Annotated in this window: 47 protein-coding genes (2 of these 47 running past the window's edge); 23 read left to right on the top strand and 24 right to left on the bottom strand. The window is 72.5% G+C overall.

Translation table 11 applies throughout. The annotated features are described in order from the left end of the window. A protein-coding gene (locus ACFWTE_RS00755) for an SPFH domain-containing protein (protein ID WP_378776520.1) crosses the window boundary here: on the top strand, window positions 1-612 show its final stretch. The gene continues 1,176 nt to the left of window position 1, outside the view; the window shows 612 of its 1,788 coding nt (coding positions 1,177-1,788); its start codon lies beyond the left edge, outside the window; its stop codon occupies window positions 610-612. After that, window positions 613-2,076: an SPFH domain-containing protein gene (locus ACFWTE_RS00750; protein WP_378776518.1), complete on the top strand. Its 1,464-nt coding sequence runs from the start codon at window positions 613-615 to the stop codon at window positions 2,074-2,076. Between the two features lie 351 nt (window positions 2,077-2,427). Here ACFWTE_RS00750 and ACFWTE_RS00745 read toward each other — a convergent pair whose 3' ends face one another. From ACFWTE_RS00745 to ACFWTE_RS00730, 4 genes are all read right to left on the bottom strand, one after another. After that, window positions 2,428-2,619 carry a hypothetical protein gene (locus tag ACFWTE_RS00745; protein ID WP_378776516.1) on the bottom strand — a complete coding sequence of 64 codons (192 nt, stop codon included), beginning with the start codon at window positions 2,617-2,619 and terminating at the stop codon, window positions 2,428-2,430. A gap of 239 nt (window positions 2,620-2,858) precedes the next feature. Further along, window positions 2,859-3,515, bottom strand: coding sequence for a hypothetical protein (locus ACFWTE_RS00740; RefSeq protein ID WP_378776514.1), 657 nt, complete (start codon window positions 3,513-3,515; stop codon window positions 2,859-2,861). A gap of 72 nt (window positions 3,516-3,587) precedes the next feature. Then, window positions 3,588-4,160 (bottom strand): DoxX family protein, encoded by a 573-nt coding sequence (locus tag ACFWTE_RS00735; protein ID WP_378776512.1) that lies wholly within the window; start codon window positions 4,158-4,160, stop codon window positions 3,588-3,590. Between the two features lie 152 nt (window positions 4,161-4,312). Further along, window positions 4,313-4,837 (bottom strand): CGNR zinc finger domain-containing protein, encoded by a 525-nt coding sequence (locus tag ACFWTE_RS00730; RefSeq protein WP_378776511.1) that lies wholly within the window; start codon window positions 4,835-4,837, stop codon window positions 4,313-4,315. 56 nt (window positions 4,838-4,893) lie between these two features. Here ACFWTE_RS00730 and ACFWTE_RS00725 point away from each other — a divergent pair, with 56 nt between their 5' ends. The 5 genes from ACFWTE_RS00725 (at window position 4,894) to ACFWTE_RS00705 (ending at window position 11,453) form a co-directional block, all read left to right on the top strand. Next, window positions 4,894-6,183 carry an MFS transporter gene (locus ACFWTE_RS00725; RefSeq protein ID WP_378776509.1) on the top strand — a complete coding sequence of 430 codons (1,290 nt, stop codon included), beginning with the start codon at window positions 4,894-4,896 and terminating at the stop codon, window positions 6,181-6,183. Window positions 6,184-6,192: 9 nt separating this feature from the next. Further along, window positions 6,193-6,891: a ribonuclease HII gene (locus tag ACFWTE_RS00720; RefSeq protein ID WP_378776507.1), complete on the top strand. Its 699-nt coding sequence runs from the start codon at window positions 6,193-6,195 to the stop codon at window positions 6,889-6,891. Between the two features lie 205 nt (window positions 6,892-7,096). After that, window positions 7,097-9,586: an AAA family ATPase gene (locus tag ACFWTE_RS00715; RefSeq protein WP_378776505.1), complete on the top strand. Its 2,490-nt coding sequence runs from the start codon at window positions 7,097-7,099 to the stop codon at window positions 9,584-9,586. A gap of 290 nt (window positions 9,587-9,876) precedes the next feature. Continuing rightward, entirely contained in the window at window positions 9,877-10,608 is a 732-nt protein-coding gene (locus ACFWTE_RS00710; protein ID WP_378776503.1) for an NDP-sugar synthase, read from the top strand. Between the two features lie 47 nt (window positions 10,609-10,655). Next, window positions 10,656-11,453, top strand: a complete 798-nt coding sequence (locus tag ACFWTE_RS00705) for a tyrosine-protein phosphatase (RefSeq protein WP_378776501.1) — start codon at window positions 10,656-10,658, stop codon at window positions 11,451-11,453. A 57-nt stretch (window positions 11,454-11,510) separates the two neighbouring features. On the opposite strand, the gene ACFWTE_RS00700 is transcribed toward ACFWTE_RS00705, so the two are convergent. After that, a complete protein-coding gene (locus ACFWTE_RS00700) occupies window positions 11,511-13,127 on the bottom strand; it encodes a hypothetical protein (RefSeq protein ID WP_378776683.1) in 1,617 nt (538 codons plus the stop codon). 195 nt (window positions 13,128-13,322) lie between these two features. Next, window positions 13,323-13,610, bottom strand: coding sequence for a three-helix bundle dimerization domain-containing protein (locus tag ACFWTE_RS00695; RefSeq protein ID WP_378776499.1), 288 nt, complete (start codon window positions 13,608-13,610; stop codon window positions 13,323-13,325). A gap of 570 nt (window positions 13,611-14,180) precedes the next feature. Here ACFWTE_RS00695 and ACFWTE_RS00690 point away from each other — a divergent pair. Continuing rightward, a complete protein-coding gene (locus tag ACFWTE_RS00690; protein ID WP_378776497.1) occupies window positions 14,181-16,232 on the top strand; it encodes a SpoIIE family protein phosphatase in 2,052 nt (683 codons plus the stop codon). 237 nt (window positions 16,233-16,469) lie between these two features. After that, window positions 16,470-18,152 carry an RNA polymerase sigma factor gene (locus ACFWTE_RS00685; RefSeq protein ID WP_378776495.1) on the top strand — a complete coding sequence of 561 codons (1,683 nt, stop codon included), beginning with the start codon at window positions 16,470-16,472 and terminating at the stop codon, window positions 18,150-18,152. A 386-nt stretch (window positions 18,153-18,538) separates the two neighbouring features. Here ACFWTE_RS00685 and yaaA read toward each other — a convergent pair whose 3' ends face one another. Then, entirely contained in the window at window positions 18,539-19,336 is a 798-nt protein-coding gene (gene yaaA, locus ACFWTE_RS00680; RefSeq protein WP_378776493.1) for a peroxide stress protein YaaA, read from the bottom strand. Window positions 19,337-19,635: 299 nt separating this feature from the next. Here yaaA and ACFWTE_RS00675 point away from each other — a divergent pair, with 299 nt between their 5' ends. Continuing rightward, complete coding sequence (locus ACFWTE_RS00675) at window positions 19,636-20,325, top strand: GNAT family N-acetyltransferase (protein ID WP_378776491.1); 690 nt, start codon at window positions 19,636-19,638, stop codon at window positions 20,323-20,325. 86 nt (window positions 20,326-20,411) lie between these two features. Here ACFWTE_RS00675 and ACFWTE_RS00670 read toward each other — a convergent pair whose 3' ends face one another. Then, entirely contained in the window at window positions 20,412-20,636 is a 225-nt protein-coding gene (locus tag ACFWTE_RS00670) for a hypothetical protein (RefSeq protein ID WP_330090535.1), read from the bottom strand. A 471-nt stretch (window positions 20,637-21,107) separates the two neighbouring features. Between ACFWTE_RS00670 and ACFWTE_RS00665 the strand changes: the two genes are divergently transcribed. Beyond that, window positions 21,108-23,213, top strand: a complete 2,106-nt coding sequence (locus ACFWTE_RS00665; protein WP_378776489.1) for a type IIA DNA topoisomerase subunit B — start codon at window positions 21,108-21,110, stop codon at window positions 23,211-23,213. Between the two features lie 67 nt (window positions 23,214-23,280). Here ACFWTE_RS00665 and ACFWTE_RS00660 read toward each other — a convergent pair whose 3' ends face one another. The 5 genes from ACFWTE_RS00660 to ACFWTE_RS00640 all read right to left on the bottom strand — a co-directional run bounded on the left by ACFWTE_RS00660 (window position 23,281) and on the right by ACFWTE_RS00640 (window position 31,390). Further along, window positions 23,281-24,423 (bottom strand): PLP-dependent cysteine synthase family protein, encoded by a 1,143-nt coding sequence (locus ACFWTE_RS00660; protein ID WP_378776487.1) that lies wholly within the window; start codon window positions 24,421-24,423, stop codon window positions 23,281-23,283. A 117-nt stretch (window positions 24,424-24,540) separates the two neighbouring features. After that, window positions 24,541-24,867: a tetratricopeptide repeat protein gene (locus ACFWTE_RS00655; RefSeq protein WP_378776485.1), complete on the bottom strand. Its 327-nt coding sequence runs from the start codon at window positions 24,865-24,867 to the stop codon at window positions 24,541-24,543. Between the two features lie 222 nt (window positions 24,868-25,089). Beyond that, on the bottom strand, window positions 25,090-25,620 hold the full coding sequence (locus tag ACFWTE_RS00650) for a beta-class carbonic anhydrase (RefSeq protein WP_378776483.1): 531 nt from the start codon (window positions 25,618-25,620) through the stop codon (window positions 25,090-25,092). Between the two features lie 82 nt (window positions 25,621-25,702). Continuing rightward, on the bottom strand, window positions 25,703-28,189 hold the full coding sequence (locus tag ACFWTE_RS00645; protein WP_378776481.1) for a DNA topoisomerase (ATP-hydrolyzing) subunit A: 2,487 nt from the start codon (window positions 28,187-28,189) through the stop codon (window positions 25,703-25,705). Between the two features lie 279 nt (window positions 28,190-28,468). Further along, window positions 28,469-31,390 carry a glycosyl hydrolase gene (locus ACFWTE_RS00640; RefSeq protein WP_378776479.1) on the bottom strand — a complete coding sequence of 974 codons (2,922 nt, stop codon included), beginning with the start codon at window positions 31,388-31,390 and terminating at the stop codon, window positions 28,469-28,471. A gap of 298 nt (window positions 31,391-31,688) precedes the next feature. Here ACFWTE_RS00640 and ACFWTE_RS00635 point away from each other — a divergent pair, with 298 nt between their 5' ends. Beyond that, a complete protein-coding gene (locus tag ACFWTE_RS00635; protein ID WP_378776477.1) occupies window positions 31,689-33,854 on the top strand; it encodes a RecQ family ATP-dependent DNA helicase in 2,166 nt (721 codons plus the stop codon). Between the two features lie 91 nt (window positions 33,855-33,945). Here the strand turns inward: ACFWTE_RS00635 and ACFWTE_RS00630 are convergent, their stop codons facing one another. After that, a complete protein-coding gene (locus tag ACFWTE_RS00630) occupies window positions 33,946-34,881 on the bottom strand; it encodes a carbohydrate kinase family protein (RefSeq protein WP_378776681.1) in 936 nt (311 codons plus the stop codon). A 320-nt stretch (window positions 34,882-35,201) separates the two neighbouring features. Between ACFWTE_RS00630 and ACFWTE_RS00625 the strand changes: the two genes are divergently transcribed. From ACFWTE_RS00625 to ACFWTE_RS00610, 4 genes are all read left to right on the top strand, one after another. Then, entirely contained in the window at window positions 35,202-37,922 is a 2,721-nt protein-coding gene (locus tag ACFWTE_RS00625; RefSeq protein WP_378776474.1) for a GNAT family N-acetyltransferase, read from the top strand. Between the two features lie 86 nt (window positions 37,923-38,008). Next, entirely contained in the window at window positions 38,009-38,584 is a 576-nt protein-coding gene (locus tag ACFWTE_RS00620) for a DUF5998 family protein (RefSeq protein ID WP_378776679.1), read from the top strand. Between the two features lie 357 nt (window positions 38,585-38,941). Next, window positions 38,942-39,763 (top strand): enoyl-CoA hydratase-related protein, encoded by an 822-nt coding sequence (locus tag ACFWTE_RS00615; protein WP_378776472.1) that lies wholly within the window; start codon window positions 38,942-38,944, stop codon window positions 39,761-39,763. Window positions 39,764-39,890: 127 nt separating this feature from the next. After that, complete coding sequence (locus tag ACFWTE_RS00610; RefSeq protein WP_378776470.1) at window positions 39,891-40,544, top strand: MBL fold metallo-hydrolase; 654 nt, start codon at window positions 39,891-39,893, stop codon at window positions 40,542-40,544. Between the two features lie 69 nt (window positions 40,545-40,613). Here ACFWTE_RS00610 and ACFWTE_RS00605 read toward each other — a convergent pair whose 3' ends face one another. The 3 genes from ACFWTE_RS00605 to ACFWTE_RS00595 form a co-directional block, all read right to left on the bottom strand. Next, window positions 40,614-42,806: a CHAT domain-containing protein gene (locus ACFWTE_RS00605; protein ID WP_378776468.1), complete on the bottom strand. Its 2,193-nt coding sequence runs from the start codon at window positions 42,804-42,806 to the stop codon at window positions 40,614-40,616. Between the two features lie 209 nt (window positions 42,807-43,015). Continuing rightward, a complete protein-coding gene (locus ACFWTE_RS00600) occupies window positions 43,016-43,450 on the bottom strand; it encodes a hypothetical protein (RefSeq protein WP_378776466.1) in 435 nt (144 codons plus the stop codon). Then, on the bottom strand, window positions 43,447-44,196 hold the full coding sequence (locus ACFWTE_RS00595; RefSeq protein ID WP_378776464.1) for an RNA polymerase sigma factor: 750 nt from the start codon (window positions 44,194-44,196) through the stop codon (window positions 43,447-43,449). Before ACFWTE_RS00595 ends, ACFWTE_RS00600 begins: the two co-directional genes overlap by 4 nt. Window positions 44,197-44,506: 310 nt before the next feature. Here ACFWTE_RS00595 and ACFWTE_RS00590 point away from each other — a divergent pair, with 310 nt between their 5' ends. Then, window positions 44,507-45,001, top strand: a complete 495-nt coding sequence (locus ACFWTE_RS00590; RefSeq protein WP_378776462.1) for a DUF3145 domain-containing protein — start codon at window positions 44,507-44,509, stop codon at window positions 44,999-45,001. A gap of 82 nt (window positions 45,002-45,083) precedes the next feature. On the opposite strand, the gene ACFWTE_RS00585 is transcribed toward ACFWTE_RS00590, so the two are convergent. The 4 genes from ACFWTE_RS00585 to ACFWTE_RS00570 form a co-directional block, all read right to left on the bottom strand. Beyond that, window positions 45,084-45,554 (bottom strand): DUF1707 domain-containing protein, encoded by a 471-nt coding sequence (locus tag ACFWTE_RS00585; protein WP_378776460.1) that lies wholly within the window; start codon window positions 45,552-45,554, stop codon window positions 45,084-45,086. Window positions 45,555-45,668: 114 nt separating this feature from the next. Next, complete coding sequence (locus ACFWTE_RS00580; protein WP_378776677.1) at window positions 45,669-46,427, bottom strand: 3'(2'),5'-bisphosphate nucleotidase CysQ; 759 nt, start codon at window positions 46,425-46,427, stop codon at window positions 45,669-45,671. Between the two features lie 44 nt (window positions 46,428-46,471). Continuing rightward, window positions 46,472-47,569, bottom strand: a complete 1,098-nt coding sequence (locus tag ACFWTE_RS00575; RefSeq protein ID WP_378776458.1) for an ATP-grasp domain-containing protein — start codon at window positions 47,567-47,569, stop codon at window positions 46,472-46,474. A 223-nt stretch (window positions 47,570-47,792) separates the two neighbouring features. Further along, complete coding sequence (locus tag ACFWTE_RS00570; RefSeq protein WP_378776456.1) at window positions 47,793-48,323, bottom strand: YbhB/YbcL family Raf kinase inhibitor-like protein; 531 nt, start codon at window positions 48,321-48,323, stop codon at window positions 47,793-47,795. A 294-nt stretch (window positions 48,324-48,617) separates the two neighbouring features. Here ACFWTE_RS00570 and ACFWTE_RS00565 point away from each other — a divergent pair, with 294 nt between their 5' ends. Beyond that, a complete protein-coding gene (locus tag ACFWTE_RS00565; RefSeq protein WP_378776454.1) occupies window positions 48,618-49,583 on the top strand; it encodes an LLM class F420-dependent oxidoreductase in 966 nt (321 codons plus the stop codon). Between the two features lie 105 nt (window positions 49,584-49,688). Here the strand turns inward: ACFWTE_RS00565 and ACFWTE_RS00560 are convergent, their stop codons facing one another. Further along, a complete protein-coding gene (locus tag ACFWTE_RS00560) occupies window positions 49,689-50,912 on the bottom strand; it encodes a PucR family transcriptional regulator (RefSeq protein ID WP_378776452.1) in 1,224 nt (407 codons plus the stop codon). Window positions 50,913-51,201: 289 nt separating this feature from the next. On the opposite strand from ACFWTE_RS00560, the gene ACFWTE_RS00555 reads away from it, so the two are divergent. After that, complete coding sequence (locus tag ACFWTE_RS00555; RefSeq protein ID WP_378776450.1) at window positions 51,202-51,708, top strand: hypothetical protein; 507 nt, start codon at window positions 51,202-51,204, stop codon at window positions 51,706-51,708. Between the two features lie 83 nt (window positions 51,709-51,791). Here ACFWTE_RS00555 and ACFWTE_RS00550 read toward each other — a convergent pair whose 3' ends face one another. Both ACFWTE_RS00550 and ACFWTE_RS00545 read right to left on the bottom strand, forming a co-directional pair. Beyond that, a complete protein-coding gene (locus ACFWTE_RS00550) occupies window positions 51,792-52,694 on the bottom strand; it encodes an SRPBCC family protein (RefSeq protein WP_378776448.1) in 903 nt (300 codons plus the stop codon). 215 nt (window positions 52,695-52,909) lie between these two features. After that, entirely contained in the window at window positions 52,910-53,614 is a 705-nt protein-coding gene (locus ACFWTE_RS00545) for an IclR family transcriptional regulator (RefSeq protein WP_378776447.1), read from the bottom strand. Between the two features lie 117 nt (window positions 53,615-53,731). On the opposite strand from ACFWTE_RS00545, the gene ACFWTE_RS00540 reads away from it, so the two are divergent. The 4 genes from ACFWTE_RS00540 to ACFWTE_RS00525 all read left to right on the top strand — a co-directional run. Further along, on the top strand, window positions 53,732-54,145 hold the full coding sequence (locus ACFWTE_RS00540; protein WP_378776445.1) for a nuclear transport factor 2 family protein: 414 nt from the start codon (window positions 53,732-53,734) through the stop codon (window positions 54,143-54,145). A gap of 63 nt (window positions 54,146-54,208) precedes the next feature. Further along, window positions 54,209-55,042 (top strand): SDR family NAD(P)-dependent oxidoreductase, encoded by an 834-nt coding sequence (locus ACFWTE_RS00535; RefSeq protein WP_378776443.1) that lies wholly within the window; start codon window positions 54,209-54,211, stop codon window positions 55,040-55,042. After that, window positions 55,035-56,462, top strand: a complete 1,428-nt coding sequence (locus ACFWTE_RS00530) for an FAD-dependent oxidoreductase (RefSeq protein WP_378776441.1) — start codon at window positions 55,035-55,037, stop codon at window positions 56,460-56,462. The genes ACFWTE_RS00535 and ACFWTE_RS00530 overlap by 8 nt, the downstream gene beginning before the upstream one ends. An 85-nt stretch (window positions 56,463-56,547) precedes the next feature. Continuing rightward, on the top strand, window positions 56,548-57,671 hold the 5' portion of the coding sequence (locus tag ACFWTE_RS00525; protein WP_378776439.1) for an MFS transporter. It continues 202 nt past the right edge of the window; the window shows 1,124 of its 1,326 coding nt (coding positions 1-1,124); its start codon is at window positions 56,548-56,550; its stop codon lies off the right edge, out of view.

The following is a 57,671-nucleotide window of genomic DNA, read 5'->3' as shown; positions in this document are numbered from 1 at the left end:
GAGTCCGAGGCCAACGCCAACGCCGCCCTGTTGCAGGCGCAGGCGCTGGACATCCGCGCGGTCAGTGCGGCCGAGGCCCCCGAGATCCTCAACTACCGCTTCCGGGAGAGCCTCCTGGACAAGCTGGAGTCCGTCGCCGACAGCCTTCCGCAGGTCCTGCGGATCGGCTCCGGCGACGCGGCCAGCGTCGACTACCTGCGTATCGCGCAGGGGATCATCGGGCAGGCCGACGCCGCCCTGTTCTCCCAGGAGGACATGGAGGCCCTCCGCTCCCGGCTCGGCGAGATCCGCGGCCGCATCGGCGAGCGCCAGCGGGAGATCGACTCGCTCATCGCGCAGGAGAGCGGCACCCGGAGCGAGCCGGCCGGGGAGGACCCGGGAGAGGACCTGGTGGAGGAGATCCGCCAGTCCGTCTCGGAGCAGGCCATCGACGAGCGTCTCGCCGAGGCGCCCCAGCAACCGCAGGACCCCGCCGGCGCGGACGCGGCCCCGGCGCCGTCCGACGCCGCGGCGCCCGTGGACAGCCCCCGTCACAACCCCGAGGACCCGCCCCTGCCCCCGTGGTCGCAGCGCGGCCCGCAGGCTTTCGGTCCGGACCAGGGAGGTCAGTAGATGAGTGAGCCCGTGAACGTCGGTGGCGGCTCCAGCATCAAGGAGTCCCTCGCCTCCTGGAGCGACCTGGCAGGCCTGCTGCGCGGCGGCGACAAGGGCGCGATCGTCCCCGTCGTCATCCCGCGCGACAACCGCGGCCTGCGCTGGATGGTCCTGGTCTGGTTCGGCCTCTTCGCCCTGTGCGCGGCGTTGATGATGACCCTCAACGCCCTCCTCGGAGGGATCGGGGCCGAGATCGCCTACACCGTCCTCGCCATTCCGACGCTGATCGTCGGCGTGCTCAGCATCGTCGTGGCCGGACTGTGGTGGTGGCGCGGCTCGATCATCGAGATCGAGGAGGGCACCCACGGCATCCTCACCAGGTACGGCGCGATCGTGCGCCCGATCGGCCCGGGGCGCCACTACCTGTGGCACCCGTGGTCCCGTGTCGACTTCGTGGTGGACACCCGCACCGAGATCCCGTACACCGCCCCGGTCCTGGCCTGCCCCACCCGCGAGAACGTGCCGCTGAAGTCGATCGAGTTCTTCCTCAAGTTCCAGATCACCGACCCGATCCGGTTCGTGACGATCATCGGCGCCAGCAACTTCGACCTGGTGCTGTCCAGTGCCGTGCAGGACGCCATCCGCCAGCGCAGCCGCCAGGTGAACACCGAGTCCGCCTACGACCTGCGCGGCTCCAACGTCGAGGACATGCGCCGCCTCCTCAACGGTCAGCTCGAGAAGTACGGGGTGCGGATCACCGGCTGCAACATCCCCGACGTGCAGCTTCCCAACCAGTACCAGCAGCACCTGGCCACGCGTGAGCGGGTCGCCAAGGAGCTGGTGGCCTACGAGCAGGAGTGGGAACTGACGCGCAAGCGCCGCATCGACACCCTGCTCATGGACATCGAGCGGTCCAAGAAGACCCGTGACGCGAAGATCGTCGAGGTCAACGCCTCCCTCAACAAGGCGCGCAAGGACGTGGCGCAGATGCTGGAGGAGCAGGTGACCGAGGCGCAGCGGGTGCGCTACGAGATCGAGACGCGGGGACGGGCCGACCTGGTCGCCGCGGAGAACGAGGCCAAGGCGCAGCAGCGCCTGGCGACCGCCTACCGGGACAACCGGGCCGTGCTCGAGTACGAGCTGGCCCGGCGACGCCTGGACGTCGGTGCGGTCCTGGCCGAACGGGCTCCGCGCCCTGTCGTGGTGCAGACCGAGGCGGGGTCCGGGGACAACTCGGCGCTGTCGACCCTCATCACCGCGCAGCTGCTGCCCCAGATGCTCAACGGCGGCGGATCGGCACGCGCCACTCTGGGCTCGTCGCCGGGCGTTCGCGACGCCATGGACTCCGCCCAGGGTGCGGTCGCCGCCGCCTCGGAGCGCCAGCAGCAGATGGCGGACGAGTACCAGAGGCAGCAGGAGGGCGCGATGCGTCAGCAGTTCGAGAACGGAGAGGGGTACGGCGGGCAGGGACGCCGCCGCTAGGCCGTGTTCCGCGGATCATTACGGGCTCGCGTCACCCAGGCTGCCTCTCGCCGCGCCGACTGCGCTTGGACAGCCGAACCCGGGCTGACCTGCGCTACTCGTCCTGTGAGAGATGGCCTGGCAGCCGCTCGCGTCGATCGGCGCAAGCGCCGAGTCAACCGAGAGCATCCACGGACCACGCCCGAGACCGTTCCCGGGAGGTTTCCGGGCCGGCGGGCGGTCGTCCGGGGCCGGGGGAACGGGCCCGACCGCCGGGTGTACGACAGGGGGAGGACCCGCGACCGGGACCAGGTCGCGGGTCCTCCCCCTGCGCGGTGTCCGCGGACCGCCCGGGGTCGCGGACGTTCGGGCTCAGCCCGCGAGGGTGAGCGCGGAGTAGCCTGCCCCGAGGTCGATCCCGTGCCGGGCCGCGATATCCACCAGGTCCTGGATCTCGCCGGCCTGGGCTCTGGCCAGGTCGTCGTCGCCTCTCGCGTGGGCCCTGCGCAGCGCGGTGATCGACTCGTGGATGCGCACGTGAAGGGTGAGCGCGAACTCGCGCATGAAGCATCTCCTCAGGGTTGGCAACGCTGCCGGGGGAGGAGACGGGCTCCTCCCGGGGGGCGCCTCCCTGTGTACAGGCCGAAAGTGAGAGCCGTGTTGGAACGGGACAGCGGACGGCAAAGAACAGGGTAAGAAGGTGCGACCGCCCGGCGAACCCGCGCAACCCCGGGGTGCGGACGACGGCGCCCCGGTCCCCCGGGCGCCGGGGGCGCCGGGGCGCCGTGGGAGGGGTGAGCGGGTCAGTGGTCGACCCACACGTACCAGTCGTCGGAGATGTGCTCGTAGATCTTCGATCCCTGCCCGGGGACGAAGACCCCCTCGGGAACCGCACCCGTGCTGTAGGCCAGGCCGGAGGGGCCGAAGAGCCCCGCGCCCTCGACCGTGAAGTGCGTGACGTCCTCGGTCACCGAGATGCTGCGCAGCGAGTACAGGCCCACCTGCCGGCCGTTGAGCGGGATGGTGGTGGGGTCCTCGGCCTCCTGCCGGAGCGCGAGCAGGTCCTCCGAGGACGCCTGCACCCGGGCCTGCAGCGGGAGGTCGACCGCGGACACCCCGATGGCCGCGGCGGCGATCAGGGGCGCGGAGATCCAGCGCAGCCAGTAGTGCCGGATCATCGGCCGGGCCACGGCCAGGGCGATCCCCAGGCGCAGGGCGCCCATCCCCGCGAGGAGGAGTCCGCCGACCAGGCCGACGAGGAACGTGGGCAGGTGGCCGGCCGGGACGCTGTCCTCGAACAGCAGAACGAGGCCGACCACCCCGCAGGCGGGGATGTAGAGCCGACCGGGTGGGCGCGAGGCCCAGCTGATCATGCGCTGACCGAGTGTCGGCTTCCCGGCGATCTCGATCAGTTTGGCCACGGACCCGTCAGGGGCCGGGCCGGGAGCTGCGGCGGACATGGCGTTCCCCCCACCGAATCCGTGTGGAGACGCGGGCCGGAGGCACGATGGAGAAGGGCCGAGCGAGCCGCGTCAGAGGCGATACGGCCGTCGTAACGCGGCCTGTCCCACAGGATAGAGCAGTGGCGGCGCGTGTTCGGGGCGGCGAGGGGAATCGGTGGTGGTTTTCCTCGGTGTCACCGGGGGTTTACGGTCCGGGGTCCGGGGCCTCTCGAACATCTCCGGGGCCAGGACGATGTAGTCCCAGGACCACCGGCCCGAGCTGACCGCCATCAGCAGGCACACCGCTGTGACCAGTGCAGTCGCCGCCCATGAGGAGAACGGGGCCAGGTCCGGGGAGCCCGCTGTGAGGGCGCCCAGCACGGCCGCCCCGGAGAGCATCGGACCCGTGAGCCATGTGAGCAGACCCACGGCGAAGGCGAGTGAGAGGGAGACGAGCAGGGCGGGGATGATCTGCGCGCCGAAGGTCGCTCCGGGCATTCCGGACGCGGACAGGTGTTCGGCCACCGCCTCCTCCCGCCCGCGCAGTGCGAGGCCGTACTCGGCGAACATGCCTCCCACGCCCACCCGGGTGAGGGTGGCGACGACGTCGTACAGGCGCCCCCGGGGAATCCGCGGCCGGGGATACGGCTTGGCGCGCTGCATGTCCATTCCTCCCGGGCGACCCGGTACGGCAGTCCTCACAAGCGGAAACTACCGAAAGTAATCACTCATGACTCGTTGTGACCTACGGCGAGTCGCACAAAGAACGCCGGATGCGCGTTCCCGGCCCGCGCCGGCGTCCTCCGCACGCCCCCTCAAATTTGTGGCGCCCGCGCTCTGTGCCTGCGCACGCGCATCCGGGTCGAGCACCGGTCGGAGCAGTAGTGCCGGTTCGCGCGGTGGGAGGTGTCCATGAAGGGCGTCTCGCAGTTGTCGGCCCCGCACGCGTGGACGCGGGACAGGAGCCCGGCCGCCCAGGCGTGCATGAGCCCGGGGACGAGGACCTCGGCGACGCGCGCGACGGTGCGCGGGTCGGGGCTCTCGTGCCGGACGGGGCCGCCCAGGGCGTCGACCACCGGGGCGAGCGCGAACTCCCGGGCGAGCGCCGACAGTGCGGCGGGGGCCGACCCCGGGTCCGGGTCCAGGACGAGCGGTGCGAGGCGGTCGCGGAGGCCGCGCACGTCGTCGAGGTCGCTCGGGGAGCCGGACCCGGGTGCGGGGGCGAGCGGGCCGAGCCGGTCGAGCGAGTGCAGCTCCTCGGGCCAGGGGCCGAGCGGTCGGGTGGCCACGAGGTCGAGCACGGCGCGGAGAAGGCCTTCCGCGGAGGGTTCCGAGGTCATGGGTGGATCCTCCCATGTAACGCTAGATTGTCGTTGTCTTGCGTTACGGTTGCTTCATGGATTCCCCCCTCAGGGCCACCCTCACCTCCCGAGCTTTCTGGTCCTACTCCCTCGTCGCCGCACTGTGCCGGGCACCGGCGCTCATGATCGCCGTCGCCGCGACCACCACCAGCCTGCTCCTGACCGGCCGGATCGACACCGGCGCGCTGATGACCACCTGCCACGTGCTCGGCACCCTGGCCGCGACCCCCTTCGCCGCCCGCGTCGTCGGCCGTTGGCCCGCCCGGCGGGTCCTCGGCACCCAGATGGCCGCCCACGGGCTGCTCTGGCTCGCGGTCTGGGCCGCCGTCGGCACGGGGCAGCCGGAGTGGTCCTGGCACGCGTGTGCCGCCCTGGCGGGTACCGCGATCGCCGGGTCCGGGGGAGTCATCCGCTCCCAGCTGCCGCGTACCGTGCCGGAGGGAGCAGCGCGGTCCGCCTCCACCGTCGACGTGACGTTCATGGACCTGCTGATCTTCCTCGCGCCGCTCGCGGTCGCCGCCGCCGCGCCCACGCACCCCCTGGGGCCGATCGCCGCAGTGGCCGTGATCAGCCTGGTGGCCGTCGCCGTCCTCCCCTTCGCGGGGCTGCCGGACAGCGCAGCCCCTGTCCCCACGGGAACCGCTGCGGGCCACGGGGACGGAACGGCCGGGGAGACGGGGACCTCCACGGTTCCCGCCGCCCCCTCCCCGGAGTACGCGAACCCGCGACCAGCCCGCACCGGCAAGCACCGGTTGCGCTGGAACACCGCCGCCGTGTCCTGGATCCTCTTCGGCGCCGCGATCGGCCTGTACTTCGCCGCGGTCGAGGTGGGGGCCACCGCCCTCGTCGTCTCCTACGGGTTCGACGCGGGCACGGCCTGGACCGTCTTCCTCGTCCTGTCGGCCGCGAGTGTCGCCGGAGGCTACCTCGACGCCGCGCGCACCCCCGGACGCCGCGAGGCGGCCTGGGCCTCGGCCTCGGCGGCCCTGCTGGTCGCGGGCTGCCTGCTGCTGGCCTCCGGGCCCTCCCTCCCCGTGGCCGTCCTCGCCCTCACCCTGAGCGGGCTCCCCGTGGCCGCCCTCCTCGGACTGCGCTCGCACATGATCGACGTCGCCGTCCCGGAGGCCCAGCGGGCGGGATACCTCTCGTGGGCCTTCGCCGCCCAGAACCTCGGCTTCGCCGCGGGAAGCACGCTCCTGGCCGTCCTCGGACAACCCGTGCTCCTCGTGCTCGCCTCACTGACCACCGCGGCCGTGCTCGTCGCCGCCCTGCGGCTGTCCCCTCCCTCCCGGGAACGGGTGCGAGAGGAGTCCGTCCCGTCCTAGGGTGGGAGGGTGCCGACGACTTCCAGGACAGCCACGCCGCCTGCCGCCCCGACCTTCGAGGTCGAGAACGAGCTCCGCTCCCTCGGGGCGCGGGTGGTCGCCGGGGTCGACGAGGTGGGCCGGGGCGCCTGGGCCGGGCCCCTCCTCGTCTGCGCCGCCGTGCCGGGTGGGGGAGAACCGCCCGCGGGGCTGACCGATTCCAAACGCCTCACCCCCAAGCGCCGCACGGAACTCGCCGAGCAGCTCAGGCCCTGGGTCGCCGACCACGCGTTCGGCTGGTCCGCGCCCGAGGAGATCGACGAGGTCGGCATGACCGAGGCCCTGCACCGGGCCTCCCGCCGCGCGCTGGACGCCCTCGCCCCCCGTCCCGACGCCGTCGTCCTCGACGGAAGGCACGACTTCATCGGCCGCCCCTGGCGGGTCCGCACCCAGGTCAAGGGCGACCTCACCTGCGTCAGTGTCGCCGCCGCCGCGATCCTGGCCAAGGTCCACCGCGACGCCCTGATGGCGGACCTCGCCGCCGACCACCCCGGGTACGGGTTCGAACGGGCCGCCGGGTACCCCTCGCCGGTGCACCGGGCCATGCTCGCCGAGTCCGGGCCGACGCCGCACCACCGCATGAGCTGGGCCTACCTGGACGACCTGCCGCGCTGGAGGCACCTGCGCCGGATCCGGCCCGCCCCGGGGGGACAGATCCCCCTCCTCTGAGACCGTCCGACCGGGCAGAACGACCCTGCGGCGAGGGCCTGCGGGCCCGGCCCGCCGCACACGACACGCCGCACCGCACTGGACATCCGCTCCACTTGGGGCAAGGCTTTGGCTGTGGACGTCGGCCCTCCGACTCCGACCGGCCCTACCCTCCACCGCCAGGAGAGCCGACCGCCCACGGACCCCCACGCAGGAAGGTGCATGGATGACGCGCGAGATGCGCTCCGCCGCCGCCGCGGAGCCGGGACGCGCCTCGGGACTCGACCGCCTGCGCGCGCTCTACCACGGCATCCCCCCGATCAGGCGGCTCGTGGCCGCGCTGGCCCTGGTCACGGCCGTCGCCGTCACGGCCCTGGTCGCCGGCGCCCCCATCCTGGGAGCGGCCAGCGCGGCCCTCGTCGTGATGATGGCGTTCGCCGCGCTCATGCGCTCCCTCGACGCCTTCCTCACCGTCGTCGTGTGCGTCGTGTGGCTGGCGGTGGCCGTCCCCCTGTTCCAGATCCCCCTCACCGGTGAACCCGTCACCCTGCTGGTCCTTCCGCTGCCACTGCTCGTCGTGCTCGCCGCCGGACGGGCCAGGGAGTTCCCCGCCTGGCACACCGCCGTGCTCTCCCTCACCGCCGGGCTGGTCGCCGGGTTCTCGGTGGCCCTGGCGGGGATGGTCATCGAGCCCTTCTCCGCCTCCTGGGGCATCGTCGCGCTGTACGCCGCCGCCGGCGCGTGCCTGCTGTGGCGCCTCTCCGCGTCCCGCCAGATCACCAGGGAGAGCGAGGCCAACCGGCGTGAGAACGCCTCGTCCGTGCCCGTGTCCCGGTCCGGCCGTACGAACAGGTCCGACCGGGCCTCCGGGGGTGAGGGTGCGGGCCGCAGGGGCCGCCCCCAGCCCCTGCGCGGCCGCTCCGACACCGGCCCCGGCACCGCCCGTCCGAACGGGGGCGAGGCCCCCGACGACGAGCCGGTCCCCGTCGACCAGGCCCTGGCCGAGCTGGAGGACATGATCGGTCTCGACCCGGTCAAACAGCAGGTCCGCGGCATCGCGGCCTCCATCGAGGCCGCCCGGCTGCGTGCCGACGCCGGGTTTCCCGTCGAACGCCCGCTGCGCCACCTGGTCTTCTCCGGGCCGCCCGGCACGGGCAAGACCAGCGTCGCCCGCACCCTGGCCACGATCTTCCACTCCTTCGGACTGCTGCCCACCTCCCGGGTGGTCGAGGCCCAGCGCGCCGACCTGGTGGGGGAGTACCTGGGCGCCACCGCGATCAAGACCAACGAGCTCATCGACCGGGCCCTCGGCGGCGTCCTGTTCATCGACGAGGCCTACTCCCTGGTCAACGAGGGTGACGGCCAGTCCGACCGGTTCGGGAACGAGGCGGTGCAGACCCTGCTCAAGCGCGCGGAGGACGACCGCGACCAGCTCGTCGTCGTCCTCGCCGGCTACGAGAAGGAGATGGATGCCTTCCTGGCCTCCAACCCCGGCCTGGCCTCCCGCTTCGCCACCCGGATCACCTTTCCCAGCTACTCCTCCGACGAGCTCTTCCGCATCGCCGAGTCCCTCGTCCACCAGCGGGGCGACACGCTCGAAGCCGACGCGGCACGCGCTCTGCGGCGCAGATTCGACCAGGTGGTCCAGCGCGAGGTCGTCGACGACCTCGGAAACGGCCGCTTCGCCCGCTCGGTGGTCGAGAAGGCGGCCCAGGCCAGGGACGTACGCGTGGTCACCACCGGGGTGGCCGACGGCACGCCCGCGCCGCGCCCCGAGGCGGAGGACCTCATCACGGTCCGGGCCGTCGACGTCGAGGCCGCCCACGCCGAGCTGACCTCCCGCCTGCCGGGGTTCGGCACGGCGCCGGGCATCGAGGAGGCCCTGGCCGAACTGGACGCCATGATCGGGCTGGAACCGGTCAAGCAGCAGGTCCGCTCCATCGTGGCCCAGCTGCGCGTGGCCAAGCTCCGCGAGGAGCAGGGTCTGCTCAACCAGGCGCCCATGCGGCACTTCGTGTTCTCGGGGCCGCCCGGCACCGGCAAGACCACGGTCGCCCGGGTACTCGGCCGCGTGTTCTCCGCCCTCGGCCTGCTCGGCCGTGCCGACGTGGTCGAGGCCCAGCGCGCCGACCTGGTCGGGGAGCACCTGGGGGCGACGGCCGTCAAGACCAACCGGCTCGTGGACCGGGCCCTGGGCGGAGTGCTGTTCGTGGACGAGGCGTACTCCCTGGTCAATCCCGGCTACAGCGGCGGGGACGCCTTCGGGGCCGAAGCCGTCCAGACCCTGCTCAAGCGCGCCGAGGACGACCGCTCCAGGCTCGTGGTGGTGCTCGCCGGGTATCCGGCCGAGATGGAGCGCTTCCTGGCCTCCAACGCCGGGCTGTCGTCCAGGTTCAACGTACGGGTGCGCTTCCCCTCCTACAGCGCGGACGAGCTCACCGCGATCGCCGAGGCGGTGGCCGCCCGTACCGGGGACACGTTCGACGACACCGCCCGCGAGGACCTGCGGAGCATCTTCGGGCACGTGTGCGTGGCCGGGTGGATCGACGACCTGGGCAACGGGCGCTTCGCGCGCTCCCTGTTCGAGAAGGCGTGCTCCCACCGGGACCTTCGGGTCTCTCAGGAGATGGGGGAGGACGCCACGGCCGCCGAGCTCACCCTCGTCACGAGCGCGGACGTTCGCAAGGCCTACGCCGAGGCCACCCAGCAGTCCTAGGCCGTGTTCCGCGGATCATTGCGGGCTCGCGTCCCCCCAGGCTGCCTCTCGCCGCGCCGACTGCGCTTGGACAGCCGAACCCGGGCTGACCTGCGCTACTCGTCTTGCGAGAGATGGCCTGGCAGCCGCTCGCGTCGATCGGCGCAAGCGCCGAGTCAACCGAAAGCATCCACGGAACACGCCCTGGGCGCACTGACCTGAGAGGTTGGATACGCGGGGGCGGGAGGGGCCTGCGGACCGGCCCGGGACGCCCAGGATCCCCTGACGGGCGTGGTGCTAGTGTCCGACGCATGACCGCTGCACCCTCATCATCCACGTCCCCCGTCACCCAGGCGCTCATCCTCGCCGGTGGGCAGGCCACCCGGTTGCGGCCCTACACCGACACCCGCCCCAAGGCGATGGTGGAGGTGGCCGGACGGCCCATCATCGACTACCAGCTGGAGTGGCTGGCCGGCCACGGGGTCGAGCAGGTCGTGGTGTCCTGCGGCTACAAGGCCGAGGTCCTGCGCGAGCACCTCGCGGCCCGTGAGGGCGGGCCCGAGGTGTCGCTCCTGGTCGAGGACGAGCCGCTGGGGCGCGGCGGTGCCCTGCGCTACGCCGCGACCGGCCTGCGCGACCAGGCCGCCCCCTACTTCGCGCTCAACGGCGACGTCCTCACCTGGTTCCCCCTGGACGAGCTGGCCGCACACCACCGCGCGAAGGACGGCCTGGCCACCCTCGCCCTCGCCCAGTTCCGCACGACCTGGGGCATCGTGGACGTGGACGACCAGGACCGGATCGAGGGGTTCACCCAGAGTCCGCTGCTGCCGGTGTGGATCAACGCCGGGGTGTACCTGTTCGAGCCGGGCATCACCCCCCTGCTGCCCGCCAAGGGGGACCACGAGTCCTCCACCTTCCCCGACCTGGCCGAGAAGGGGCGTCTGACCGCGTACAGGATCGACGGGTTCTGGCGCGGCGTGGACACCGCCAAGGACGTCAAGGAGGCGGGCGAGGAGATCACCGCCATGCGCGGCGGGCACTGACCGCCTTCCCCGAGAGGTCGGACGTGGGCTGACGGGGCACCGGTTGGGTGGGTATCGTCGCGAGCGTGACGAATGACGGTTTCATCCTCTCCAGTGCCCCCAACTTCCGCGATCTGGGCGGGCTCCGCACCGCCACAGGACGCACGGTCCGCCACGGCCTGCTGTACAGGTCCGACGCCCTCCACTCGATCTCCGAGGAGGAGGTGGAGGTCTACAACGGCCTGGGTATCCGGCAGCTGGTGGACCTGCGCACCCTCCACGAGCGGGAGAACCTGCCCGACATCACGCCGGAGGGCGCCGCGTACGCCGCCGTGTCCGTGCAGAACCCGGAGGCGGCGGGCGCCAACTTCTCCGCCGCGCTCGCCGACCCCGAGGTCGCCCGGCGCATGTTCGCCGACGGCGCCGCCGAGCGCTTCATGCACGGTGTCTACCGCGAGCTGGTCACCGACGCCGAGGCGCTCACCGGCTACCGCGACCTGGTCGAGCGGGCCGCCAAGGGCCCGACCGCCCTGGTCTTCCACTGCAGCGCGGGCAAGGACCGCACCGGCTGGGGCGCCGCCCTGCTGCTCGGCCTGCTGGGGGTGGACCGGGAGACCGTGGTGACCGACTACCTGGCCAGCAACGAGCGGCAGGCCAACACCGACAAGTGGATGCGGCTGCTGTCCGAGAACAGCGGCCTCCCCTGGGAGGAGGTCGTGCCGATGACCCGGGTCCGGGCCGAGTACCTGGACACCGCGTTCGGCCACATCGACGAGGTGTACGGCTCCTTCGACAACTACGTCGTCGACGGCCTCGAACTGGCCGGGGGCACGGTGGAGCTGCTCCGGGAGCGCATGCTCCGGTAGCGCGGACCGCCCGGGGCCCGCGACCGGACCCCGGGGGGCACCGGCGGTCCGGCGGTCCTACAAGGAGTCCAGCCGGCGGCGCAGGTCGCTCTCGGAGGACGCCGAGTCCAGGACCTCGCCCAACGCGGCCAGTACGGCGGGGCGGGCCACGCCCCGGTCCAGCATCCGCCGTGCCGCGGCCCACAGATTGGCGGGCCGCCCGTGCCAGAGCCGCCGGGCCAGGCGCTCGTGGCGGTCCAGTTGCAGCTCCCGCTCGGGATCGCCGCCGGTGACCGGCCGGTACCACCGGTCCCGGCCGCTGGAGTGCCGACCGCTGTGCGGGGTGGCCGCCTCGTACTCGCCGTAGTGGTCCAGGCGCAGCAGGGCCCGCCGTCCCTGCGCGGTGTCCGGGTCGAACTCCTCCGGCGCCCACGTCACCATCTCGCTCGCCAACAGGGGGAACGCGAACATCCGCCGCGCCAGCGACGCGAAGTCCCCGTCCGGCAGCAGCCGGCGCACCGCCTCCTGGCGCAGCCCGAGCGGGCGCGCGGGGTCGCGGTAGACCCGGGCGAACTCCGCGGTCGACTCCCACACCGTGTCCAGCGTCGCGCCCACCGCCACGTCCGGCAGCCCGCCCTGGGCACCGGCCCAGCGCACCCACGCGGCCAGTACGTGCGGCATGGCCTCCTGTTCCTCGCGCAGCAGCACCACGCGCCCGGGTAGCCAGTGCAGCAGGAAGGACTCCACCTTGCGCGGGCTGACCCGCATCGGCCGACCGCTGTCCACGTCGCAGCCGTGCGCGATGATGTGGTCGGCGCAGCGGCTCGCCGCGTAGGAGTCGGAGAGTTCCGCGGCCTCGTCCGAGGCCAGGAAGCGGGCGGCCAGCACGGCGCGCCGGTCGCGCCGCCACACCGGCACGGGTGAGGCGTCGACACCGTCGGGCGGACCGGGAAGCGTGCGCACCCGGGCGTTGGCCAGGGCGAAGTGCGCGGCCAAGGAGCCCCCGGTCAGGTCGGAGACGGTCAGGCCGATGGGCTCGACGGTCGGCCCCGCGGCCCTGTCGGACGACGCTCCGGCCACCATCTGCTCGGTCCGGTCCAGCGCCCGGGACAGCAGGGCCCGCGCCGTTGTCAGCTCCACCTGGGAGAACCGGGCGAACTCGTCCGCCTCGGCCCGTTCACGGCAGCGGTCGAGCAGCTGTTCCACCTTGGTCGTGACCCACGCGTCGCGCAGGACCCCGCCGCCGTTGTGGTCCAGGACCAGGATCAGCGCGTGCTCGGGCGGGAGCGTCCCGGTCCCGTCGGCGGGGACCCCGTCGCGGCTGAACACGCACACCACGTCGTCGGTGTCGCCGAACTGGTCGCTGTTGACATAGGCGGCCACGGGGCTGACCGCGCCCAGCTGGGAGGCCCAGCGGGGCACCTGGAGGCCGCGCTCCTGGAGGGCGATCACCCCCTGTTCGGCCAGACTCCGCTGGTCGGCCGACGTGCCCAGGGCGGTGATCGCCGCCAGCACGCCCAGCCCCGCGGGCTTGCCCGAGGCGGTGGCGTGCGCGATCAGGCCCTCGCCGAGAAGCCGCTCGACGTCCACGCCAGGCACCCGCTCGCCCCACCAGCTGCCGAGCAGTTCACTGAACGCCAGTTCGGCGTCGAGAGGATGGCGCATGGCGAGCATCGCCCGGGAGGCGCGCAGCATCTCGTCGAAGACGGCGCCGGGCACCGGTTCCGGACCTGTGGGCGTGGGAGGTGTAGGGGAGGGCACGGTCCGAGCGTATGACAGCCCCGGGCATGGGGCTCCCGTCGGCGCGATCCGGGCCCGCCCGCTCCCGGACACGGGTGGGGCGCCGCTGCCCTCGGGGCGCGGCGCACGGACCGTGGCCCGGGGAGGGGCTCAGCGCGGCCGGGGGACGGCGCGGTGGCCGGTGAAGAACGGTGCGCCCGGCCTGCGGGGCGTGGTCCGGATGGCCTGGGAGGGAGGCACCGAGTTCACCATCGCCTCCAGGTGCTCGCGGGCGACCCGCTCGACCAGGTGGGGTGTGACCGTGATGCCCAGGTGTTCGACGCACTGCCAGGTGTCACTGACGCAGCGTTCGACGGCGCGGCGGGACAAGCCGCTGAACTCGTCATGGAGCCGTGCCGAGATCTGTCTGAGATCCTGGACAGGGAAGGTCTGGAGCATTCTCGCTCACACCCCTAACTGGAGATGGCCTGGACGGTGACCTCCACCCATTCCACTTGTTCCTGACGGGCTGTCAACCCCTCTCACGGCACGCGGCTGATAAAACCTCGGAGAGGCACCTTTTACCTGAGTCGCACAGTTACCGCAGGTCGAAGCATCGAAAGGTGCGAATCGGACATAGAACATTCGCGTTTCGGGTCGGTGCAGCCAAACCCGCCACCATCGCCCATCACCGGTAATTGTGGGAAAACACGCCGGGAAAACCGCTGGTCCGCCCTGTCGGGACCCCGCGGTGGCCTACCATTTACCTTCCGACCCCACAGGCGGTCCCCCGGTGCGACGGCCGTTGCGCGCGGACGGGTGTGTCTTATGCTTGAGCCGTGACAGCGGCCGAGAGGAGTCATGGAGCGTGACTCCCGGGAGTCGCGGAGCCACCGTTCGTCCTCGGCGCCGCACCCTCCGGTTTCACCCCGCGGGCGGCCCGCCCGGTTGACGGGGGCCACGCGGTCAAGGCAGAAGCCCCAGCGGAAAACGAGTGGGGAATCCGACGGTTCCGGAGGTGTCGAGCAGTTGAGCGCCGAGACGTCCATTCCCCCACCCCGACTCAGCAGGGCACAACTCCCGGACGCGGTGATATCCCTTCTCACCGACTCCCCGATCGGATTCGCCCTCCTCGGCCCCGACGACGTCTTCGGAACGATCAACCAGCGGTTGGCCGTCCTCCTCGGGCGCACCCCGGCCGAATGCCTCGGCCGGACACCCGACGACCTCCTGGAGGAGAGCGGCGACCAGGTCGCCGCCGCCAGCCACCGCGCCTCTCTGGCCGCTGTGCGCGAGAACGGGCTCGCGATCCGCGACCGCCATCGCACGACCTCCGGCCAGGTCTGGGACCTCACCTGGTTCCCGATCACCGACCCCGGCACCGGGGACGAGCACGTCGCCCTCATCGCCGCGCACGACGGCGGCACCACCCGCCGCGACGAGCAGCGGCTGCGGGCACTGCTCCAGGCGGGCAACCAGATCGTCTGGGCCGCAGGGGCCGGCGGCGACGTCCACGAGGACTGCCCCCAGTGGAGGGCCATCACCGGGCAGGAACTCGACCGCTACCTCGGCCGCGGCTGGCTCGACGCGCTGCACCCCGACGACCGGCCCCGCGTCGAGCGGGCCTGGGACGACGCCGTCCTCGACATCACGCCCTTCGACGCCATGTTCCGGGTGCGCACCCGCTCGGGCGGCTACAGCCACTACCGGGCGCGGGCCAACCCGATCATGGACGGCGCCGAGACGGCCGAGTGGGTCGGCACCCTCGTCGACATCACCACCGAACGCGAGGCGGACGAGCTCCGCCAGCGCCTCAACCAGCAGCTCAGCGAGGCGGCCATGCGGACCGCCCGCCTCCAGAAGGCCACCTCCGACCTCGCCGAGGCGCTCACCGCCGACGAGGTCGTCAACGCCATGTCGGAGATCGGCCGCTCCGGAGTGGGTGCCGACCACACCTGCGTGGTTCTGCTCGACCGCGATCGCCTGCGCCTGCGCACCATAGCCGCCGCGCAGGAACACCCCCTGCCCAGACCCGCGTTCCCCCTGGACCATCCGGACATCGCCGCCAGAGCGGTCGCCGACGGCCAGCCCCGCCTGGCCGCCAACCCGGCCGAGCTCGCCGCGCTGCTCGACGACGCGCCCGTGGCCGCCGAACTCGTCCGGTCCACGCACGAGCGCGCCTGGGTGGCTCTGCCGATGATGGTCGCCGGACGGCCCATCGGTGCGCTGCGCTTCGCCTTCTCCGCGCCCCGCGCGGTGACCGACGAGGAACGCGTGTTCCTGGAGGCCCTGGCGGGGCAGTGCGCGCTCGCCATCGGCCGGGCCACCCTCTACGAGCAGGAGCACAGTACCGCCGAGGAACTCCAGCGCAGCCTGCTGCCGGAGGAGCTCCCCGCGGTCCAGGGGGTGCGACTCGCCGCCTACTACCGCTCCGGCTCCCAGAACGTGCAGGTCGGGGGCGACTGGTACGACGCCTTCCCGCTGCCCGACGGGCGCGTGGCCGGGGTGCTCGGCGACGTCATGGGCAAGGGGATCTCGGCCGCGGCGGGAATGAGTCGCATCCGGAACGCGTTGCGGGCACTGGCGTTCTCCATGCCGGAGCCCGCCGACGTCCTGACCGGGCTGGACCGCATGTTCACCGCGACGGAGGGTATGGACCAGGTCACCACACTGGTCTACTTCGTCCTGGACCCGATCACCGGTCAACTCGACCTCAGCAACGCGGGACACCTCCCGCCGCTGGTCGTGGCAGGCAGCGCCGGCCCGTCACTGCTCGACACCGAACCCGACACACCACTCGGGATCAGCTCGCCACGAGGTCACCACAAATTCTTCGTGCAACCCGGTAACACTGTCGCCCTGTACTCCGATGGACTGGTTGAGAACCGCAAACGGTCCGTCGACTCCGGACTCGACGAGCTCGTCAGCGTGGCGGCGTCGGCTCCTCCGGAGGTGGTGGGCGATCCACAGCAGATGCTGGAGTACCTTGTTGAGAGCATGCTCGATGGGTATGAGCAGGATGATGACGTCACTCTGCTCGCCGTCCAGCTTCCGGTGATCGATTCCGTGTCGGAGCGGTAGACCGTACGAACAAGTCCATTGCCTTGCCTACAGTGAAGAAGCCGTTCCGCCCCGCGACGCGGAGGTGATCCCCACGGGGAGGACCTCCGAGAGCGCATACGCTTGAAAGACAAACGGCTTCCCCGCCCCAGTGGGGACGATCCCAGGCCGCAGGTGGGAGAGGGTGTCGTGCCCGGTCCTGACCGGGCGGACCATTGGGTCCGACAATCTCGCCACACGTCCGTTCGAGAGGTGTTTGTGTCATCTGCCAGTTCGACTCGCTCGAAGCAGTCCGAGTCACTGCAAGAGCCCGTCATTCAGCAGCTGATCGAGCGTGGGCGGTCCCAGGGCTTTCTTGAGCCCGAGGACGTGCGCCGTGCCTTCGAAGAGGCCGAAATTCCGATGTCGCAGGCGCAGTCCGTGCTCCGCAGCCTCGCCAAGGAGGGTGTGACCGTACTCGTTCCCGAGTCGGCCTCCTCCCGGCGCAAGGCTCCGCGGCGCAAGACGGCGACCACGCGGTCCACCTCGACCAAGTCCACCACGACGACCACGACGAGCCGGGCCGCCAAGCCCGTGCGCGCCGCGGCCGCCCACGAGCAGCCCGAGACGGTCACCGCGGTGGTCGACTCCGCGGAGGACACCACCGGTGCCCGCAAGGGCGCGGTGAAGAAGACCGCGACCGCCAAGAAGGCGGCACCCAAGAAGGCCGCGGCGGCCAAGAAGACGACCGCGACCAAGGGCCCGGCCGTCAAGAAGGCCGCGACCGCCAAGAAGGCGGGCAAGAAGGACCTGGAGCTGGCCGCGGAAGGCGAGTTCGAGGAGGACGACGAGGCCTTGGACGACCTGGAGCACACCGGCGCCGAGCTGGAGTTGGTCGAGGACACCCCGGACCCGTCCGACAAGGACGCCAAGCCGGCCAAGCCCGAGGCCGTGGGCGCGCCGGTCAAGAAGTCCGACAAGGAGGACGAGTCCTTCGTCCTCTACGACGATGACGACGACGCACCCGCTGCCCAGGTGGTCGCGGCCGGAGCCACCGCGGACCCGGTCAAGGACTACCTGAAGCAGATCGGCAAGGTGCCGCTCCTCAACGCCGAGCAGGAGGTCGAGCTCGCCAAGCGGATCGAGGCCGGCCTCTTCGCCGAGGAGAAGCTCTCGGACGAGGCCGACATCCTCACCTTCGAGCTGCGCGACGAGCTGGAGTGGATCGCCGAGGACGGCGGCCGCGCCAAGAAGCACCTGCTGGAGGCCAACCTCCGGCTGGTCGTGTCGCTCGCCAAGCGCTACACGGGCCGCGGCATGCTGTTCCTGGACCTGATCCAGGAGGGCAACCTCGGTCTGATCCGCGCCGTGGAGAAGTTCGACTACACCAAGGGCTTCAAGTTCTCGACCTACGCCACGTGGTGGATCCGCCAGGCGATCACCCGCGCGATGGCCGACCAGGCCCGCACCATCCGCATCCCGGTGCACATGGTCGAGGTCATCAACAAGCTGGCCCGTGTCCAGCGCCAGATGCTCCAGGACCTGGGCCGCGAGCCCACCCCGGAGGAGCTGGCCAAGGAACTCGACATGACCCCGGAAAAGGTCGTCGAGGTGCAGAAGTACGGTCGCGAGCCGATCTCCCTGCACACCCCGCTGGGCGAGGACGGCGACAGCGAGTTCGGTGACCTCATCGAGGACTCCGAGGCGATCCAGCCGGGCGAGGCGGTCAGCTTCACCCTGCTCCAGGAGCAGCTGCACTCGGTGCTGGACACCCTGTCCGAGCGCGAGGCCGGGGTCGTCTCCATGCGGTTCGGGCTCACCGACGGCCAGCCGAAGACTTTAGACGAGATCGGCAAGGTCTACGGGGTCACCCGTGAGCGCATCCGGCAGATCGAGAGCAAGACGATGTCGAAGCTCCGTCACCCGTCGCGTTCGCAGGTGCTCCGCGACTACCTGGACTAGGAAGTCTTCCGTGGATGCTTTCGGTTGGCTCGGCGCTTGCGCCGATCGACTGTGAGCCCGCAATGATCCGCGGAACACGGCCTGGGTTCCCCGGGTAGTTCCGACCGAAGCAGGCCGTGTCCGTTGTGCCGTCCCGCCCGCGTGCGGGGCGGCACAACGGTTTCCGGTGCCGTGTCGGCCCACGGGCGTGGCGACCCCCGCGTGTCCTCCAGCGTCCGGCTGGAACGCCCCTCCCCGCGCGCGGGGAGGTGTCCCAGGGTGTGTTCGTCGTCCATCCGACGCCGCCCATGGTGTCGCACATGCTGTAGGTGCGGCATAAAGTTGCGATGCCGAGTCGTTATGCGACGGGGGGTGACCGTGTGTCACCCCCCGTCTCACGTGCGCCCTCAGTCGCGGACGACCACGTCCATGACGCGAGAGGCCCTGGCCCGCGCCGCGGGCTGCAGCTCCGCGGTGTGCCCCAGGTCCCGCAGGGCCGGCACCAGCTCCTCCGGGGTGTCGGCGTCCACCCCCTCCACGAGCAGGGCGCGGGCGATCTCGCCCCGGGTCGCCTTGGCCATGTGGCTGACCACCGAGCGCTCGACGGACCCGTCCACCTCGCGCTCGCGCAGCACGCGCACCGCCACGGTGCGTTCGGCCGCTGCGCCGGCCGGCCGGAACGCCGCGGCGTAGGAGGCCGAGCGGCAGTCCACCAGTAGCCGCCCCTCGGCGAGCCCGCCCAGGGGTTCGGCCAGGGCGCGGCGCCAGTGGGCTCCCAACCCGCCGAGCGGAGGGAGCCGCACCCCCATGGACAGCCGGTACGGGGGCAGCCGGTCGGCGGGACCGACGACGCCCCACAGGCCGGAGAAGACCAGGACCCGTTCGCGGACGCGGTCGGCGGCCGGGGATCCGAGAAGGTCGGGCAGCCCCAGCCGGTCGTAGAGGACCCCCGTGTACAGCTCGGCGGCGCGCAGCGTCGGCGCGGTGGCCACGTCCAGGTTGCGCTTGAGCGCGTCGGCCTGGTTGGCGGTCAGGCCCAGGACGTCCATGGCGACGTCCTCGGGTCCCGCGCACAGCTCCGTCAGCGCCTCCAGCACCTGTGCACGGGCCGGTGCCAGCTCCGGCAGGGTGAGCGCGTCCGCGTCCAGGCGCGGTCCCCCTCCGGAGGTGGCCTTGCCCTCGGACGGCGGCAGCAGGACGAGCATGGTGCGGACTCCCTGGTGGGCGGGGGTGGTGGGTGCCCGCCCATGGTAGGGCGTGTTCGGCGGCCGGGGGCGGACCCGGACGGTCCGGACCGCGAGGGTGACGAAGGCGACGCACGCCCGAGAGCAGGGCGGGTCGGGGCGGGGAAGCCGGGGGCCGGGTCCCGTCGGAGGGGCGCCCGCCCACGACGGCTGCCCCGGGACCGCGCCGCGGACCTCCAGGAGTGCCCGCGTCACCGTGGCCGCGCGCCCGCACGGGTAGCATCGGCCGCTTCTGCCGGCGAGGACCTTGGGGAGCGGACATGCACGAGTGGGCGGCACGGGTGGCGCGGGACTGGCCCGCGTTCGGTGTGGAGACCCGCGGGGGCTGGCGCCTCGGCTTCGCCGACGGTGTCACCAAGAGGGCGAACTCCGCGCTGGTCCTGGACCCCGGGGCGGACGTCGCCGAGGTCACCGCCTTCTACACCGGGCGCGGGGTGCGGCCGTGCGCGCAGGTGTGGCCGGGGGAGGAGGACGTGGACGCCAGGCTGGCGGAGCACGGCTACTCGGTGGTGGAACCCACCCTGGTCCTCGCCCGCGGGCTGGACGAGCGGCCGGAGGCCGACGGCACCTCCCTGATCACCACCCGGCCCACCCCCGGGTGGTCAGCCCTGTTCGGGCGCACCGGGGTGGACGGGCGCACGGCGGACACCGTCACGCGCATCCTCGGGCAGGTCCGGACCGCCTACGGGGTCTCCGCCACGGGGGAGGGACGCGGCTGCGCCGTCCTGGACGGGGGGTCGGTCGGGATCTGCGCCATGGTCACCTCACCCGAGGCCCGCGGCAGGGGTGTGGCCGCCGCACTCCTCGCCGACCTGCTGCGCTGGGCGTACGACAGGGAGGCGCGGAGCGCCTACCTGTGCGTCGTGGAGGGGAACGAGCCGGCCCTGCGGCTGTACGGGGGAGCCGGGTTCGTCCAGGTCTCCCGCTACCACAACCGGGTCCTGGGCTGAGGGCACAGGGGCCGCGCACAAGAAGGACGGCGGCCCCGGGTGGGGCCGCCGTCGGTGTCAGGCCGTGTTCTCTTGTGTTCGTGTGGCTAACGCTCGTCCGTGGAGTTCTTGCTCTCGGTGAGCTTGTCGGTCTCGTCTTGGATGTCCGAAGCGATCTTTCGGAGAGAGTCGTCGTGCTTGCGCATGTGGTGCGCGCAGAACAGGAGTTCGCCGCCGGAGTTCAGCAGCACCCGGACGTAGGCCTGTGCACCACAACGGTCGCAGCGGTCAGCAGCCGTCAGCGGCTGAGTGGGGGCAAGGGTTCCAGTCACTTCGCCATCCTCAATACTCGGCGTTAGTCACCTCTGACAACATCTAACCCGACCCAGACGTTCCCAACCAGCTGCCGTGTACGCCGACAGCGGAATCTGCCTGGTTGATGCCTGGAAGGAACGCTTTGGGACCTTTCTTGCCGGCCATCGGTTCTTCCTCTCGTTGTACCCCCGCGCGGGGCCTGCATCCCCGGAAAAGGGGAGTATCCAGGTCGCATCCACCAGAGGTGGTAGTCTCGCGCGGGGCAGGATCCGTGCTCCCTCCACCCTGTTTCAGCGGAGCCCGCTCCGTGCGCTCCCGGTGACGACGCCGGTCGGCGCCCCCGCGGTGCATGCCCGCCCATCCCGCCGTGCGCGAGGGAAAGCGACCGGCGCGCCGTGGCCAGCCCCCCCTTTCGTCGGTGCGGCGCGGTACAAAGAGCACGCACCGCAGCAGACCCCGATGACCCTCGAAACGCAGGAGATGTCCGAGTGACCGCCTTGACCGCAGCCGTCCACGACCCGGGGGACTACTCAGCCCGGCACCTGTCGGTCCTCGAAGGTCTTGAGGCGGTGCGCAAACGCCCGGGCATGTACATCGGGTCCACCGACAGTCGCGGCCTCACCCACTGCATGTGGGAGATCATCGACAACTCCGTGGACGAGGCCCTGGGTGACTTCTGCGGCCGGATCGACGTCACCCTGCACGCCGACGGCTCCGTGGCGGTCAGTGACGACGGGCGCGGTATCCCGGTCGACCTGGAGCCCAAGTCCGGGCTGTCCGGTGTGGAGCTGGTCATGACCAAGCTCCACGCGGGCGGCAAGTTCGGCTCGGGCTCCTACACCGCCTCCGGCGGCCTGCACGGCGTCGGCCTCTCTGTCGTGAACGCCCTGTCCGCGCGGGTCGACGCCGAGGTGGACCGCCAGGGCCGGACCCACGCGATGAGCTTCCGCCGGGGCATGCCCGGCCGTTTCGCGGGTCCCGGCCCCGACGCCGAGTTCACCCCCTCGTCCGGTCTGGACCAGATCCGCAAGGTCGCCCAGAGGACCACCGGCACCCGCATCCGCTTCTGGCCGGACATGCAGATCTTCCTCAAGGACGCGGAGATCACCCGCGAGCATTTGCTCGACCGGGCCCGCCAGACCGCGTTCCTCGTCCCCGGACTGACCATCGCCGTGCGCGACGAGCGCGCCGAGGGGGAGCCCGCCCACGAGGAGGAGTTCCGCTTCGACGGCGGCATCAGCGAGTTCTGTACCTTCCTGGCCCCGGACGACCCGGTCAGCGACGTCCTGCGCATCCAGGGCAGCGGCAGCTTCACCGAGACCGTCCCGGTCCTGGACGACGCGGGGCACCTGGTGCCCGCCGACGTCGAGCGCCGCCTGGACGTCGACGTCGCCCTGCGCTGGGGCACCGGCTACGACACCACGGTGCGCTCCTTCGTCAACGTGATCGCCACCCCCAAGGGCGGCACGCACATCAACGGCTTCGAGCGCGCCCTGGTACGGGTCGTCAACGACCAGCTGCGCGCCACCAAGCTGCTCAAGAACAGCGACGACCCCGTCACCAAGGACGACACGCAGGAGGGGCTCACGGCGGTCGTCACCGTCCGACTGCCCGAACCCCAGTTCGAGGGCCAGACCAAGGAGATCCTCGGCACCTCCGCCGCGACACGCATCGTCTCCCAGGTGGTCGGCAAGGAGCTGCGCGAGTTCCTCACCTCCACCAAGAAGCTGGAGAAGGCCAGGGCCCGCACGGTCCTGGAGAAGGTCGTGGGCGCCGCCAAGGCGCGGCTGGCCGCCCGCCAGCAGCGGGAGACCCAGCGGCGCAAGAACGCCCTGGAGAACTCGGCGCTGCCCGCCAAACTGGTCGACTGCCGCAGCGAGGGGCTGGAGCACAGCGAGCTCTTCATCGTCGAGGGCGACTCCGCGCTGGGCACCGCCAAGCTGGCGCGCGACTCCGAGTTCCAGGCGCTGCTGCCGATCCGCGGCAAGATCCTCAACGTGCAGAAGTCGTCGGTCACCGACATGCTCAAGAACGCCGAGTGCGCCGCGATCCTCCAGGTGATCGGAGCCGGGTCGGGCCGGACCTTCGACATCGACGCCGCGCGCTACGGCCGGATGATCCTCATGGCCGACGCGGACGTGGACGGCGCGCACATCCGCTGCCTGCTGCTCACGCTCATCTACCGCTACATGCGGCCGATGCTGGAGGCGGGGCGGGTGTTCGCCGCGGTGCCGCCGCTGCACCGCATCGAGCTGACCAACATCCGGCGCAAGCGGGGCGCCAAGCCCGAGGACCGCTACATCTACACCTACTCCGACGCCGAGCTCCAGCGCACCGTACTGGACCTGGAGAAGCGCAAGATCAGCTGGAAGGAGCCGGTGCAGCGGTACAAGGGCCTGGGTGAGATGGACGCCGACCAGTTGGCGGAGACCACCATGGACCCCCGCCACCGGACCCTGCGCCGGATCCGGGTCGAGCAGGCCGAGGAGGCCGCCGCCGTGTTCAACCTGCTGATGGGCAACGAGGTGGCGCCGCGGCGCAGGTTCATCCAGCAGGGTGCACAGGAGCTGGACATCGCGCGCGTCGACATCTGACCCGGTCGGGGCCCGTCACCGGCTCCGCGGAAGGGCCCGCACACCCCGTGCGGGCCCTTCCGCGTCCTCAGCGCGCGCCGGGGGGCTCCCACACGCCGTCGCCGAGGAAGCGGTCGATGGAGGCCCGGTAGGGGGCGGGGTCCAGACCCCGCTGTGCCACCCACGCGTCGTTGTAGTAGCTGTGCTGGTAGCGTTCGCCGCCGTCGCAGATCAGGGTGACCACACTGCCCCTGCGGCCCTCACGGAGCATCCTGGCGACGAGGTGCCACACCCCCCACAGGCTGGTGCCCGTCGAGCCCCCCGCGGACAGGCCGGTGTGGTCGTGCAGGTGCCGCATCGCGGCGATGCTCGCCGCGTCGGGCACCGGGATCATCAGGTCGATCACCGAGGGGACGAAGCTCGGTTCCATGCGGGGGCGGCCGATGCCCTCGATCCGCGAGGGCATCCCCGTGGCGTAGTCGGCCGCGCCGGTCACCCAGCCGGGGAAGAACGCCGAGTTCTCCGGGTCGACCACGGCCAGGCGCGTGTCCAGGCGCCGGTAGCGCAGGAACCGGCCGATGGTCGCGGACGTGCCCCCGGTGCCGGCCCCCACCACGATCCAGTCCGGGCAGGGGTAGCGCTCCATGCCGAGCTGCTCGAAGATCGACTCGGCGATGTTGTTGTTGCCCCGCCAGTCGGTGGCGCGCTCGGCGTAGGTGAACTGGTCCATGTAGTGGCCGCCGCTCTCCGCCGCGAGCCGCTCCGCCTCGGTGTACATCGCCGGGGGGCTGTCCACGAAGTGGCACCGGCCTCCGTACCGCTCGATGAGGGCGATCTTCTCGGGGCTGGTCCTGCGGGGGATGACCGTGATGAAGTCCACCCCGATCAGCTGCGCGAAGTAGGCCTCCGACACGGCGGTGGACCCCGAGCTGGCCTCCACCACGGTGGTGCCCTCGCGGATCCACCCGTTGGCGAGCCCGTACAGGAACAGAGAACGCGCCAGCCGGTGCTTGAGGCTGCCGGTGGGGTGCACCGACTCGTCCTTCAGGTACAGGTCGATGCCCCACTCCGGGGGCAGCGGGAACACGTGCAGGTGGGTGTCGGCCGAACGGTTCGCGTCGGCCACGACCTTGCGGACCGCTTCGTCGACCCAGGCGCGCGTGCCGTCGTCGGAGCGGTCCACCCACGGAGCGGCGTCGTCCGGTTCCGGACCGGTTGGTGAGGGTGCCATGGTCAGCAGGGTAGTCTCCCGTGCCTCCCGTGCCTCCCGGCCCGCCCGGCCCCGGCGCGCGGGAGGCCGGACCCTCGCGGGTCCGGCCCCGGATCGCGTGAAGGCGAGGGGCTGCCCTCAGTCCAGCGAGCCCCCGGACATCACCGAGTACATGCGCCGGTACGTGGCCGCCTCCTCGTGGCGGCTCTGGCGCTCCAGCGTGCGTGCGAGCGCGATGTGCGCCCAGTTGTCCACCGGGTCCAGCTCGATGATCCTGCGGAAGGTCCTCTCGGCCTTGTTGAGCTGAGCGGAGTGGAAGTAGGCACGCCCGAGCAGCTCCAGCAGGGACCGGCTGTCGGGTTCGTGTTCGACGATCGGTTCGAGGGTGCGGGCCGCGTAGATCGGATCGCCCAGTTCCATGAACATGCGGGCGCGGTTGTAGGTCTCGTAGGTGCTCTCTTCCACGGTGCTCCTTCCGACGGCGCGAACCGTCCCGGATCACAACGGCCAGGGGTCTGGCCGCATTCCCTGGTGTGGCGCAGGGGGAGGAGGCGCTTGGTGAGGTCTGGTGTGACCCACTGGCGCCACCACCTCCACTAGAGGGATCCCCGAACACGTGGCCCGCACACCCGGTCGGCCGCCCGGACCGGTGCTCCCGCGGGGGCGGTCACCGCCCCGGCCGCGGACTCAGAGTCGCGCCGGTGAGACCCGCCCGGTCTCCACGTCGTAGATCGCGCCCGCGACGGGCAGGCCGTCGGGGAGGAGCGGGTGGTGGCGGATGCGCTCCAGGTCGTGCTGGAGCGCGCCCAGCTGGTCGCTGTTCGTGTGGAACTCCAGGCTCCGCGTGTCCACCCCGTACTCCTCCTGGATGAGGTCGTGGACGACGTCGTCGTTGGCCACCGACGCCATCTTGCAGCGGGTGTGCGGCAGGACCAGCACGCGCTCGACCCCGAGCAGGTACACCGCCAGGACCAGGGTGCGCAGGGTGTCGTCGGTCACCCGGGCGCCGGCGTTGCGCAGGATCTTGGCGTCGCCCGGTTCCAGGCCGAGCATGTCCAGGGGCTCGATCCTGGAGTCCATGCAGGTCACCAGGGCGAGGCCGCGCGCGGCGACCGGTTTGAGCCCGGCCAGCGAGAAACCGTCCGCGTAGTCGGCGTTGGCCGCGAACACGTCGTCGAAGGCACCGGAGGAGGGGACGGTGCCGTTGTTGTCTCCCATGTGGGGTCACTCCCTTGTCCTTGGTCGCAGAGGTGCCGTGCACACCGGAGCACTCCGATGCGCACGGCACGGTGCGACGAGATCAGGCGCCCGCCCCGGGAACCGTGATCCCGGAGTCGGTCTGGCCGCTACCAACAGTAACGATGGCCCTCGGGAGGGCGTCACCCGACCCGTCCCGACGGTCGCTCGTGTCGGGCAGCCGCACCGGCTTGCCGTCCGCCCGCGAGGCGCGGGCCGGGGCCCGGCCGATCCAGCCGAACAGCAGGGTGTCCTCGCCCTTCAGGTAGCGGTGGCAGCGCACACCGCCGGTGGCGCGGCCCTTCGTCGGATAGGTCTCGAAGGGGGTCACCTTGGCCGAACCGGCCTGTGTGCCGTCCAGGGCGTTGGAGGAGCCGGAGACGGTGACCACCACCGAGTCCTCGGGACTGGGCACGGCACCGAACCAGAGTACGCGCGCCTCCTCCGACAGGCGTACGCCGGCCACACCCCCCGCGGGCCTGCCCTGCGGGCGCACGGTGGCCGAGGAGAAGCGCAGCAGCTGCGCCTCCGAGGTGATGAACGCGAGGTCCTCCTCGCCGGAGGACAGCTGGGTGACACCGATGACGCGGTCGTCGTCCTTGAGCGCGATGACCTCGAAGTCGTCCTTGTTGGGCGGGTAATCCGGGGCGACCCGCTTGACCACGCCCCCGACCGTGCCCACGGCGAAGCCGGGGCCCGACGCGTCCATCGCCACCACCGACACGACGCGTTCGCCCTCCTCAAGCTGGACGAACTCCCCGACGTCCAGGCCCGAGGCCAGGGGCGGGCGCTCCTCGTCCCGGTCCGGCAGCTCGGGCAGCTCCACCACCGGGACGCGGATCATCCGTCCCAGATCGGTGACCAGGCCGACGTCCGAGCGCGACGTGGTGGGAATTGACACGTGGATCGCGTCGTGCCGGGTGCGCAGCCCCTCGTAGAGGCGGGGCGCGGTGGCGCCCTTGCTGCGGCCGATGGCGCCGTCCACACCGAACAGCACGTGGCAGGGCTGGTCGGCCATCTCCAGCGGGACGACGGCGCTGCGGGCGGCCCCGTTGCTCTCGCGGAGCTGGGTGCGGCGCGGTGTGGCGAACTCCTTGGAGACGTCGGCGAGCTCCTTGGAGACCACGCGGCGCAGCTTCTTGTCCGACTCCAGGATCGCGGTCAGCGAGTCGATCTCCTGGTTGAGCTTCTCCCGCTCGGTCTCCAGTTCCAGCCGGTCGAAGCGGGTCAGGCGGCGCAGCGGGGTGTCCAGGATGTAGCGGGCCTGGGTGTCGGACAGGGCGTAGGCGCCCATCAGGGACTCGCGGGCCGCCGCCGTGTCGTCGGCCTCGCGGATGAGGGCGATGACGCGGTCGATGTTCAGCAGGGCCGTGACCAGGCCGTCCACCAGGTGCAGCCGCTCCTGCCGCTTCGTGCGGCGGAACTCGCTGCGGCGGCGGACGACCTCCAGGCGGTGGTTGACGTACACCTCAAGGAGTTCGCGCAGGCCCAGGGTCTGGGGCTGGCCTTCCACGAGGGCGACGTTGTTGATGCCGAAGGACTCCTCCATCGGCGTGAGCCGGTAGAGCTCCTCCAGCACGGCCTCGGGGTTGAAGCCGTTCTTGAGCTCGATCACCAGGCGCAGCCCCTGGGTGCGGTCGGTGAGGTCCTTGAGGTCGGAGATGCCCTGGAGCTTCTTGGACTGCACCAGCTCCTTGATGCGGCTGACGACCTTCTCCGGTCCCACGTTGTAGGGGAGCGCGGTGACGACCAGGCCGGTGCGGCGTGCGGAGACCTTCTCGATGGCGACGGCGGCGCGCGTCTTGAAGGTGCCCCGGCCGCTGCGGTAGGCGTCGCGGATGCCGTCCAGTCCGACGATGGTCCCGCCCGTGGGCAGGTCCGGCCCGGGCACGAACTCGGTGAGCTCCTCCAGGGTCGCGTCGGGGTGGGAGATCAGGTGGCGTGCGGCTGCGATGACCTCGCCCAGGTTGTGGGGGGCCATGTTGGTGGCCATGCCCACGGCGATGCCGGACGCTCCGTTGACCAGCAGGTTGGGGAAAGCGGCGGGAAGGACCTCGGGTTCGGTCTCCTGTCCGTCGTAGTTCGGTTTGAAGTCGACGACGTTCTCGTCGATGGACGAGACCAGCAGTTCGGCGGCGCGGTCCAGCCGGGCCTCGGTGTAGCGCATGGCGGCGGGGGCGTCGTCGCCGCCCAGCGAACCGAAGTTGCCGTGGCCGTCGACCAGGGGCACGCGCATGGCGAAGGACTGGCTGAGACGGACGAGGGCGTCGTAGATGGCGCTGTCACCGTGGGGGTGGAGCCGACCCATCACGTCCCCGACCACGCGGGCGCACTTGACGTGCCCGCGGTCGTGGCGGAGCCCCATCTCGTTCATCTGGTAGAGGATGCGCCGTTGCACCGGCTTCATGCCGTCGCGGGCGTCTGGGAGCGCGCGTTGGTAGATGACCGAGTACGCGTACTCCAGGAAGCTGCCTCGCATCTCCTCGGAGACGTCGATGTCGATGATCTTCTCGGCAAGATCCTCGGGGGGACGGGAAGTAGTACGGGCCATGTCCGTAATTCTGGCCTGTGCCAGGGACTGAAACGTACGCGGACGCGTGGTTGAGCCTGTGTGAGTCGCGCGACTGAGGGGTTTTGACCGCCTGCGACGTGGTTTTCGCCCTGAAAGCAGGGAGGGGCGAAAAGCACCGTGGTGTGACGGGGGGCGGGTCCGGGCCCTGTTCTTCGGAGGGGAACCTGGCTGACGGGGGTCGGTTCGGTCGCCCGGACGCGGGCCGGGGCGAGGGCCCGGAGGAGCAGGCTCTGACCGCTGGTCAGAGCCTGCTCGCCGTCAGTCGGTGAAGGGGATCGTGATCGAGGCGCCCTCGTCCGGGCCGACCAGGATCTGTGAGCTGTGGCTTCCCAGGGCGCTCCACAGTTCGACGCGGACCGAGCCGTCGACCATGTCGCCGAGGGCGCCGTCGCTGTCGGCCACGCCTCCTCCCTGCGTGTACTCCTCCCAGCCGGACTGGTCGTTGGTGGCGAAGTAGCGGTAGGTCTCCGTCCGGTCGTCGGCGCCGTCGCCGTCCAGGTCGTAGACCACGCGGACCTGGACCGCGTTGGCGATCGCGTTTCCGGAGTCCACCGGCAGGGAGAACGCGGTGGCGTCGCCGGTGTGTGAGCCGGTCAGGCCGTCGACCCGCAGGACCACCCGGTCCTCCGGCGGCAGGCCGTCCTGGTTGCGCCCTCCGGCGGAGGCCACGGTGATCTCGTCGGCGGACCCGTGCGGGGTTCCGGAGAGAGCCGAGGGGGTCAGGTGGAGGTCTCCGTCCCCGACGTTGCCGTCCCCGGGCTCACCGGGGTCGCCGGGGTCTCCGGGGTCGCCGGGGTCTCCGGGGTCGCCCCCGCCGCCCTCACCCCTGGTGGAGGCCAGGGAACCGGGCTCCACGCGCAGCTCGACGCCGTCGGAGAACGTGACCGTCACCGGGTCGGTGCCCGGGTTGAAGGCGGTGTGGGTGCGGGTGCCGCCGTCGTCGAACACCGCGTAGTGGGCGGTGTCGGCGGTGACGGAGGCGTCGACGGTGCCGACCTCGGCGAGGGTGGAGACCCACTGGTAGGTGTGCGGCTTGGAGCCGCCCGCCTCCGGTTCGTAGGTCTGCCACTGCTCCTCGAACATGCGCAGGGCGTCGTCGCCGTCGGAGAGGGCGCGGTGCGCCCAGTGGATGTCCCTCCAGATCTCCGGCTCGCGGCCCAGGCGGTCCACGAGCGACTGGTAGACGGCACCGGCGTGCTCGGGGTCGTGCCCGAGGTAGAGCGAACCGGCGGTGATGGGCAGGTAGTTGATGCCGTAGTGCTCCTCGTCGCCGCCGTCCCACCAGATGCGGTAGTCGCCGCCGTCGCCCCACACCATGCCGACGACGTCGTGCTCGTAGTCCTCCGGGAACGTTCCGCCGCCCTGGTCCTGCCAGTAGCGGGGGATCGCGGAGGCCTGGGTGGTGTGCAGGTACACGCCGAGGTCGCGGATCTCCTCGTCGCCGGTCAGGGAGCCGAACAGGGCGGTGGCGGCGGCGAAGTGCATGCCCTCGGAGGAGGACTCCTGGTTGTTGCCCGCCGCGAACCCGGCGTGCCCGGACGCCCAGCCGTGCCCGGCGTAGGGCGAGAAGGAGCGCAGGCGCGGGAACATCGGGTCGTCGGGGTCGGTGGCGGCGACGTCGCGGATCAGGAGGCGGATCATGCCGCCCCAGGCGTCCTCGGCTGCCCAGGCGCGGTCGTAGCGGGCGACGACGGCGGCGGCCGAGACGAAGTAGCCGTAGTGGAAGTCGTGGTCGTTGAGCTCCTGGGCGGCCCCGAAGCTGTCGGGGTAGCCGAGCATGGTCCCCCACTCGGCGTTGTAGTGGAACTGGCGTGTGCCGCCCGCCGTCAGCCAGTCCTCCAGACGTCCCTTGACCAGGCCGAGGAGCTCGTCGCGGGCCTCGGTGTGGCCGATGGAGTCGGCGACGGGGACGAGCTGCGCGAGACGGCCCATGGCCTTGCCGTCCCAGTAGGTGTCGCCGGGCTCGGGGAAGAGCTCCTCCTCGGCGAGCACCTCGTCGATGAGCTGCCGCATGCGGTCGTGGTCGGCGCCGTCGACCGTGGGCAGGCTGGGCAGGACGCCGTTGGTGGTCAGCTCCGTGGTGAAGCTCCCGCCCTCTGTGACGCGCATCTCGCCGCGCGGAGAGGCGTAGGACTGGCCGGTCACGTCCGTGACCGCGTTGTTCCACTGGTGGGGGTAGAGGGCCATGAGGGTGCCGGTCCGGTCGCCCTCGACGGGCTCGGTCTCCACCCGGTAGGTGCTGGTCAGGGTGGACGCGGCCTCGTCGTAGTCGTACTCCACCAGGGAGTCCGTGACGAAGGAGTGGGCGTAGGGGGCGAAGGCGTCCAGGTCCTCGGGCGAGGGCAGGACGGCGACGGAGTAGTGGCCGTCGTCACCGGTGGCGGCGGTGAACGTGTCGCCCGACCGGGTCCAGGGGGAACCCGTCGGCGCGAACAGCGCGTAGTGGCGGTCGCCGACGCTCGCGCCGACGACGGAGCCGTCCTCGTGCCAGACGTCGGGCGCGCTCTCGAAGCTCACCTCGGCGTCGCCGCCGCTGGTCTCGGCGTAGGCGAAGGGCAGGCCCTGGCCGATGGTGACGCGCAGGGTGGGACCGCCGCCCGCCCACTCGGCGGTGACCGTCCAGTCGCCGCTGTCGGCGACCCGGGTGTCGGGGGAGTCGAGCCCGACCGCGCCCAGGGACAGGTCGGCGGCGTGGGGGTGCTCGTACTTGAGGCCGTCGGCGACGAGCGCGGGGGTCTGGGGGTAGCCCATCTCCAGACCGCCCTCGTGGGGGTGGTAGCTGGCGGGGTGGGCGAAGAGGTTCTCGCCGTGGGGGTTCTCCGGGTAGCGCTGGAAGATGAGTGAGGACCACCACTCGTTGGTGGGGGCGGCGCCCTCGTAGTCGTCGGTCACCTTGGGGGAGGCCGGTGCGCCGTTGAGAGCGGAGGGCCCGGAGGCCCCGGCCGGGAGGGTGTCGGTGTAGCTGCCCGAGCCCACGGGGACGTCCGCCGCACCCGAGGAGGCGGTGGTGGCCGCGGTGGACGCGGTCCCGGGGCCGGTGAGCGCCGGGGCGACCGCCGCGGTGAGGAGGAGGGCGGCCCCGGCGGCCAGGAGCGCGGGGCGCGAGGGCCTTCCCCCGCGGTGGACGAGGGCCTCCGGGGAGACCCGTCGAGGGATGGTCCGGCCCCATGGTCGATGCATGTCCGTGTCCTTTCGCCATGCCAGTCGCGAAAGCCCGGGAGCGCTCCCAAGCGCGAGCGACCCCAGACGTGAGCCCTGGCGTCGAGTGTTCAGATGCCGGCTCGGGAGTGCAATGCCGGGAAGACGGATAGTTTCCCTTTCGTTACGCGGTGTGTCTTGCGGGTTTCCTTGGAACCCGGTTCCTTCCGGGCTGCGGGTCGCCACGACCGCTCCGGGACCGGGGCACGCCGGGCGTCCGCGGGCGGTCGGCCTGTGGACGACCGCTCCGATGTCCCCCGGCTCTGGTACCAAGGGAGACATGGCCACACCCACCGCTGATACCACCGTCCCCGCCGACGCCCCCGGCGGCGCGCTGCGCGAGCAGGCCGAGGCGCACCTGCGTGCCCTCGCCGGGGACTCCGCCCGACTGCGCGAGGACCAGTGGACCGCCATCCACGCCCTGGTCGCCGAGCACCGCAGAGCACTCGTCGTCCAGCGCACCGGATGGGGCAAGTCCGCGGTGTACTTCGTGGCCACGGCCCTGCGCCGGGCCGAGGGGGCGGGCCCCACGGTCATCGTCTCCCCCCTCCTGGCGCTGATGCGCAACCAGATCTCCGCCGCCGAGCGGGCCGGCATCCGGGCCCGCACCATCAACAGCTCCAACACCACCGCGTGGGAGGCCACCTACGCCGACGTCGCGGCGGGCGAGGTCGACGTCCTGCTGGTCAGCCCCGAACGCCTCAACAACCCCGAGTTCCGCGACCGGGTCCTGCCCGAGCTCGCCGCGGGAGCGGGCCTGGTCGTCATCGACGAGGCCCACTGCGTCTCCGACTGGGGCCACGACTTCCGTCCCGACTACCGGCGCATCCGATCCCTGCTGCACGACCTGCCCGACGGCGTCCCCGTCCTGGCCACCACGGCCACGGCGAACGAGCGGGTCACCCGCGACGTCGCCGAACAGCTCCAGGCGGGCGGCGAGCGCCAGGACACGCTCGTGCTGCGCGGCTCGCTGGAGAGGGAGAGCCTGCGTCTGGCCGTCGCGCGCCTGCCCGACCCCACGGCGAGGCTCAGCTGGCTCGCCGAGCACCTCCCCAAGATCCACGGCTCGGGGATCGTGTACACGCTCACCGTCAGCGCCGCACAGGAGACCGCCCGCTTCCTCCGCGAGCAGGGTCTGGAGGTGCTCGCCTACACCGGGCAGACCGACCCCGACGAACGCAGGGAGGCCGAGGACGCCCTCCTCGCCAACCGTGTCAAGGCGCTGGTCGCCACCAGTGCGCTCGGCATGGGCTTCGACAAGCCGGACCTGGGGTTCGTCGTACACCTGGGCGCCCCGCAGTCCCCGATCTCCTACTACCAGCAGGTCGGCCGCGCCGGTCGCGGGGTGGAGCGCGCCGAGGTGGTCCTGCTGCCGGGCCGCGAGGACACCCAGATCTGGGAGTACTTCGCCGGGCTGTCGTTCCCGCCGGAGCAGACCGTCCGCCAGACCCTGGACGTGCTCGGGGCGGAGGGCCGGCCGCTGTCCGTGGCCGCGCTGGAGACGCGGGTGGATCTGCGCCGCACCCGCCTGGAACAGATGCTGAAGGTGCTGGACGTGGACGGCGCGGTCCGCCGGGTCCGCGGCGGCTGGGAGGCCACCGGGCAGCCGTGGAGCTACGACGCGGAGCGGTACGCGGCCGTCACCGAGGCCCGGGAGCGCGAACAGCGCGCCATGCTCGACTACATCGACCTGGACACCTGCCGCATGGAGTTCCTGCGCCGGCAGCTGGACGACCCCGAGAGCGTCACCTGCGGGCGCTGCGACGTGTGCACCGGCGAGTACTGGAGCACCGACGTGGACCCCGGGCGCCAGGAGGCCGCCGCGGAGCACCTCGACCGCCCCGGCACACCCATCGCCCCCCGCCGGCAGTGGCCGTCCGGCATGGACACCCTGGGGGTGAGCCTGTCCGGGAAGATCAAGGACGACCTCCGTGCGGGGGAGGGGCGGGCCCTGGGCCGCCTCACCGACATCGGCTGGGGCAACGAGCTGCGGCGCGTGCTCGCGGACGACGCCCCGGACGCCCCGGTCGACGAGCGGATGCTCCAGGGCGTGGTGCGGGTCCTCGCCACATGGGGGTGGGAGCGCAGGCCGGTCGGTGTCGTCGTGATGCCGTCCCTCACCCGTCCCGCCCTGATCAACGACCTCGCCGCCCGGCTCTCACAGCTGGGCAGGCTGACCCCGGTCGGAGCGCTGGAGTACCGCGGGGGCAGGGAGCAGAGACGGCACAACAGCGCCATGCGCCTGGCCCAGGTGTACACGTCCCTGAGCGTCGGCGACGAGCTGCGCGAGCGTTTGGCTGCGGTCCAGGCGCAGACTCCGGGGCCGGTTCTGCTGGTGGACGACTACACCGACACCGGGTGGAGCCTGACCGTGGGAGCCGCCCTGCTCAGAAGCGCAGGCGCCCCCGAGGTGCTGCCGCTGACCCTGGCCACCACCGGGGGCTGAGCGCCGCCGTCGGCACGAGGGACCGGACAGCCGACCGGGCCGGCACGGCGGAGCGGTGCCGCCGAAACCGGCGGCACGGGGGGCAACGGGGTCAGCGGATGCGCTGGCCCCGGGGAGCGCCGCGCCGGACGGGCTGTCCCTCACCCAGGTCCGGGCGGGCGCCCGGCTGGTGCAGGGCGCGCGCGGCCAGGCGGTGGGCCCGGCCCAGCGCCTCCTTGGGGTGGCGCCCGGCCAGCCACGCCGGGAGGAACCCCGCGACGAAGGCGTCTCCGGCCCCCACCGAGCCGGGGGAGGGCTCCACGGGTTCGGCGGGCGCGGTCACGCAGTCGTCCCGGGTCTTGGACGCCCACAGGCCGCCGCCCTGGCCCAGCTTGAGCACCACGTTGGGGAACCAGGCCGTCAGCACCTTCGCCGCGGCCTCGGGCTCGTCCCGGCCGGTCAGTACCCGGGCCTGGTCGACGTTGGCGAAGAGCAGCCGGGCGCCCTGGGTCCACTCCAGGAAGTTCTCCGCGCCCGCGCGCTCCAGCGGTGCGTGCGAGCCGCCGTCGACCGAGATCGACATCCCGCTCTCACGGGCCATCCGCAGCGCCACCCGTGCGGCGCGCCGGGAGTCGGCGTTGATCAGCGTGTACCCCGACACGTGCAGGTGCCCGTCGGGGCCGAACACGTCGCGGGGCAAATCCTCGGGCTGGAGCCGGGCGTTGGCCCCCGGGTCGCTCAGCATCGTGCGGTCGCCCCGGTGGGTGATCATCACCACGCAGGTACCCGTGGGCCGCTCCGGATCCATCACCATGCGCGAGTCCAGCCCGTAGCCCATGAGTTCCATCTCACGGGTCCGGCCGGTGATGTCGGAGCCGCGGCGGCCGACGAACGTGGTGTCGGTGCCCTCCACGGCGAGCCACGAGGCGATGTTGGCCCCGGACCCTCCGCCATACATGATCACGGACGCCGGAGTGTCGCTGCCGCGGGCCAACGGGTGGAACGCGCGCGCGACGGCGTCGGTCATCAGGTCACCGATCACGACCACTCGTGTCATTTCGCCAGCCACCACCGAGGGTTATAAGAATCCGTGCTCGCACGACGTTAACAGGTGAACCGTCAGCGGCGTGTAACGAAGTGAACGCGCCCCGGCCACACGTCGGAGGAAGGGCGTGGAACGGCGCCGTGGGCGGCGTCGCGGGGGCCCGGGCGCCCTCTGCCGCGCGCACCCGGCCCACGTGGCCGGTCGGCTCGGAGAAGGGCACCGAAGCCCGGACAGGGTGCACCGGGTACACCCGGTGCGGTGTTTTCGAGGTGCCCGCATGGACTTTCCCCGGATTCGACCGATTGTCGTCTAGTCTCGCAGTCGTGCAGTCCTACCCGAACCACTGGGAAGCCGACGTCGTCCTGACCGACGGCGGCACCGCGCATATGCGCCCCATCACCCCTGACGACGCCGACCTGCTGCGCGAGTTCCATGCACGGCTCTCCCCGGAGACGATCTACTACCGGTTCTTCGCGCCCTACCCCAAACTCTCCGACCGCGATGTGAAACGGTTCACCACGGTCGACTACGAGGACCGCGTGGCGCTGGTCGCCACCATCTCCGACTCCCTGGTCGCCGTGGTGCGCTACGACAAGGTCGCGCCGGAGGAGGCCGAGGTCGCCTTCGTGGTGGAGGACGGCCACCAGGGCCGCGGACTGGCGTCGGTGCTCCTGGAGCACATCGGCGCGGCCGCGCGGGAACGGGGGGTGCGCCGCTTCATCGCGGACGTGCTGCCCGAGAACCGGCGGATGATCAACGTCTTCCGCGAGGCCGGGTACACCGCCCAGCAGACCTTCGACGAGGGTGTCATCCGTCTCACCCTGGACATCCAGCCGACGGACGACTCCACCGAGGTCATGCGCGCCCGCGAGCAGCGCGCCGAGTCGCGCTCCATCGCCCGGCTCCTGTTCCCCAACTCGGTGGCCGTGATCGGCGCGAGCCGCACCGCCCACACCATCGGCCAGACAGCCCTGCGCAACCTGCTCGGCGGTGAGTTCCAGGGGCCCGTGTACCCGGTGCACCCCGAGGCCAGGGCGGTCGTGGGCGTGCGCGCCTACCCCTCGGTCCTGGACATACCCGACCAGGTCGACCTGGCGGTCGTCGCGGTCCGCGCCGACATGGTCGTCGACGTCGTCGAGCAGTGCGCCGACAAGGGCGTGCTCGGGCTGGTCGTGGTCAGCTCCGGGTTCGGCGAGATCGGCCCGGAGGGCCGCGAACGCCAGGACGAGCTGGTGCGCACCGCCCGCGCCGCCGGGATGCGCGTCGTCGGCCCCAACTGCCTGGGCATCGCCAACAGCGACCCCAGGGTGTCGCTCAACGCCACCCTGTCCCCGGACCTGCCGCCGGTGGGATCGATCGGATTCTTCTCCCAGTCCGGCGCCCTGGGGCGGGCCATCCTGCAGCGGGTCGCCGAGCGCGGGATGGGCCTGTCCACGTTCGTCTCCGCGGGCAACCGCGCCGACGTGTCCGGCAACGACCTCATGCAGTACTGGCAGGAGGACCCCGCCACCGAGGTCGTGCTCCAGTACCTGGAGTCGCTCGGCAACCCGCGCAAGTTCACCCGCCTGGCCCGGCGCCTCGCCAAGCAGAAGCCCGTCGTGGCGGTACGCAGCGGCGGTTCCGCCCAGGCCACCCCCACGGGCCACGCCGCGGGAGGGCTCTCCCTGCCCGACTACGCGGTCACCTCGCTGTTCCAGCAGGCCGGTGTGGTGCGGGTCGACGACATCACGCAGATGTTCGACGCCGCCCAGGTGTTCGCCTACCAACCCCTGCCCAAGGGGCCCCGGGTGGGGATCATCGGCAACTCCGACTCCCTGGAGCTGCTGGTCAAGGACGCGGCCGTACGCCAGGGACTCAAGCCGCACGACCCGGTCAACCTCGGCCCGCAGGCCACCGCGGAGGATTTCGACCTGGCGCTGGAGACGGCGCTGGCGGCCGAGGACGTCCACTCGGTCGTGGTCGTGTTCATCCCCGCGCTCCACCCCATCTCCGACGACGTGGCACGGGTGCTGCGGGCGCGCTCGCTCGACTCCGACAAGCCGATCGTCGCCACCTACCTGGGGCGCCAGGGGCTCCCCGAGGAGCTGCGCCACGTCGGCGACAGCGGTGAGACCCTGCGCGGGTCGGTGCCCTCCTACCCCTCGCCCGAGGACGCGGTCCGCGCCCTGGCCTACGCGACCCGCTACACGCAGTGGCGCAACCGCAAACCGGGACGCCACCCCGAACTGCCCGACATCGACGGGGCGCGGGCCCGCGCCACCCTGGTCCGCGCGCTCAGGAACGCCAAGCCCTCGGCGGACGACGTCGCCTGGTTCGGCGGCGAGCGCCGCTACGACGAGGAGACGGCGATCTCCAGCGAGGACGCCCGTGACCTGCTGGCCTGCTACGGCATCGCCGCCTACCCGGACATCCCGGTGTCCTCGGCGGAGGGGGCCGTGGTCGCCGCGGGGGAACTCGGCTATCCGGTGGTCGTCAAGGCCGACTCCCCCGACCTGCGGGTGCGCGCGGGGGGCGCGTTCGTCCGGGCGGACCTGCGCACACCGGAGGACGTGCGCAGTGCCTTCCTGTCGCTGTACGACCGGTTCGGGGCCGAGGCCGGGCTCGTCGTCCAGCGCATGGCCGCGCCGGGAGTGCCCACGGTGATCCGGGCGGGGGACAACCAGTCCTTCGGGTCGGTGGTCTCGTTCGGCCTGGCCGACGTGACCGCCGAACTCCTGGACGACCGTGCGTTCCGTCTCGCTCCCCTCACCGACATGGACGCCGCGGACCTCATCCACGCGGTGCGCGCCGCCCCCCTGCTGTTCGGCCTTCCCGCGGGCGCGACCTCGCTCGCGGAGCAGCCCAACGTGGAGGCGCTGGAGGAACTCCTCATCCGGGTGTCCCGCCTGGTGGAGGCGTTTCCGGAGATCGGCTACGTGGACTTGGACCCGGTCCTGGTCAACGCCACCGGCGCCCACGTCCTGGGTGCCCGCATGTGGTTGCGGGAGGCCCCCGACGTACGACCGGACGCGGGACCGCGGCGGTTGCGCGGGGTGACGTTCTGATCGGGGGTTGGTCCTCCCTCTTCTCCGCCCGGTCGCGAAGTGTCCCGGGAAAGGGGCAGGATAGGGGTATGAGGAAAACACGTGCCGTGTCCACGGACTGGCGACTGGAGATCGAACGCAGCGGGTACTATCCCGCGCTGGTGATCGACGCCGTTGCCCAGGCCCTGGGCGGCGAGAGCGCGGAGGCGTTCATCGTGCACCACGAGGCGACCTTCGACCCGGCGATGGAGATGCGGCGACACATCACCGTCATGCTGCTGACCGCGACCCGGCTCGTGGTGTGCCACACGGACGAGCACCCGCCGAACGAGACGGAAGGCACCTCGCACGCCTCCACCACGACCGACAGCATCCAGATGGGCAACATCCAGTCGGTCGCCCTGACCCGGGTGGTGCCCAACCCGGCCCAGTACACCCCGGGCAGCCTGCCCAGCGAACTGGTGCTGAGCGTCAACCTGTCGGTCAACTGGGGAGCTGTCGCCAACATCGACCTCGAACCCGCCGCCTGCGCGGACGAGACGTGCGAGCTCGACCACGGGTACACGGGCGCGATCACCGCGGAGCCCCTCACCCTGCGGGTGAGCGAGGCTGCCGACGGTTCCGCCGCGGTCTCCGCGATGCTGCACTTCGCCGAGGCCCTGTCCACGGCCACCACGCGCTGAACCGCCGCCGCACGACGGCGACCCGTCCTCCGGGGGCGCGGACCCTCCGGGGCCGCGCCCCCGGCGCGTGCGCCCCGCGCGGCGGCGGGTGGACGGCGGGTGAAAGCGGTCTTTGCCGGGCCTGCGTAACACCCCGGGGCCGCGCGTGACAGGGACTTAACGAACCGGGCGTGACGAAGCGTGGTGCCTTGACATTCGGGCCGTCTAAGGTTGAAGCGGATTCGCGTATACCGCCACAAGCGAGACGCGACCGGGCGCCCACCGGACGCGTACGCGCGCCGTGTCCGACAGGTCCGCGCGCGGTTCACACCCCTCTCCGCACACGCGGAGACGGACACGGAGAAAGGTCAGCCTGCGATGACGCAGCACCCGTCCCCGACACCCCCGGACGACGCCCCCCTGGTAAGCCTGGCCGTCGACCGTGCCATCGCCACGGTCACCCTCGACTCCCCCCGCAACCGCAACGCGCTGTCCGCGCGGCTGCGCTCGGAACTGTCCGACGCACTCGCCCGGGCGGTGGCCGACGACGGGGTGCGCGGGATCGTGCTCACCGGCACGGGCCCGGTGTTCTGCGCCGGGGCGGACCTGAAGGAGGTCGGAGCGGCGCTCCAGGGAACCCCCGCGGAGCCGGCCCCCGAACTCCCCGAGATCTTCGAGCAGATCATGGGTGCCCCCAAACCGGTGATCGCCGTCCTCAACGGCGCCGCCCGCGCGGGAGGGATCGGACTGGTGGCCGCCGCCGACATCGCGCTCGCTCCCAAGAGTGCCACCTTCGCCTTCACCGAGGTGCGCATCGGTGTGGTCCCCGCCATCATCTCCGTGCCCGTGTCCGCGCGGATGCACTCGCGCCAGCTGAGCCGCTACTTCCTCACGGGCGAGCTGTTCGACGCCTCCGCCGCGGCCAAGGCGGGGCTGCTCACCCAGGCCGTGCCCGACCGGGACATGGCGCACGCCGTGGACGCGGTCCTCCAGGGGCTGCGGGGCGCGGCCCCGCGCGCGCTCTCCCGCACCAAGGAGCTCCTGGGCGAGCTCGGAGCGAGCGCGCTGGCCGCACCCGAACGGCGCAGGGAGGCGTTCACGCGCATGGGCGAGCTGTCCGCGGAGTTCTTCTCCGGAGAGGACGCGGCCGAGGGCCGGGCGGCCTTCTTCGAGAAGCGCTCACCCCGCTGGGCGCAGTAGCGCCGACCGTGCCCGAGAGCGCCGAGCGGGGGTTTCCCGGCCGCAGGGGTCGGACGCCCGGGTCGCCGGGTGCCCGGCATGCGCGGTCCGGGTGCGCCCGCTCCCGTCGGCAGGCCACAATGGTCGGGTGAGCTACTCCGGAGATACGAGGGTCGGCGGCCCCGCCGACCTGCGACGACTAAGTAATCTGACGATCAGCAAACTCACCGTCGGCCCGATGGAGAACAATGCCTACCTGCTGCGTTGCCACGCGACAGGTGAGGCGGTACTCATCGACGCGGCCGCCGAGCCGGACCGGATCCTGGAGATGGTCGGCGAGGACGGACTGACACGGGTGATCACCACCCACCGCCACCAGGACCACTGGACGGCCCTCGCAGAGGTGGTCGGCCAGACCGGGGCGCGGACGGTGGCCCACCCCGACGACGGGGACGAGCTCCCGGTGTCGGTGGACGAACCCGTCGTGCACGGGACGCGGATCCCCGTCGGCGAGAGCTCCGTCACCGTCATCCACCTGCGCGGACACACCCCGGGGTCGATCGCCCTGCGCTACGACGACCCGGCCGGCGGCACCCACCTGTTCTCGGGCGACTCGCTCTTCCCGGGCGGTGTCGGCCGCACCTGGTCGGACGAGGACTTCCGCACCCTGTTCGGGGATGTGGAGGAGCGCGTGTTCGGGGCACTGTCCGACGACACCTGGGTCTACCCCGGGCACGGGGCCGACACCACCCTGGGAGCCGAGCGCCCCAGTCTCGCGAAGTGGCGCGAACGCGGCTGGTGACGGCCCCCGTGTGAGGCGGAGCAGGCGGGGTCCGGGCGCCACCGCTGGGCGTCCGGCCCCGGGCGCCGTTCAGGCGCCGAAGCAGCAGAAGCCCACACGCCCGAGGTGGACAGCCACCGCCTCGGGCGCGGGCACCCCGCCGGCCAGGGCGCGGTGGAAGCGGCGCATCGCCTCACCGGTACCGGAGTCCCCCACGGGGACGGGGCTGGCCACCACGGTGTGCGCCCCGGCTGCCAGGAGCGCGCCGGCGAACCCGAGCGGAGCACCGGCGCGGCCCGCGAAGTCCCGACCGCTCCAGCAGGTCGACAGGGCCACCACGTCCGGCACGCCCGACAGCGAGGCCAGGTCGCAGGCGAGAAGGGGTCCGTCGGCGAGGCCGACGGAGGAGAGCATGGGCGAGCGGGCGGGCACATGGCCGTGCCCGGCCAGGTGCACCAGGTCGGCCTGCCCGATCCCGTCCAGCACGTCCCCGCGCCGTGCCCGGTCGCCGGTGAGCACGCTCGCCCCGGGGTAGAGTCCCGTGAGCTGGGCCACCTCGCGGACCGCGCCGTCGGGTTCGGGCGCGGCCACCAGCAGGACCCTGCGCGGGCGGGGTGCCCCCGTGCGGAACGCCCCGTGGCGGTCCAGCCAGAAACGGGCGGTGGGCACCAGGTTCACCGGGCGTCCGCGCAGCGCGGGCAGCATGCCCCAGGGAGGGTCGCCCAGGTAGGGGTCGCTGGCCACCACCAGGGGACGGTCCCCGACCAGCGGGAGGACGGGGCCGAGCAGGGCCCGGGTGGCGAGGTTGGCCGCTTCGCGCGCCGCTGCCCCCGGTGGGCGCCCGGGGACGAGGAGCGGGTGGACGAACCGGGACAGGGCTTGCGCCACCTGGGGGAGCGGTCCCAGCACGCGGCAGTGCACGCGCCCGTCCGTCGCGATGAGCACCACCGCGTCGCCCGCAGCCCGCGTGTACCGCAGGAACGCCCGGTCCCCGAGCCGTTCCAGGAGGGGACCGGTGACGGGGCGCGGACCGGCGGGATCCGGGGTGCCCGGGTGCGGACGCCGGACGGGTCGCGGCTGCGGTGCCGTGTCGGCGGCCGGCGGGGGCGTTGTGCGGCGGGGCCCCGCAGACCCGGCGAACCAGGCGCCGTCCGGCCGGACCGCGGCCCGGGTCGTGTGGTGGGTGTACCAGCGCGCCGACTCCCAGCGTCGGGCCGCCGCGTCCGCGTCCCGGTCGTGGACCAGGGCGTCGCGGTACCCCTCCGCCAGGGCGGCCATCTCGGGTGCGCGCTCCAGGGGGCCGGGAACGCGCGGCACGGCCCAGGTCCGGGCCAGCTCCGCCCACTCCAGGGCGGCGGACGCGTCCCCGGAGGCCAGCGCACTCTCCAGTCCCGCCCGCACGACGTGCGGGTCCTCGGCCGTCCGCGCCGCCCGGGGCGCGGGCGGGCCGCCGGCGGAGGGCAGCGAAGCCAGGACCTCGTGCCGGGCGGACCGCCCTTCCCGCGCGGTGACGGCCAGGGGGACCCTGGCCGCCAGCGCGTTCGCGGCCCGTTCCACGGGCGACGGCGGGCGGGGGCGGGCCTCGCGCAACGCCCTGTGCTCCAGGCGGGAGGCCAACCGGTACCAGAGCGACCCCCGGCCGAACCCGTGGCGGACGCGTCCGGTCAGCTCCACCGCGCGGCGGTGGTCGCCCCGCAGCAGCCGGAGCTTGGCCTCCACCAGCAGCGTGCTCGCCGACGTCGACCTCCCGTCGGCCCAGGGGCCGTCCGCGAGGGCCTCCGCGGCCTCCTCCACCAGGCCTTCGGCCAGCAGGGCCTCCGCCAGGTCGACCTGGAGGGCCTCTCGCAGGGAGGCGGGCAAGCGCGGGGAGAGCGCGTGGAAGGTCGCGATGGCAGAGGAGGCGTCGCCCCGGTAGAGGCTGAGGCAGCCCAGGTTCTGGTCGGCCACCATGCCGAGGAGGGGGAGCCCGCGCTCCTGCGTGAGGGAGAGGGCCTCGCGCAGGTGGTCCTCGGCCTGGCCGAAGCGGCCGCACAGGATCTGTGCCAGCCCCAGGTTGACCAGGACCCCGGGCATCACCTGGGCGGCGTCGGCCACCGGGTGGCCGCTCAGGCGCAGGCGGGTGTCGGTGAGGAGGTCCACGGTCTCCTCGAACCTGCCGTCCTGTGCCAGCCGCACCCCGTGGGTCACCCGGGAGAGGAGGGATCCGCCGGAGTGCGACACGCGGTCGCCGTGGCGTCGTACGGCGGCGGAGGCGGCGGGAGCTGGTGGTGAACCGAGGGACACGTCCGGTTGCCTTTCGCCGAGGGGCGGGCCGATTTCGGTGACAGCAGCGCGCAGGCCCGCACGGGAGCGGCGGCCTCCGAGCTGTGGACGGCTAGGCGGAGGCCGAACAGGACGAAGCGGGGCGGGGCTCATGAAGGGGGAGCGCCCGAGCGTGCCTCCGATCCTTCGGAGGGTCCTGCTCCGGGCAGGCGGCCGCCCCGCGTCGGCGTTCACACGGTGAACCATTCGGTGACCACAGGAGGGCGCCCCGTCCTCAGCAGGGACAGGCTGACCGGTCCCCGGGGCAGCCCGTCCAGGGAGAACCGGCCGTCCTCGCCCACCGTCGGGCTGTCGGTGGAGCCGGGGCGGCGCACCCGCAGGACGACGTGCTCGAAGTCCCCGGTCACCAGCCCCGAGACCGACCGGAACCGCCCGTGCGAACGGATCTGGAGGTCCAGCGCCACGCCCTCGTGTTCGAACCTCAACGCGGCGGTCACCGTGCCCTCCTCCGCGCGCGCGGTCTCGGTGACCGGGACCGTGTCCGCGCGGGGCCGGACCAGTTGCGCCGCGTCGTCCCGGCGGTCGAAGGCCGCCAGGGCGGCGGCCCTCCCGTCCTCCTCCCACGGGGGGCGGGACGGGGGGCCGGTGTCGGAGTGGTTCCTCACGTGGGTTCCTCCAGGAGGCGGCGGAGTCTGCGGAGTACGCGGCGCCGCTGGTTCGAGGCGGCCCGGGGGGACGGCGCCCCCTCGCGCCCTTCCGGGTGCGCGGCGCGGTCGGCGGTACCGCTGTCGGCCGGGTCGGCGAGGTAGCCGAGGGCGGCGCGGCGGTCGCCCGGGTCGGTGAGACCGCGGATCGCGCGGTGCAGCTCCTCGTGGCGCTCCCGGCGCAGGTACTCCGCTTCGGGGTCCGACGCCCCGGGGAGGGGGAGCGCGGCCAGGTCGTGGGGGTCCAGGGCGCGGTGGTGGGAGCTGGTGCGGCGCTGGCGCACGCAGACGCGGTGGGTGACGCGGCGCAGCCAGGCGCGGAGCCGACCGGGGGAGCGCAGGTGGGGCAGGTGCTGGTTGAGGGTGAGCCAGACCGCCTGTACGGCGTCCTCGCGGTCGGGGCCGGAGAGGCGGTAGGAGCGGGCGATCGCGTTCACCACCGGCAGGTGGCGGTCCACGATCTCCTCCCAGGCGCGGTACTCCCCCCGGAGTGCGCGCCGGACCAGGTCGGCGTCCTCGGCCGACCCGTCCCGGGGCTCGCCCTCCGCCCCGTCCGTGCTCCCGGACCCCGGAGCGGGTGGGGGGTGGCCGCCGCTCGGGTCGCTGCCGGGGCCGGAACCGGTGTCCGTCCTGCCGGGGCGCCGGGTGTCCGGGCCGGGCGGTTCCGCGACGGCGGGGACGGGGCCGGTTCTGGCCGAAACCGACAACAGGAGGGGTGCTTCCTCCCCCGAAAGAACCGTAAGTACGGTTTGAGGAGATGCCTGGGTGCCACGGATGTCCTCGTGCGACTGGTCTGACAAACCCGCCCCCACTATGATCGGACTCCCTGCTCGTCCGGGTCCCACGCTAACTCCCGGGGTCGCTGTTCGGGAGGGGAACGCTGGAAAATACCAGCTGGTGAGCTGGTTCTCAGGGTGCCTGTGGGGCACAATGGGGCAAAAGTATTCAGGCGGGTATGCAACCTTCTCGTGGTACGAGGGCGTCGGGGAAGCGCACTCGTTCGTATCAGGAGGTTCGGTGTCCGCACGTGGCGTCTTGTACGTCCACTCCGCGCCGGCGGCGCTGTGCCCACATGTCGAGTGGGCGGTCGCGGGCGTCGTTGGAGTACCCGTGAAACTCGACTGGGTCGCCCAACCGGCGGCTCCCGGCAACCACCGCGCCGAGCTCAACTGGCAGGGAAAGCCGGGAACCGCGGGAGCGGTGGCCTCGGCGCTGAACGAGTGGCAGCGCCTGCGCTTCGAGGTGACCGAGGAGGGGTCGCCCGGGTGCGACGGCGTGCGCTACAGCTACACGCCCGCACTCGGAATGTTCACCGCCGTCACCAGTGCGGCCGGTGAGGTCCTCGTGCCCGAGGGGCGGCTGCGCCACGCCATGGAGCAGGCCGCCGCGAACGGCACCGACCTCGTGGCCGAGATCGAGCTGCTCACCGGGCGCTCGTGGGACGAGGAGCTGGAGCCGTTCCGCTACGCGGGTGACGGCGCGCCCGTCCGCTGGCTCCACGCGGTGGGCTGAGCCCGTCTCTGCCCCGGTCCGCCACGGTATCCGGGCCCGGTCGTCCGCCACGGCGCCCGTTCGCGCGCGGGCCCGCGCGCGCTCAGGGCGGTTCCTCCTCGCTGGGCCAGATGGCCGAGGCCATCAGAACGGCGGCCCAGATCCCGAGGGGTACCAGCGGCCAGTACGGCACGAGTTCGCCGCCCATGAGGCTGGCCGCCCCCCACACGCCGGTGAGAGCCGCCGCCACCCCCGTCCACCAGCGCCACTCGTCGCCCCACTCCCGCCAGGGCACGGAGATGAAGGACAGCTCCCCCTCGGAGCGCGCGCCGCGGAACCGGGGATCGCGGAGGGGAGCCGCACGGGGCGGCTGCGGCTCGGGGCCCGGCAGGTCCGCGGTCAGCGGCCGCAGGTCGCCGACCAGCACGGCGCTCAGGGCCAGGCCGACCCGCCGGTCGTACTCCTCGTGGTCCAGGCGGCCCTCGACGAACGCGACGGTGAGGCGGTCGACGGCCTGGTCGCGCTCGGCGTCCGAGGCGCGCATCCGGCTCAGCGGCAGACTTGGGCCTTCCACTTCCCACCCCCAAAGGCGCGAGTTGGTGACCACACGATACGCGCCGTGGCCGGTAGGCAAAAGGGATCGGCACCACGCGTTCCAGCGCCCTGTCCCGCGGTGTGAAAACGCAGTTCAGGGGGCCAGCCAGCGAGAGACGGCGCGGCAGGCGGAGGGGTCCGCGCCGCCGACCAGGCCGGTGTGCTCGTAGGTCCCCCGGTACCCGAAGGGGGTGCCGTCCAGACGGGTGACCAGACCGCCGACCTCCTCCAGGACGAGCGCGGGTGCGGCCACGTCCCAGTCGCGCACCGGCACGTCCTTCACGAACAGGTGCGCCGACCCGTCGGCGATCAGGCACAGCTTCAGGGAGATGCTGCCGCTCTCCAGGTACTCGCCGTAGCCGAAGTGCCCGTAGACCCGGTGGGCGATTCCCCGGGGTTCGGGGGTGTTGTCGGTGAGCACGCCCCGGCCGATCGGGGCGGCCTCCAACGGGGGGAGGGGGCGCCCGTCCCGGCGCGCGCCCTGCCCGCGCACGGCCGTGTACAGGGTCTCCGGCTCCGGGGCGAAGACCGCGGCGACCTCCGGCCGCCCTCCGATCACCAGCGCGGCCTGGGTGACGTACCCGGGGAACCCGTGCGCGTAGCTCGCGGTCCCGTCGATCGGGTCGATCAACCAGTACCGCGGCGGCCGTTCCCGCGTCAGCGACGCGGGGTCCTCCTCGCTGATCACGGGGATGCGTTCGTCGATCGCGGCCAACCGCTCGGACAGTGCCCTGTGGGCCAGGGCGTCGGCCCCGGCCTTGAACTGGTCGCCCTCCCAGGCCCCGCTGCGCGCGGCCGCGTCCGTGCGCCACTCGCGGAGCCGGCCGCCGACCGCGACGACCGCCTCCGCCATCGCCTCGGACAGGGGGTGGGAGGGGCTCGGGTGCGCTCCGGCGGTCACCGCGCACGCACCGGAGCGGCGGGGGCCGGGCCGCCCACGGGTGCCTGCGGCGGCCGGGACCCGCGCAGACGCGGGAGGTGGGCGCCCGTCGGGGCGGGGGAGAGGCCGTGCGAGGTGAACTCGGCCTCGCTGATGAACTCGTCCGTCCACCGCCGCACCATCGTCACGCCCTCCTGCCACGTGTCGGTGAGCCTGGGCCCGCCGGAGACGGCCTGGGCGAGCAGACCGGCGATCTCGTCCACCCCGGCGGCCGCGGTCAGCGCCGCGGTGGAGGAGAAGCGCGGGTTGATCTCGAACACCCTCGGTCGACCGGCGTCGTCCAGGGAGAGCTGCACGTTGAACGGCCCGTCGGCACGCAGCGCGGTCTGGATCGCGCGGCAGGTGCGGACCACCTCGTGGTGGCGCCGCGTCACGGCGTACTTGGTGACCCCCTGCTTGAGGACGACCTCCTTGGGCACCACGGCCTGGATCCCGCCGTCGCGCCACACCACGACCGAGACGGTGTACTCCGGGCCGGTGATCCGCTCCTGCACGATCAGCTCGTCGGCGGCGTAACCGCCCTCCGCCACGACCCGGGCCATGTCGCGGACCGAGTCGATGACCACCACCCCGCGGCTGCCGCGCCCGCTGCGCGGTTTGACGATGAGCCCGCCGGGGGCCGAGCCGACCGCTCCGGACGGCCACTGCGAGGCCAACCAGGTGCGGGGGACCCCGATCCCGGCGTCCGCCAGCTCCCGCATGAGGACGTACTTGTCCAGGCACGTGGTGACGAACTCCGGCCGGGGAAGGAGCACGGACACGCCGTCCTCCGCGAGTTCGCCGACCCGCCTCAGCTCCTCGTCCACGAGGGGGATGACCGCGACGGCCTCCTCCTCGGCGCACAGGGCCCGCATCCGCGGAAGGAACGCCTCGCTGTCCCCTGGGGGGACCAGGTGGCCCCGATCGGCGAGGTACAGGCCCGGAGCGGCGGGGTCGATGTCCGTCGCCACCACACGGAACCCTTGCTTGCGCAGGTGAAGGATGGTGCCCGGGGTGGGAGCGGACCCCGCTGTCGTGACTACGACGGTTGGTTTCCTCGACGTCTGCTGTGGCACCGGTTGCACCCTTCCAAGCGTGTTCGGGAGGCGGGCCGGGCAATAGGCAGAGCCTAGACCGACACGTGCCCGGGAAGCCCGCGATTGGCCGAATCCGGTTGCCAGGACAACCGGACGGGTGACTTGCGCGTGTAGCCATCGCCCCCGGGAGGAAAGGGCCGGGGGCGGTCGGTGCCCGTCGCACCGGCCGCCCCTCGGGAACACCGGGAAGATCCCCGCGAACCTACGCCTGCTCGTACACCGGTGTGACGAGGGCGCGGCCGATCGCGTGGGAGAACAGGGTGAAGCCGAGGAACGCCGGGCTCGCCGACGCGTCGACGTCGAGGCGGGGGACGTCCACCGCGTGCACCGCGAAGAAGTAGCGGTGCGGTCCGTGGCCGGCGGGCGGGGCGGCACCGACGTAGCGGTGGCCGCCCGCGTCGTTGCGGAGGGTGACGGCGCCGTCCGGGAGCCCGGAACCGTCGCCGGCACCCGTCACCAGTTCGTTCACCTCGACGGGGATGTTCGCCACCGACCAGTGCCAGAAGCCGCTGGCGGTGGGCGCGTCGGGGTCGAAGCACGTGACGGCGAAGCTCCGCGTCCCCTCGGGGAACCCGCTCCAGGCCAGGTGCGGTGAGGCGTCCTTGCCTCCGGCGCCCATGATCCCGCTGACCTGGGCGGGGGGCAGGGTCTGCCCGTCTGCGACGTCGTCACTGGTCACGGTGAACGACGCGACCTGGGGCAGGAAGTCGTAGGGGGAGGGTGGCGTGGCCAAGGGGCCTCCTTCGCTCGTCTGGGTCGGCTGCCTCCGCCCGGCCGGACCGCTGCGCCGGGGGCGGCGCCCGGGGACGGATCCTACGAACATACGCCCCGTCGGCCGGGTGCGACGAGGGCCGGGGGCGCCGTGTCGGTCCGGCCGTGTGGAGGGCGGGGCGCGAGGGGCGGCGGGTTCGGCGCGCGGGATTGCCGGGGAGGGGGCGCAGACAACAAACCGACCGGGCGGTACGGTGCTTGTCGACACGAGGAATCGAACCGGATCCGGTTCTCCGGGCACCGACAGGGAGTCGCCATGACCACTCGCTGGGGCATCACCATCCCGCTGGAGGGCCTCCCGCTGCCCGAACAGCGGTCCGTCGTCGAGCAGATGCCGGACCTGGGCTACACCGACGTCTGGTCGGCCGAGGCCAACGGCACCGACGCGTTCACCCCGCTGGCCCTGGCCAGTGTGTGGGCGCCCACGCTGCGGCTCGGCACGGCGATCGTGCCCGCGTACACGCGCGGCCCCGCCACCCTGGCGATGAGCGCGGCGACCATGGCCGCGGCGGCGCCGGGCCGGTTCGCCCTGGGGGTCGGCACCTCCTCCAACGTGATCGTGGAGCGGTGGAACTCCATCCCGTTCGACGAGCCGTACAAGAAGGTGCGTGACACCGTGCGGTTCCTGCGGACGGCCCTCACCGGGCAGAAGGTCACGGCCGACTACGACACGTTCAGTGTCAGGGGCTTCACCCTCGGCGCGGTCCCCGACCAGGCCCCGCCCCTGCTGGTGGCCGCCCTGCGCCCGGGCATGCTCAAGCTCGCGGGCCGCGAGGGCGACGGCGCCATCGTCAACTGGCTGTCCGCGGAGGACGTGCGCACGGTCGCCCCCTACGTCCGCGCGTCCGGGGAGGACAAGGAGATCGTGGCCAGGATCTTCGCCATCCCCGACACCGACGCGGACACCGCCCGCGGGATCGGGAGGTGGGCCGTTTCCGCCTACCTCAACGTCCCCGTGTACCGGGCCTTCCACGAGTGGCTGGGCCGGGAGGAGCTGAACCCGATGTGGAGGAAGTGGGACGAGGGCGACCGCAAGGGCGCCCTCGCCGCGATCCCCGACTCGGTGGTGGATGAGCTGATCGTGCACGGGCCCGCCGAGTACTGCCGCGAGCGCATCCGCGCCTACGCGGACAACGGCGTGACGACCCCGGTGATCGCCCCGATCGGGCAGCCGTCCGCGGACCCGGCGGCGATCGTGCGCGCACTGGCGCCCCGGGACTGAACGGGCCCCGGACGGAACGGACCCGCGCCGGGGGCAGCCGACCCGTGCCACGGTAGACGGCCCGGACGGCCGCCCGCCGGCCCGGGGACCCGCGGAGAACACTCCCTACCCTCCGCCCTCCGACGGAGGGCGGAGGAGGCCGCGCGCCCGCAACACCAGCTCCAATTCGAAGCGCTCCGCCGGGTCGCGCAGCCGCGCGCCGAACAGTTCCTCCATCTGGCGCATCCGGTAGCGCACCGTCTGGGGGTGGATGCGCAGCCGCTCCGCCGCCTCGTTGGCGTTCAGACCGGACTCCAACCAGGCCAGCAGGGTGTCGGCCATCCGCTCGCGCTGCGGCGCGCGGAGCCCTGAGAGCGGAGCCAGCCGGGTCCGCGCCAACTCCTCGACCAGTGCCGGGTCGCGCGTCAGCAGCAATGTGGGCAGGTGGTCGCTCCACCGCGGCACGCCCCCGCCCCCGACCAGCCCGGCCCGCACCAGCTCCGCGAGGTCGCGGGCACGCGCCAACGACACGGGCACCCGGTCCAGGGGGACGCTCGGTCCGAGCACCGCGCCGACGCCCCGCAGCGCGCGCCTCAGCGACCGCAGTCGGCCGGGCCCGTCCGGGTCGGGAACCAGAGCACACGGCTCCGCCCGGTCCAGGTCGGTCAGCACGTCCGGCGGCAGAGCGGGCACCTGCTCCGCCGGATCTTCCGGGAACAGCAGGGCCACCGCCACGCGTTCGGGCGCCCGCCACCGGGCGGCCACGGCCAGAGCAGCCACCGCGCGCGCGTCGTACTCCGTGCCCGCCTCCGCGAGCAGCACCTCCAGCAGGCGGATCCGGCGCCGGTGCAGAGCGTCCGTGCCGGCACCGCGCACCCGGGCGTGCCCCTCGGCCGCCGCTCCCGAGATCTCCTCCTGGAACGCGAAGATCGCCTCGCCCAGCACACCCATGTGGTCGCGGGTGAGGTCGTCCGCGACGGCCAGCCTCCTCCAGGCCGCGGCGGCCGCCGTGCGCATCCCGGTGTGCAGGCACTCCAGGGTGCGCCCGTGCCGGGCCTCGGCCGCACCCAGAGCCCGGAACTCCGCCGCCAGCCCCTCCGCGGGGGCGGGGGACGGGGCACCGCCCTCCACCCGGTCCAGGAACCCGTGCACACCGACAGCGATCACCCTGCGCAGGCCCTCGGCGCCGCCTGGGTCCAGGGGTGGAGCGTGCCCCGGCGACCTGTGGCGGAGGCCCTCCAGCGCTTCCTCGACCAGGGAGGGCACCTGCGGTCGCAGTCGCGCGCCGAGCTCCGGCGGGATCCGCGAGAACGGGTCCGCGCCGCGGTCCTCCCGCAGTGGGTAGGTCATGTCACCTCCGGCGCGGACGCGCGGCGGAGCCGCCCGTGGCACGCCCGCGCGTGCTCTGTGCGCCAGAAAGTACGGGTCCCGGTGGGACCCGACGGGGCGACGGGTACCACCGACCCCCATATCACCAGAGCCCGGCCACGCGGACAACCCCGCCCCCTCCGGGGGCCGTGCCGCCCGCGCCGGGGCCGGTGTCAGGAGTCCGGCCCGATGGCGTGCACCGGTGGTCACGGATCGGGCGGATGCGGTAACAATGGTGCGGACGCGTCACGCCCCCTTCGGAAGGCCCCCCATGCGACGGCTCCTGCTGCCCGCCCTGCCCCTGGCACTGCTCCTCGCCGTCACGGCCTGCACCGGTGGGGAGGAAGCGGCGGAGGAGGCCGCCGAACAGGCGGAGGAATCGGACGCCGGGGCGGGTGGGGGCACGAGCGGCGAGGCCGGCGACGAGGCCGACGCGCAGCGCGCCGCCGGGGGCTTCCTGGCCTCCCTTGAGGCCGTCGACGGCGAGGCGGGTTGCGCCCTGATCGACCCCGCCGCCCAGAACGTGCTGGTCGAGGCACACGGGGCCGCCGACTGCGCCGAGGCCTTCCCCGCCTACGCCGAGTCCCTTCCGGACGCGGAGGGTGCCGAGGTCGGCGAGGTCGTGATGGGGACCGACCTGGAGGGGGACACCCCGATCGCCACCGTCACCCTGGTCTTTTCCGGGGGCGAGGACCCCGGTGCCCTGGAGATGCGGCAGGACTCCGACGACCAGTGGCTGGCCACCCGGCTGCCCGGCACGACCCTGGGCGGAGCCTGAGGGGCGCGGGCCGGCACGCTCCGGCCCCCGCCCTCCGGGGCCTGGCGCACACCGGGACGCGCGTCGGTCCCGGGCGCGCGGGCTCAGCTGAAGAGGGCGTAGCCCAAGATCATGCCGCCCGCCACGACCAGGATGGCGAGGAGCGGCCAGACCCTGTCGGCGATCACCCCTCCTGGGGCGGTCGCCGGGGCGAGGTCGGCATGGTCGGGGAAACTCTGCGTACCGGTCACACCGCCTGTGATATCAGACACAGGGGGGTTTTCGAGGGGTCCGTCCTCACCCGCAGGGGTGGGGGAGGACGGGTATTTCGGGTGTTCTGCCTGATCAGGGCCCTTTTTATTCTCGGTGATTTTTTCGGGGATTTTGTCATCATTTTTTCCGCTGTGGCCCCGAAAAGCACCGTTTGCCCCATGAGTCTCACCGACCGTGTCGGTCCCGCCGGAGCCACCGGTCTCGGGAGCTCCGGCCCGGGGGGAGTCCTCCACCGTGCTCCGTTCCGGCCCGGTCCCCTCGGCCGCTCCCGCGCCTCCGGTCCGGTAGGGGGCGAGTCCGTACTCCTCCTCCAGGGCCTTTGCGAAGCGTGCCGTCAGTGAGGCCGACACGCGGCTGATCGCGTCGACGCCCAACTCGGAGAGGCGGCCCGTGACCGTGAGGTCGGTCTCGACGCCGACCGCGGTCCTTCCTCCCTCGGCCCGCAGTCGCGCGGTCACGGTCGCCGACGCGCTCCCCGAGCCCCGGCTCGCCCGCCCGGACGCGACGAGCACCGCCCGGCGCTCCTTCTCGTCCAACTCCGTGAAACGGGCGGTGCCGGAGTAGGCGGCCACGACCGAGCCGACCTTGACCCGCACCGCACCGGAGTACAGGGGGCCGTCGACCCCGGTCAGCCTGACGCCGGGCACGCAGGGCGCCACCGCCTCCACGTCGGTGAGCAGGTGCCACACGCGCTCGACCGGCGCGTTCACGGTGAACTCGTTGCTGATCCTCACGGGGCGGTCTCCACTCGGGCCCGGGGGGAGGGGTGGGCCCCGGCGGGCCGTACCCGGGGTCCGTCGGCACGTCGGCGGCCCCGTCCTTCCGGGATCTGCCGACGCCGCCAGCGTACGCACCGCGCGAAGGCACGGGGCCCGGTCGGGCCAGGTGTGCGCACGGCGCCGCCGCCGGGACGCCGTGCGCAGGGGCCGCCCGCGGCACCGCGCGAGGCTCAGGGCAGGTGCACCATGCCCGCGATCCGCCTGGCGGCCTCGACCACGGCCTCGCCGAAGGGTGCGGGGTCGTCGAGTTCGAGGACCGAGATCCCGATGCTCGCCACGGGACCGTTGCGGGGGCTGATCACCGGAGCTGAGACGCCGGTGACGGCATTGGTCACCTCGGCGTGGGAGACCGCGTAGCCGCGCCGGCGGGCCAGGGCGACCTCCTTGCGTTCTCCCGGGCGCGGGGGCATGGCCGACAGCAGGGCCAGCCCGGCGGAGCCCTTGTCGAGGGGGTCGACCCTGCCCGTGCGGAAGGCGATGTGCGCCCTGGCGTGCCGGGGCTCGACGACCATGAGCGCGCGGGCCTCGTCCTCACCCTCGGGTACCACCAGGTGCGCGGTGGCGCCCTGTGCCTCCGCGAGGTCGGTCAGGACCGGCCGCGCGACCTCGCGGAGGTCGACCTCCACCGACTCGGCGAGGGCGACCAGGCCGGGGCCGAGCGTGATCCGCTTGAAGGCGTCGCGCTTGCACAGCCGGTGCTCCTCCAGGGTGCGGATCAACCGGTGCGCGACCGTGCGGTGCACCCCGATCCCCTCGGCGACCTCGGTCACCGACAGCCCGTGCGGGCTGCGGCTGAGCAGTTCGAGCACCTCGATCCCGTTGTGCAGGGTCTTGGACGTCCGTGTGTCCGGCTGTGGGGCCGGTGTGGTGGGCATCGGGCTCCTCTCGCAGGGCGAACATACACCCCACCTCTTGACGCTGGTGACGTGTGACACATACGTTAACTTTTAATTGCACGCCTAGTGCGATTATCGCACGCAAGGGAGGGACTCATGGACGCATCCCCGGTCACCGGCATCCACCAGCTCTACGCGCGCCAGTCCCACCTGATCGACTCCGGCGACGCCGAGGGGTGGGCGCAGACCTTCACCCCCGACGGCGAGTTCCACTCACCGACCTATCCCGCCCCGGTCGTCGGACGGACACCGCTCCGCGACTTCGCCCAGGGCTTCACCCGCAACGCCCGGGCCGCGGGCGAGGTGCACCGACACGTGGTCACCAACGTGTACGTGGAGTCCGTTGACCCTGAGGAAGCCCAGGTCAGCGCCTATCTTCAGGTCGTGGCCACACGTGTGACGGGTGGAACCCGGCTGCTGCGCCTCACCACGGTCCACGACCGGCTCGTCCGACACGGCCAGGACTGGCGCGTCGCCCGCCGCGACGTCAGGCGCGACGACACCGCCTGAGCGGCCCCGCCGCAGGGTCCCACCGGCAGAGAAACCCCGCACACCCACCGAAAGGCACACGCCATGACCCAGCACAAGGGCGCCGGCGCCGCACGCGTCGTCGACCGGCCCATGGAGGTCGTCCACCCCGAGATGGCCGGTCGCACCGCCGTCGTCACCGGTGCGGCGCGCGGCATGGGCCGCGCCTTCACCGCGGCACTGGCCCGCCGGGGGGTCGACGTCGTCGGCGCGGACGTCAACGACGCCGACATGAGACGGACCGCCGAAGAGATCAACCGCGACCTGGCCGCGAACCCGCCCGGCGTCCGGCCGGGCAGGGTCGCCTCCCACCGCGTGGACGTCGTCGATCCCGGGCAACAGGACGAACTCGCCCTCGCGGCCCTCGGCGGGTTCGGATCCCTCGACTACTGGGTCAACAACGCCGGCGTCTTCCCGTACGCCCTGGTCGAGGACATCTCCGCCGACCAGATCTCCTCCGTCCTCGACGTCAACGTCAAGGGCGTCCTGTACGGGGCCCAGGCCGCCGCCCGCCACATGGGTCCGGGCGGCGCCATCGTGAACATGTCCTCGGTCTCCGCCGTACGGGTGCGCAGGGGCCGCGGTGCCTACTGCGCGTCCAAGGCCGCCGTCGGCCACCTCACCGAGTCGCTCGCCGTCGAACTCGGGGACCGGGGCATCCGCGTCAACGCCATCGCGCCCGGCTTCATCGACACCGAGATGACCCGCTGGCTCCAGGACGACCCCGAGGCCCTGGCGGCCGCCCTGGACAACGTCCCCCTGCACCGCGTCGGCTCCCCCGAGGAGGTCGTCGGCGTCCTCCTGTTCCTGCTCTCCGACAGCAGCCGCTACGTGACCGGCCACAGCATCGCGGTGGACGGGGGTTCGCGCCATGTCTGAGCCGACCACGGCCCCGGCCGTCGACGTCGTCGTCGTCGGCGGTGGGGGCGCCGGGCTCGCCGCGGCGGCGACCGCGGCGGAGGCCGGGGCGAGCGTCCTGCTGTTCGAGGCCGAGACCGAGTTGGGCGGGTCCACCCAGCTGTCCGCCGGACTCTTCACCGCCGCCGCCACCAGCGTCCAGCGCGCCGTGGGGGTGGAGGACACCGCCGAGCGGTTCTACCAGCACTACATGGACCTGAACCAGTGGATGCTGGAGCCCGGCCTGGTCCGCACCTTCTGCGAGAACGCGGGCCCCACCCTCGACTGGCTCATCGGCCTGGGCGTCGAGATCCCCGCGCGTGTGTCCACCGACGCGCACATGCCCGGTCTGTGCCGGGCCGGGGTCGAGGACGTGTGGCGGGGACACGTCCCCAGGGACCAGGGCCTCGGCCTGGTCCAGGTCCTCGCGGCGGACTGCCGCCGCCACGGGGTCGAGACCGTCCTCAACACCCGGGTCGAACGGCTCCTGGCGGAGGACGGCCGGGTGGTCGGCGTCGTGGCCGACGGGATCGAGGTCCGCGCGGGGGCCGTCGTGGTCACCACCGGAGGACTCTCCCGCGACCCCGGCCTTCTCGCGGAGTACTACCCGGCGGCGCTGGAGGCGGGGGAGCACGCGTTCGTCGTCGCCGCTCCGGGCAGCCGTGGCGACCACATCCGCTTCGCGGACGGCGTCGGTGCGTCGGTCACCGGTGCGGGGTGGGGTCTGCGCCTGCCCACCGCGTACTTCCAGCGGTACCACCACTGGGAGTCCGGGTTCCCCCCGGTGTCCAGGGTGTACGTCAACCGCTCCGGTCGGCGCTTCATGGACGAGGACGCGTCCTACGCGGTCTCCACCGGGATCATCGACGCCCAGGACGGACCCGTGTGGTGCGTCTTCGACGACAGGGCCAGGGCCTCCCTGCCCTCCGGGTACGCGGACTGGACGCCGGAACGCGTCACCGAGGAGGCCGACGCGGGCCGGACGCTCAGGGCCGACACCCTGGAGGAGCTGGCCGGGCTGATGGACGTCCCGTCCGGGGCCCTGCGCGCGACCGTGGACACCTGGAACGCCCACCTCCCGCACGGGGAGGACGCACGCTTCCTGCGCCACCTCAGCCTGCGCGCCAAGGGGAAGGACGACAACCCGGACCCCATCGGCGCAGGGCCCTTCCACGCGGCCCTCCTCCTGCCGACCGAACTCGTCTGCACGCACGCGGGGATGCAGATCGACTCCGCCGCGGCCGTGCTCGACCGCGACGGCCGCACCATCCCCGGGCTCTTCGCCGCCGGCGAGGCGGGTGCCGGAGTCCTCGGCCTCCGCTACGTCGGCGGCGGCAACGCGGTCGCCAACGCGATCACCATGGGCCGCATCGCCGGCCACGGGGCGGCGGCCCGGGACTGACCCCGGCACCGTGCCCCCCACCCCCGACCACAAGGACCGGACGGCTGCCACGCCCACCGGACCTCCCCCTGCCCGAGGAGGCAGCATGCCACTGGACCCCAGGTCCGCGGACGGACCGAGCACGACCCACACCGACGGGAGCTTCCAGTCCCGGGTGAAGGTCATCCGGGCGGCGATCATCGGCACCGTCGTCGAGTACTACGACTTCGGTATCTACGGGTACATGGCCACCTTCGTGGCGATGCTCTTCTTCGTCTCGGAGGACCCGACGGCGGCCCTCATGGGGACGTTCGCGGCCTTCGCCGTGGCGTTCTTCATGCGTGTGCCCGGCGGCATCTTCTTCGGGCACATCGGAGACAGGTACGGGCGCAAGCAGGCCCTGTCGTGGACCATCCTCCTGATGGTGCTGGCCACGGCCCTCATCGGACTGCTGCCGAACTACTTCACGCTGGGCGTGTGGGCGACCATCCTGCTGGTCCTGTGCCGCTGCGTGCAGGGGTTCGCGGCCGGCGGCGAACTGGGCGGCGCCAACGCGTTCGTCGCGGAGTCGGCCCCCGCCCGCTGGCGTGCCACCCAGACCTCGCTGGTCAACTCCGGGACCTATCTCGGATCGCTGTTCGCCGCCCTGGTGGCGCTCGCCGCGACCTCGCTGTTCACCGAGCAGCAGATGCTGGACTGGGCGTGGCGGATCCCGTTCCTGCTCAGCCTCCCCATCGGCGTGATCGGCCTGTACATCCGCAGCCACCTCGACGACACCCCGCAGTTCAAGGAGCTCGCAGACCAGGGCGAGACGAAGAAGGTACCGGTCAAGACCCTGCTGGTGACGAACTGGCGGTCGGTGCTGAAGATCATCGGACTGGGCGCGGTCATCACCGGCGGGTACTACATCGTCTCGGTGTACGCCGCCACCTACCTCCAGACGACGGCGGGCCACTCGTCCCAGCTGGCCTTCGCGTCCACGGCGGTGGCCATGGTGGTCGGCGCGGCCACGCTCCCGCTCTCCGGCTACCTGGCCGACACGATCGGCCGCAAGAAGGTCATCCTCATCGGCAGCGTCGCCGCGGCGCTCCTCGGGTTCCCGATGTTCATGATGATGGCCGCCGGTCCCGCCTGGGCGGCCGTGGTCGGCCAGGCCGTCCTGTTCGTCTGCGTCTCGATCGTCAACGGCGCCTCGTTCGTGACCTACGCGGAGATGCTGAGCGCCTCCAC

This window comes from Nocardiopsis sp. NPDC058631, from assembly GCF_042716955.1.
In the GTDB taxonomy this organism is placed as follows: Bacteria; Actinomycetota; Actinomycetes; order Streptosporangiales; family Streptosporangiaceae; genus Nocardiopsis.
Note: the sequence above shows the minus strand (reverse complement) of the source record. Positions and strands in the feature narration are given on the sequence as shown.

Bases quoted from the DNA above. Each gene is read 5' to 3' on its own strand.
- ACFWTE_RS00660 (WP_378776487.1), bottom strand. From the start codon at position 24,423: ATGGCACCCTCACCAACCGGTCCGGAACCGGACGACGCCGCTCCGTGG.
- ACFWTE_RS00745 (WP_378776516.1), bottom strand. From the start codon at position 2,619: ATGCGCGAGTTCGCGCTCACCCTTCACGTGCGCATCCACGAGTCGATC.
- yaaA (WP_378776493.1), bottom strand. From the start codon at position 19,336: ATGCTCGTCCTGCTGCCGCCGTCCGAGGGCAAGGCCACCTCCGGAGGG.
- ACFWTE_RS00735 (WP_378776512.1), bottom strand. From the start codon at position 4,160: ATGCAGCGCGCCAAGCCGTATCCCCGGCCGCGGATTCCCCGGGGGCGC.
- ACFWTE_RS00565 (WP_378776454.1), top strand. From the start codon at position 48,618: ATGACCACTCGCTGGGGCATCACCATCCCGCTGGAGGGCCTCCCGCTG.
- ACFWTE_RS00635 (WP_378776477.1), top strand. From the start codon at position 31,689: ATGGCCACACCCACCGCTGATACCACCGTCCCCGCCGACGCCCCCGGC.
- ACFWTE_RS00555 (WP_378776450.1), top strand. From the start codon at position 51,202: ATGCGACGGCTCCTGCTGCCCGCCCTGCCCCTGGCACTGCTCCTCGCC.
- ACFWTE_RS00700 (WP_378776683.1), bottom strand. From the start codon at position 13,127: ATGCTGCGCGCCTCCCGGGCGATGCTCGCCATGCGCCATCCTCTCGAC.
- ACFWTE_RS00640 (WP_378776479.1), bottom strand. From the start codon at position 31,390: ATGCATCGACCATGGGGCCGGACCATCCCTCGACGGGTCTCCCCGGAG.
- ACFWTE_RS00710 (WP_378776503.1), top strand. From the start codon at position 9,877: ATGACCGCTGCACCCTCATCATCCACGTCCCCCGTCACCCAGGCGCTC.
- ACFWTE_RS00645 (WP_378776481.1), bottom strand. From the start codon at position 28,189: ATGGCCCGTACTACTTCCCGTCCCCCCGAGGATCTTGCCGAGAAGATC.
- ACFWTE_RS00560 (WP_378776452.1), bottom strand. From the start codon at position 50,912: ATGACCTACCCACTGCGGGAGGACCGCGGCGCGGACCCGTTCTCGCGG.
- ACFWTE_RS00725 (WP_378776509.1), top strand. From the start codon at position 4,894: ATGGATTCCCCCCTCAGGGCCACCCTCACCTCCCGAGCTTTCTGGTCC.
- ACFWTE_RS00650 (WP_378776483.1), bottom strand. From the start codon at position 25,620: ATGGGAGACAACAACGGCACCGTCCCCTCCTCCGGTGCCTTCGACGAC.
- ACFWTE_RS00730 (WP_378776511.1), bottom strand. From the start codon at position 4,837: ATGACCTCGGAACCCTCCGCGGAAGGCCTTCTCCGCGCCGTGCTCGAC.
- ACFWTE_RS00545 (WP_378776447.1), bottom strand. From the start codon at position 53,614: ATGCCCACCACACCGGCCCCACAGCCGGACACACGGACGTCCAAGACC.
- ACFWTE_RS00580 (WP_378776677.1), bottom strand. From the start codon at position 46,427: ATGGCGGAGGCGGTCGTCGCGGTCGGCGGCCGGCTCCGCGAGTGGCGC.
- ACFWTE_RS00695 (WP_378776499.1), bottom strand. From the start codon at position 13,610: ATGCTCCAGACCTTCCCTGTCCAGGATCTCAGACAGATCTCGGCACGG.
- ACFWTE_RS00750 (WP_378776518.1), top strand. From the start codon at position 613: ATGAGTGAGCCCGTGAACGTCGGTGGCGGCTCCAGCATCAAGGAGTCC.
- ACFWTE_RS00675 (WP_378776491.1), top strand. From the start codon at position 19,636: ATGCACGAGTGGGCGGCACGGGTGGCGCGGGACTGGCCCGCGTTCGGT.
- ACFWTE_RS00535 (WP_378776443.1), top strand. From the start codon at position 54,209: ATGACCCAGCACAAGGGCGCCGGCGCCGCACGCGTCGTCGACCGGCCC.
- ACFWTE_RS00615 (WP_378776472.1), top strand. From the start codon at position 38,942: ATGACGCAGCACCCGTCCCCGACACCCCCGGACGACGCCCCCCTGGTA.
- ACFWTE_RS00530 (WP_378776441.1), top strand. From the start codon at position 55,035: ATGTCTGAGCCGACCACGGCCCCGGCCGTCGACGTCGTCGTCGTCGGC.
- ACFWTE_RS00740 (WP_378776514.1), bottom strand. From the start codon at position 3,515: ATGTCCGCCGCAGCTCCCGGCCCGGCCCCTGACGGGTCCGTGGCCAAA.
- ACFWTE_RS00715 (WP_378776505.1), top strand. From the start codon at position 7,097: ATGACGCGCGAGATGCGCTCCGCCGCCGCCGCGGAGCCGGGACGCGCC.
- ACFWTE_RS00540 (WP_378776445.1), top strand. From the start codon at position 53,732: ATGGACGCATCCCCGGTCACCGGCATCCACCAGCTCTACGCGCGCCAG.